Source organism: Lamprobacter modestohalophilus (genome assembly GCF_016583905.1).
Lineage (GTDB): Bacteria > Pseudomonadota > Gammaproteobacteria > Chromatiales > Chromatiaceae > Lamprobacter > Lamprobacter modestohalophilus.
In genome coordinates, this window is sequence record NZ_NRRY01000020.1 from 1 (window position 1) to 57,671 (window position 57,671).

Genomic DNA, 57,671 nt, shown 5'->3' on the forward strand with positions numbered 1-57,671 from the left:
CGTGATGGCCCGGTCTTTGTGAGTCTCTGTCATTGGTCTGCTCCGCTACCTTGGTTGACGATGGGTTCTCATCATCGCTTATTGTGCCCGCTCGGGGTGTGTTGGAGGAGCGGGGCGGACCATTCCATTACCGAGGTCTCGGGCGTGGATGCAGGCGTCGTTTGCCCACAGTGAGAATCGGTAGGGCAGGTTGGCGTCGATCAAGAAGCGCGCCATCAGGCCACGCGTTCAAGACTGTAGCGATGGGCCATCATGTCTGCGGCGAAGCGGACACAGGCGTCGATGTCCGCATCCTCTAGCGATGGATATTGCTGGAGGATCTCCTCACGAGAATCCCCGGCGCCGAGATAGCCCAGCACGGTTTCGACGGTGATCCTTAAGCCGCGAATGGTCGGCCGACCGTTGCAGAGATCAGGGTCGACAGTGATGCGACCGTCGAGGTAGCTGAGGGTTTCGCTGGCCATCTGAGCGTTGACTCCTGTGCAGTCGGTAGGGTGTTGGCGCATTTCGGCGCACAGCCGATCATCCTGGAGTTTATCAGCCGCGGATCATGCGCTCGACGCGCGGAGGAGATTTGAAAACGATCAGCGGGCCTTTTATCCCATGTCTTCAACGCATCGCGCCGACTGGAGACCAGGCTTCAGATCGGCCGACCATCGACCCGGGATGCCAACAGCATCGGGCCGATAACGACCAGGAAGGCGGCGAAGGCGCCGCTCCAGAGTAGGCCCGAGAGCAGCATCCAGCTCCCAGGGTTGCCTTTTATCTGACGTTCGCGTTAGATTAGTGCTCCACGCCAATCGGAGGTCAACCATGTCGACGAAACTTCTGCTGCACACCAAACAAGCCTTAGACAACGCTGCGCGGGCTGCGTTGAAGGATCACCTTCAAGCTGAGCTGGCAGGCGAAACGCGCTTGGAGCCATCGACCAAACCACACCTGTTGTTTGCCTTGTATGATCCCGCGCGAGCGACCTCACAGCAGCTCCTAGCCGTGGTGCAGAAGCGGGACCTGTCAGCACGCTTCGTTGACCTGTGAATCGCGCTGGCTCTAGCGGGGTGTCATGACCATGAAGATCGGCGCCATCGCCGCGCAGCTTGGTACCACGGTGCGCACCCTGCGCTTCTACGAAGCGCAGGGGCTGGTGCAGCCGCAGCGCACGCCGGGCGGAACCCGGCTGTACGATGAGGCGGATGTGGCCCGTTTTGCCGCCGTGCTGGCGCTGGCCCGTCTCGGCTTCTCGCTGCAAGAGCTGGCTGCGCTGGCCGCTGTGCGTTCGCAGCACGAGACCGGGGATGCGGCGAGCCGTGATGTCCTGGCCCGTCTTGCCGCCATGGATCAAAGCCTCGCCGCGCAAGCGGCCGCCATTAAGACACAACGGCGCGATCTGGCCCAAGCCCAAGCGCTGGTGCGCCGCTGCCAGGGCTGCACGCAGCGTCCGCTGCGCACAGTCTGCGATCAATGTGAGGTCAGTCGTGGCGTCAGCGACAGCCAGATCCTGCAGCTGGTTTGGGAGGCCCCGGTCCGTGATTGAGGTGCAGCTTGATTGGTGTTATCGATGCGACTGGCCGGACGGCTTTGGCGCCCGTGGCTGGAAGCTCGCCTCGGCGATCGATGATCCGAACATCATCGCCTCGACACCAGCCACCGGCGATCAGATACCCACTGCGGTGTTCATCCACGACATCCTTGATCACGCTCTCTGTGGGCTACCGCCGAGTGGCCATCGGGCTGAATCGATCGCGCTGCTGCAACTCGCTGCGCGCACCGGCGCTGATCCGCGCCCGGATCTAGCGCAGATGGTCGATGAAGACCTGCTGCAGGGCCAGGCCAGTGGCGAGCCGCTGGACAGCCTCCTGCCGGAGGATCTCAAGCCCCAGCGATTGGACAGGCCATACAGCGGCCGGGCGGTCATTCAGCCTCTGATCGATCGGCTGGGCCCTGAGGTCGTGCGATCGCGCTTGACCCAACACCTGTTCGAGATCGGTGTCGCAGGCGCTGCAAAAGCCGAAACGGCCTATCGTGCGCGGGGGCTTGAGTACGAGCGCCGGGGTGCCCTTGGGCTGGTGCTACAACGGCTTTTTACAGAGGCCGACCGGCGGGTCTGTGAGGCCGGTTGGCACCAGGCCTCGGGTTTGATCGCGATCAGTCAGGAGCGTTGCGCACTGCGCGTGCAATCACCGCAAGCATGGGCCGTTGCGAGCCAGTATTGATGTCATGCGCTATGCGCAATGGTCTTGAGCAGAAAGCCCTGCGTGATCATCACTGCTGAGTGTCCGCTTATGGAAGACGCGACCTTCATGGTCACGCCGAGCCTTTAACCTGTCAGGCCGTTTTGTGGAGCTCGTGATAATCACGGATGGAATTCAGCGCGTCTTTTTCTGTTTGCTGAGCCTTGTACAGATCCCAGCGGATTTGCAGGTTCAGCCAGAAATCCTCTGACATGTTGAAAAACCGCGCCAACCGCAGCGCGGTGCTGGGTGTGACGCCACGACGCTGATTAACCAGTTCGTTCACACGCTGGTACGGCACCTGGATGGCGTCTGCCAGTTCACGCTGGGTAATGCCCATGGGGGTCAGAAACTCCTCCAGGAGCATTTCACCGGGATCTGTGGGTTGGCGTTTGGTCGGTATGCGCACCATCTTGTCACCTCAGTGGTCATCGGTGATTTCAACATCGGCGGGCCCGGATGGCGTCCAGACAAAGCAAATCTTCAGATCGGCCGACCATCAACACGCGGTGCCAACAGCATCGGGCCAATGACGACCAGGAAGGCAGCGAAGGCGCCGCTCCAGAGCAGACCCGAGAGCAGCATCCAGCTGTTGTACTGCGCCGGCCAGAGCAGCGGAAACGCAACCCGGATCAGCGCCGCGAGGTTGATCGCAACGAAGGCCGCCGTCATCGACGGCGACGAGGCCATTGCCCGGCCCGTATGTCCCAAGGTCACCCGCACCATCATGCCGAGGGTAAAGACGCCGATGGCTCCCGCAGTCAACGCGTGCAGGGCGACATTGGGCGCAAGCAGGCCAAGCTCGGCGCCGGCATCCAGGATCAACCCAACAATCAGCCAGAGCGCACCCGCGTAGAGCACGGCGAGGATCGGAATCCGCCAGGCGCGCCGATCATGCCAGCCGGCAAAGCGGGCGAGCAGGCTCAGCGCGAAGGCGAGGGCGGCGATGGCCTTCAGCATTAGCCAAGGGCTGATCAGATCGGCGGCGAGCCAGGCGCCCGCAGCGACGAAGGTCGTCACCTCGAGCCACTGATAGGACTTGGGCTCGGCGTCGTTGATCGCCGCTTTGGTAAAGAAGGGCAGCACTCGGCCGGAGACGATCAGCAGCGTGATCAGCACCAAGCCGAGCATCAGGCCATCGGCATCCAACAGACCCGCCGGCACCGCGCCCGCCGCGCTCAGATGGCTCCAGGCCGTGGCAACGGTCATCCCGCCCAAGATCAGTAAAAAGACGCGATTGACCGGATTCGGCCCGTTCCATAGCGGCTTTCGCATCGACCAGGCCAACGCCAGCGGGAAGGCGGCGGCCAGCAGGGCATCGCCCCAGACCGGCAGCGCCAGCCAGGGCAAGGCGCGCGCGATCAGCCACAGCAGCACCAGCCCCGCCAATTCGGCGCCGGACGCGGTTTCCTGTCCAGTCCAGTTGCGCACCGCCGTGAGCAGAAAGCCGGCGATCACCGCCAGCGTGTAGCCATAGAGCATCTCGTGGGCATGCCAGGCACTGCCGACGAAGCGCAGATTGATCGGCAGCAGCCCGTGCAGCATCGCTAGCCACGCGAGCAGCGAGAGGCAGCCGATCACGCCGGCGGCGAGGAAGAACGGGCGGAAGCCCAGGGACAGCAACGGGTTCTGGTTTGGCATCGGGTGACAACTAGACCGTTCGAGGGGCCTGCAATAGATTCATCGAGCCGTGAAGCACTGCGATGACATCAACTTGAGCTTCGGCGGTTTCCGTTCAGTGAACTCACATTGAGACAATCCGTACTTTTCCCTGATCTCCGACCCGTCTTTGGTCCTGCCAGACAGGATGTCTTGCAGGCCTCTCTCTATCGCGGCACGCACAGAACGCTGCCGCATCACGTGAACATATCGGCCGTGATATTGCGATACCAACCGATCGCGAACTGTACCTCGATGGCTCGGGTACGAGCATCGGCATCGGCGGCGGAGAGACCGCCGGCGCCAGGCACCGAGACGATCTCGCCGTCCTTCAGCTCATAAACCCCAGCCACCGAGATGCCGTGATCGGGCGCCAGGATGCTGTAGCAGGTGTTGACGTAAGACGGCGCGGGCGCCGGCTGGCCGTTGATCGCCGCGGCGACCGCCATCGCGCAGACCTTACCTTGGGAGTTGGCGGCATAGCCTGATTTCGGCATCGCGCCGGCCATCGCCGCATCACCGATCACGTAGATATCCGAGTGCAGTGTCGACTCGAAGGTCTGCTGATTGACCGGGCACCAGCCGCTGTCGTCGACCAGCCCATTGTTCACCGCCAGCTCGGCGGCGCGCTGCGGCGGGATCAGATTAATCACATCGGCCTCGAAATCCTCGACAGGGCCGACCAGGGTCATTGAGTCAGCGTCGATGGCCTCGATGTTGCCGCCCGCCGCAGCCGGAACCCATTCGATCATGTCGCCGTAGTGCTCCTTCCAGGCGGCTTGGAACAGCCCCTGTTTGGAAAAGGCGTCCTTGGCATCGTAGATCATCACCTTGGATTTCGGCTTGTGATGGCTGAAGTAGAGCGCGATCTGGGCCGCCCGCTCATAAGGGCCGGGTGGGCAACGGAACGGGTTGGGCGGTGCGACGATGGCGCAGACGCCACCGTCGGGCATGGCTTCCAACTGCCGGCGCAGCAGCAGGGTCTGCGGGCCAGCCTTCCAGGCGTGCGGAAGCGTCGAGTCCGCCAGCTCGGCGCTCATGCCGTCAATGCTGCTGAAGTCGAAGGAGACACCGGGCGAGAGGATCAGTTTGTCGTAGTTGTAGACGGCGCCACCCTTGCCGCGCACGAAGCGCTGCTCGGGATCGATCTCGACGATCTCATCGCCCATCACCGCGATGCCGCGACGGCTCAGGCCCCGGTAATCGAAGGTCAGGCTTTCCATGTTGCGCTCGCCCGAGAGCACCTCGTTGCTCAAGGGGCAGGAGACGTAGACCGGATTGCGCTCGATCAGGGTCACGCGCAGTTCGGGATCAGCCAGCTTCAGATACTTTGCGGCGATGGCGCCGCCGTAACCACCACCGACCACGACCACGCGCGCCTTGGGGGCATCGGCATGGAGGATGGCCGGGGCGCCGAGCAGACTGACTGCGGCACCACCCGCTGCCGCGCGACTGACCGAGCCCAGGAAGCGTCGACGGGAGGGATTCATCGGCTGTTGTGCGCTCATTTCTGGCTCTCGTAGTAGTGGGCGAGGGCTTGGATCTCGGCATCCTCGAGCACCATCACGCGCTCGGCGCCTTGGCGCTTCTTGCAGCTCTCGCCGCGCGCGCGACAGGTCTCCAACGCATACTGGATGTACGGACCCCATTGGCCGGCGAGCCGCGGTGAGCGGGCATCCTGGCCGCGACCACCGTCGGCATGGCAGCTCTCGCAGCGCTGCTGGTGGATCAGCTCGCCCTGGTAGGCCAGCTCGCCGTCGATTGGCCGTTCGGTTGAGACCCAGGGCCGGTCAGCAAAGAAGCTGGCGATGGCGGCGATCTCCTGATCGCTGTAGCCGCGCATGATGCGGCCCATGATGGTCGAGGGGCGAACATCGTCTTTGTAGTCCTCGAGCACCTTGACCAGGTAGCCCTTATCCATGCCGGCGATGGTCGGCATCGCCGCGCCAGCGCTGGCACCATCGGTGCCGTGACAGCCGGCACAGGTGTGGGAGAGCATGGCTGCGGAGCGCACGCCCTCGGCTTGAGCGCCGAGGGCGAAGCCGGCGAGCAGCATGGCTAGCAGCCAGGCCTGGGATGGCAAACGGGGGCGCCATCGCGCCGCGGTCGTCTGTCGCAGTCGTTGGCTGAGCCTTCGCTCGGGTGTTGGGCAACGGGTTGTCATCTCAGCGTCTCCTCGCAGCGCTCGCGGTGGTCTCCGTGACATTTTGGCCGCGGCATCGATCGGGTTCTTGATCCGTCTCAAGCCTGCGCCGAGGCGAGCTAATCGATTGATAGATGTCAATTCGAGCTACACTTGATCCCGTTGCAAAGGCTGCCCAAAAGCCTGTTCGAGCCCGCCCGCTCATCCCTCCGGAGCCGACCATGAAGCCTGCCATCCTGTTCGTCGTCCTGCTGTTCGCGGTGATCCTGAACCAGTTGTTCAATCGCACGGGCGCTGATCCCGACGCCGACTTGGTCACCCGCCTTGCACAGCTCGAGGCACGCACGGAGCTGCTGACGAAACGGTTAGCGGACTTGGAGCAGGCTGCGCAGGCCGCTGTTCCATCAACAAACCAGCCCGCCACCACAACGGCCGCTACGAGCAAGGATTCAGCGGTTGATTGGCGCCTCGGCGCCGGGCTGCAAGGCGACCCGCTGCGGGTCGCTGCGCAGACCTTTGATCAGCGTCGCGGACGCATTGAGGTCTTGCTGGAGATCAAGGCGCCGCTGCCGGATGCCGATGCTTGGCCCCGGCAGCCAGGGCTGCAGGTGCCGGTCATCATGATCGCTAGGGACAGCAGCGGAGCCGTCGCCGCCGAGCAGGCGCTGACCCTGATACGCGGTGCGAGTCAGGAGCCAGGCGTCTATCTGCATCTCGGCGCTGAGTTATCCGAGCAAACGGCGGATCGCGTGCAGGTGATCGAACTCCACCGGAGTCGATGATCGCGGGGCTAGGGCTGAGGCCGCGTCATGAATGTCAGCGGGCCGCTTCGTGCCGTTTCCCTGCCGCGGTGTCACTGTTCCTGGGGGCTGATGGTCTGCCCATGCGGGTCATCGAGCCGGCTGTAGAAGCTGCTCTTGCCAGGCGCGTCCTGCTCTGGGTCGTATTGCATCGGTAGGCTGTGGGCGATGCCCTTATGGCAGTCGATGCAGGTCAGCCCGGCATCCTCGGCCTGTTGATGGCTCTGGCTGCTGCGGTTCTCTTGCTCGGTGTAATCCATCGAGTCGAACTCGTGGCAGTTGCGGCACTCGCGTGAGTCGGTCTTCTTCATCTGACTCCAGACGTTCTGCGCGAGCCGGAAGCGTTCGCCCTCGAACTTCTCCGGTGTGTCGATCGAGCCTTTGAAGTGGTGGTAAAGCTCTTTGGTCGCCTGGATCTTGCGCACCATTTTGTGCGTCCAGTCCTTGGGCACGTGGCAGTCCGGGCAGGTGGCGCGAACACCGGTGCGATTGGTGTAATGGATGGTGTCGGTGTATTCCTGATAGACGTTGACCTCCATCTCATGACAGGAGATGCAGAAGGTCTCGGTATTGGTCGCCTCCATCGCGGTGTTGAAGCCGCCCCAGAAGAGGATGCCGATCGCGATACCGATCGTCAGGAGGATCAGCATGGCTTTGCGGCCGCGTTTGGGCTGTGCGTGCTTGGCTTGGTCGGACATGAGGCCTGCCCCGGTGATAATGAGGATGCGGTGTGAGTGTGGGGATCGATGTGGGCTCGACGCTCAGCGCTCGCCGAAGACGTTCTCGACCAGCGGCATGGCGCCGGCCTGCGAGGCATGGCACTGGGTGCAGAAGTAGCGCCGTGGTGCCAGCCCGTCGAGCTGATTGCCGTCGCGGTCGACGCGATGGGTATCGGTGTATTTCGGCGCCTTCGCTGTCTCGAAGGTGGCCGGGCTATGGCACTTGAGGCAGCCGTTCTGGCGCAGATCGATGCTGTAGTTATCGATCGGGTGCGGGATCATCGGCGGCTGTTCTTCCCAAGCCACACCAAAGCCACCAGGTACCGCGAGCGTGGGCTTGTTCAAGGCGTCATCGGCATCGTCGGTGACCGCGTGTCCGCGCAGTGAGGTGACCTCTTCGGCAGCAACAGCGGCGGCGTAGAGCGCGGCGAGGCCGATGAGGCTGGCTGCAACTGATCTTTTCATGGCTGTCTCCGCCGTTGTCGTCAGTGTTTCATCAGTGAGTGGTGCTGGTGCTGGAATGGGCCAGATGGTTCGAGCGGTTGCTCAACCCGCTGGAGCCTTGGTTGCTCGGCCGGCTGATGGGTTGGTCGCTGGACCTGCTAGCCGGGCGGCTGCTGGATCGGCTGGGCGCGGCAGTGACCGCTTCGGGCGCGATTTCTGGCGCTGCGGGCAGAGTCGCCGATCCGCGCCCGAGGCGAAACCGGAACACGTCCTTGCTGCAGACATCGATACAGCGTCCGCAGTTGGTGCAATCCTGGCTGCGGATCACCGGGCCGAGACCCGGGCTGGCGCCTTTCAGCGCCGGCTTGATGACTTGCGGCTCGGGGCAGATCTCGAAGCAGTCCATGCAGTCATCGCAGTGCTCACGGCGCGTTGCGGTGACCCGGATCTGAGCTCCGGCGCCGATCAGTCCATAGAAGGCGCCGACCGGGCACAGATGCCGACACCAGCCGCGCCGGACCAGGAGCAGGTCGTAGAGAAAGACGGCAGCGATCACCAGCCAAGCGAGGCCCATGCCCCAGAGCCCGCCGAACACCAGCCCGCGATGCATCATCGAGACCGGATTCACCAGCTCCCAGGCGATGACGCCGGTGGCGAGCGGGAACAGCAGCACCAGGCCCAGCAGCCACCAGCGCAGCTGTCGCGACAGCCGACCACTGGCACGAATCCCCCAGCGTCGCCTAAGCTCGGCGGCAAGGTCGGTGACCAGATTGACCGGACAGGCCCAGGAACAGAAGGCCCGCCCGCCGACGAGCGCGTAGAAAGCGAGCACGATCAGCGCCCCGACCAGGCCGCTCATCACCGGCAGCGAGCCGGAGAGCATTGACTGCGCCAGCAGCAGCGGATCGGTGAGCGGCAGTGCGTCCAGGGTCATGCTTGCCGACAGATTGCCGGTGACCAGCCAGATGCCCGCGACCGGGCCGAGCAGGAACAGACCCAGCAGGCCAAGCTGACTAGTACGGCGCAAGATCAGCCATTTGTGGGCCTTGAGCCAGCCTTGTTCGGCGGTTGCGCTCTGGCCAGGATAGTCGTGCATAAACCGGTCTCGTAGGCGGCGTACTGAGTGTGTTTAGACGCTGTTCTGAGTCTGTGTGAAAGTCGTGCCCAGGGCTTGCATCGGTCGTCTTCAAGGCGGTCTAGGGTTGTGAGCGTTGTTAAGGGCTGTTGTGAAGAACTGGTTAAGGCTGATACGCGTTTAGGGCTTATTGAGTGTGTCAAGCGGATTGCTCGGAAAGGGTGTGGCGTCCTCGATCAGCCCCTCGCCGCCATGGTCGTAGCGCATGCCCTCGGGCAGGTTGTAGCGATGCTCGGCATCCGGTGTGACCAAGGCGCCGCCGGCCTGCTGTTGCTGCTCCCAGCCGAGCCGATAATGCTTGCCCAGCTCACCCTGGATCAGATGCCGCGGCAGGACCTTGATGGCCGCCTCGTCGAGGATGCAGGCCTCTTCGCACTTGCCGCAGCCGGTGCAATGCTCGGAATGCACCACCGGGATAAAGCGCGCGTGCTTTCCGGAGCGCAGGTTCTGCTCAAGATCGAGTGTGATCGCCTCATCGCGCAGCGGGCAGACGTTGTAGCAGACCTCGCAGCGCAGGCCCTGAAAGGCGATGCAGGCCTCCTGATCGCTGACGATGGCGAGACCCATGTCGGCGTCGTTGATGTCAGTGAGCGCATGATCCAGCGCATTGGTCGGGCAGGCGACCACACAAGGGATGTCCTCACACATCTCGCAGCCGGCCTCACGGGCGATGAAATAGGGCGTCCCGGTCGGGATCGGCTGCTCGAGCCTGGCCAGATGCAGCATCTCGTACGGACAATCCCGAACGCAGAGGCCACAACGGATACAGGCACCACTGAACCGATCTTCATCCAACGCACCCGGCGGTCGCAGCGCCCAAGCCGGCAGACTCGAAGCCTGACGGCTATAGAGCCCAAGGCCAAGCCCAACCAGACCGACACCAGCGGCGGTCCGCAAAGAGCCCAGCAAAAAGTCACGACGCATCATCCCAACGCTCCACTCACCACTAACCACTAACCACTAACCTCTAACCTCTAACCACTCATCAAGCGCGCTCGACCTTGCAGGCGCACTTCTTGTAATCAGTCTCCTTCGACAGCGGATCGGTGGCATCCAGTGTGAGCTTGTTGACCAAGCGGTTGGCATCGAACCAGGGCACGAACACCAGCCCATTCGGCGGCCGGTTGCGGCCGCGGGTCTCAACCCGGGCCTTGATGGTGCCGCGCCGGCTGCTGATGGTCGCCATCTGGCCGTCGCGCAGCCGGCGCTGTTTGGCGTCGTCCTTGCTCATGTAGATCACCGCGTCCGGCACCGCGCGATAGAGCTCTGGGACGCGGCGGGTCATCGAGCCGGAATGCCAGTGTTCGAGCACGCGCCCGGTGCAGAGCCAGAGATTGAACTCCTCATCGGGGCTCTCGGCGGCGGGCTCATAGGGCGCGAAGATGATGTTGGCGCGGCCGTTCTTGTTGCCGTAGAAGTAGACATCGCCCTTCTCGACCTCGGGGTTAAACTGCGCCACATGCGGGTCGTAGCCCTCGCGGAAGCGCCACAGCGTCTCCTTGCCGTCGATCACCGGCCAGCGCAGCCCGCGCGTCTCGTGATAGGCCTGGAATTCGGCCATCTCATGGCCCTTCTTGAGGATATCCGGCGCCGAGTTGAAGCGCCGGTATTCCTCGAACAGCCCTTTCTGCACGTAATAGCCGAAGTCTTGGCTCTCGTGATTCTGGTAGTGATTGCCGCGGCTATCGGTGATCTGACCCTCGTAGGGGAAGGCATCGACCTGGCCGTTGGCGTAGAGCACTTCATACAGGGTCTTGCCGGCGTACTCCGGCATTTCCTCGATCAGCGCCGGTGGCCAGACCTCCTCGACCTTGAAGCGCTTGGCGAACTCCATGATCTGCCAGAGATCGGATTTCGACTGCCCCGGTGCTGCGGTCTGCTCGCGCCAGAACTGGGTGCGCCGCTCGGCGTTGCCGTAGGCGCCTTCCTTCTCCACCCACATGGACGTCGGTAGCACCAAGTCGGCGGCCTGCGCCGAGACCGTCGGATAGGGATCGGAGACGGTGACGAAGACCTCGGGATTGCGCCAGCCGGGATAGGACTCCTCGTTCAGATTGGGCGAGGCCTGCATGTTGTTGTTACACAGTTGCCAGTAACAGTTCATCAGGCTGTCTTTCATCATCCGGTGCATCAGCACGGCGTGATAGCCGACCTTGCCGGGGATGGTGCCGTCCGGCAGTTTCCAGATCTGCTCGGCGAAGGCGCGGTGCTCGGGCTTGGTCACCACCAGATCGGCCGGCAGCCGATGGGCGAAGGTGCCGACCTCGCGCGCGGTGCCACAGGCGGAAGGCTGGCCGGTGAGCGAGAACGGACTGTTGCCTGGCTCGCTGATCTTGCCCATCAACAGGTGCACGTTGTAGCAGCTGCCGTTGACCCAGACGCCGCGAGTGTGTTGGTTGAAGCCCATGGTCCAGAACGAGCTGACCTTCTTGTTCGGGTCGGCATAGACCTTGGCCAGGCGCAACAGATTCTCTTGCGGCACGCCGGAGAGCTCGGAGACGTACTCCAGCGTGTAGGGCTCGACCTGCTTGGCGAATTGCTCGAAGCTCGAGGGCAGTTTCTTGCCGACGCCGGCGTGGGCCGCCTTCTGCTCCAAAGGGTGCTCGGGCCGCAGGCCGTAGCCGATGTCGGTGGTCGCGGTCTCGAACTGGACGTGCTTGTCGATGAAGTCTTTGTTATAGCTTTTGGTCTGGATGATGTAGTTGGCGATGTAGTTGAGGATCGCCAGATCGGTCTGCGGGGTGAAGATGATCGGGTTGTCGGCCAGCTCGTAGCAGCGGTGCTCGAAGGTGGAGAGCACATGCACCTCGCAGTCGGACCGGCTCAGGCGGGTATCGGTGAGCCGCGACCAGAGGATCGGATGCATCTCGGCCATGTTCGCGCCCCAGAGCACGAACACGTCGGCATGCTCCAGGTCGTCGTAGCAGCCCATCGGCTCGTCGATGCCGAAGGCGCGCATGAAGGCGCCGACCGCCGAGGCCATGCAGTGGCGCGCATTCGGATCGAGGTTGTTCGAGCGCAGGCCGCCCTTGAGCAGCTTGCTCGCCGCGTAGCCCTCCCAGACCGTCCATTGGCCGGAGCCGAACATGCCGACACGCGAGGTCATCTCATCGACCGACTTGCCTTCATTTTCGGCCTGGCTGCGCTTGATCGCGCGCTTCCAGTGCTCGGCCATCACGTCAAAGGCCTCGTCCCAACTCACCGCCTCGAAATTGCCTTCCTTGTCGAAGACGCCGTCCTTCTTGCGCAGCAGCGGCTGTGTCAGCCGATCACGGCCGTAGAGGATCTTCGGTAGGAAATAGCCCTTGATGCAGTTCAGGCCACGGTTGACTGGCGCGTCTGGATCGCCCTGACTGGCGATGACCTTGCCGTCCTTGGTGCCGACCAGCACCGAGCAGCCGGTACCGCAGAAGCGACAGGGCGCCTTATCCCAACGGATGTTCGGATCGATCTCCGGGCGCTGCTCGGCGGCCGAGAGCACGCCGATGGGCAGGCTCACGCCTGCGACCGCAGCAGCGGCCAGGGCCGCCTGCGCCTTGATGAATTCACGCCGACTGATGGTCACTGGCTGTCCTCCGAGAAGACGGGCAAGGGGGCGGGCGAGGCTGTTCGCTGAGCGGCTGACGCCTCAGCGTGCAAAGCGCGCGGTGATGTGCTGAACGCGGAAGCTTGCAAGGCGGTTGGGGATGCGGCTTGCGTGACTGCGGGCGCGTGATCGGGTGCTGCGGAGAGCGCCTCGGCCGCGCAGTGGTAGATGAGCAGGGTGCTGATGACGCCGGGTACCGCATTGAGTCCGGCCATGACATCGGCGGCCTTGGAATCGACTGTGTCTTCCAGGGTGACGACCAGCTTGCTCTCGGCGACGCCGGCAACCACCTCGGCGCCCGGTTGTCGGCTGATTCGAGCGGCCACGTCGCTGCCCTGACCCGGATGCGCGTAGACCACGCAGCTCAGGATGTCACCAGCCATGTCTTCCTGCATCGCATTAAACTCGCATCGGCCATCGTTGTCAGAGAGTGATAACGGTTCGACTCGGATGGGTTCTTGATGCGCCTCAAGCCTGAGCCAGGGCTGGCGCTTTGATTGATGAGTATCAATTCGAGCCTTGGTCGCACGCGCGAGTAACGGCAAGTCCTGCTTGCTGCGAGAGCAGCCAGCCGCTCGGCTGATCCTGAATGGCGGTCGGTCATCAGGTGCAGGCTGGCGCGAATGAACGCGGCGCCTGTGCGTTGCCTGCATCAAACACAAGGGCGTTCTGTGCGTCCATCTCGTTGGCCTCTAGCCCCCCAAGCCGACGCAATTGCTCAAGTGAGGGAATCCGAATCCTGCGGCGCTCGACCCCGATCAGCCCGCGCCGCGCTAGCCCATGCAGCTCGCGCGAGAAGGTTTCGGCGGAAAGATTCAGGCTGGAGGCGACCACGGTCTTGGCTGCCGGCAGCTCTAGGGTGGCGCGGTCCGGCTCATCCTCATCGCTCTGGGCATCGCGCAACAGCATCGCCGCGACCCGTTGCGCGGCCGAATGCAGGCAGCAGGCCTCAAGGTCTGCGATCAGCCGTTGCGAGCGTTCGGCGACCAAGCCCAGCATCAGATGCGCAACCTCGGGCCAACGCTCGATGGCGCTGCGGACGCGCTTCAAATCGACGACCATCAGCCGGGAATCCATCAAGGCCTCGGCGTGCAGCGCGCAGGGCCGCCCAAGGAAGGCGGCTGACTCGCCGAAGGTGCGACCCGGGAGGACGATGTCGAGCACCCGCTCGGCGCCTTCGGCGGACAGCAGCGAGAGCTTGACGCGGCCACGCAGAAGCAGATGAAAGCCATCCAATGGCTGACCGCGCTCACAGAGCACCTGTCCGCGGGTCGCGGTGCGTTGATGGCAGCCCGCAGCGAGATAACGCAAGCCATCCGCTGGCACTGACGCGAATCCAGGTGTGGTCTCCAGCAGCGGCAGGCAGGTCTTCTCGCGGTCGGCGTGGTTCATGGCGATGGCCAGTCAAAGCTTGATTCAGCTCAAGCCTAACCGGTTGGGACGAGGGTGCAAGCCAGTGAACATCCGACCAAAGGCGTGCGGGTTACCCCCTTTTGGTTAGATAGAGTCTTGGCTAAACGATTGTTTTTATTGGTGATGGTCTGACCCCTTGCAGGCTCGACCCAGGCCAAGTTGGTACCTCCCGCTTTTTGGAGGTAGTCCCCTTTCGCTCCCCGTCGGCTTGGCGTAGAACCTCATCCATGCCTTCAAACTCGGCCTATCCAAGACACTCGCTTCTGCTGACTATCGGCCTGTTGATGGGCTTTATCCTGGCCCTTGGGCTGGCAGCAATGATCGGTGCCATGCTGGTCGCGCAGGTCAATCAGGGCATGGCCTCGGCGGTGAACCAGTCCGGCACCCTGCGTATGCAGTCGTACCGCATCGCGGCGGTGCTCACGGACTCGTCGCTGCTGGCCCGCGAGCGAGCCGAGCGCGTGCGGCAGCTTGCCGATGAGCTGGAGCAGCGCTTGGCGAGTCCGCGGCTGACCGAGGCGCTCCCGAACGCGGTGGCTGATCCGCTGCGCATCGCCTATGAACAGGTCGCCGAGCGCTGGCACCAGGTGATGCGCCCGGCGCTCAAGGCCGAGGCGATCGCGAGCGGTGGATTCGTCTATCGCGCCCAGGTCGATGCGTTCGTCGAGCAGATCCATACCTTGGTGCGTGTTCTCGAAGACCGCGCCGAGCAGCGCATCGAAGGGCTGGCCTGGATGCTGGCGGGCGCCTTGGTGCTGACCCTGCTGGCGGTGCTCGTGACCCTCTGGTTATTGCGGCGCCGAGTGGTGCGGCCGCTCGAGGCGCTGCTGCAGTGCGCTGATCAGGTGCGGCAGGGTGACTTCTCGGCGCGGACCGGTTTCGTTGGTGAGGATGAGCTTGGGCGACTCGGTGCGGCGATGAACCTGATGACGCGAGGCCTTTGGAACATCTACAACGAGCTCGAAGAGCGGGTCGCCGAGAAGACCCGGGATCTGGCGCGCAGCAACCATTCGCTGCAGCTGCTCTACCGCACCAGTCGCGCCTTGGATGGCGCCATGATCTCGGATCAGACCCTGCGTGCGGTGCTGCTCGATCTCGAGCGCGAGTTCAAGCTCGCATCGGTGACCCTCTGTCTGCGAGATCAGTGCAGCTTGAGAGGTGCTCCGACGGGTAACACAGGCGGCGGCCAGCCGACTGGCGACGCTATTGGCGACCAAGTTGGTGAGACGGTCGGCAACCTAACGGTTATGGCGTCAGCGCCACCCCAGCGGATGAATCGCGCGAGATTCACGTTAATCCGCGATTCACTTGGCGATTCACTTGGCGATGCAATTGGTGATGCGCTTGACGGTGAACTTGGCGATGGACTTGGTGATGGATTCGGCGATGCCAGAAGCACTGCCTCCGCCGATTCGGTTGGTGATTCCGGACTCTGCATCGGAACCAGACAGCCGCTGGATGCGGAAGGCACGCCGATCAGTGCCAATCCGCCGGGTAGCCCTTGTGCGATCTGCGCAGCGGTAACGACAGCGCAGAATGGCTCGATCATCGCGGTCGCGGTGGCCGATCAAGACCGCCGCTATGGCACCTTGCGGGTGGTTTGCCGCGACGGGGTGCCGCTCGAGTCCTGGCAGCAGCCGCTGCTCGAGGCCTTGGCTACGCAGCTAGCGACGGCCCTGAACCTGCAGAGCCGTATCCGCGAGAGTCGCCGGCTGGTGCTGCACGAGGAGCGCAGCATCCTCGCCCGCGAGCTGCACGACTCGCTGGCGCAGTCGTTGTCGTATCTGAAGATCCAGGCGATGCGACTCGATGGCGCGATCAAGGCGCCAGCCGCGAACGGGCAGCCGTCGCCAGAGGCCATCCTGGGTGAATTACGCGAGGGCATCAACAGTGCTTACCGGCAACTGCGCGAGCTGCTGACGACCTTCCGGCTCAAGATCGACGGCCAGGGGCTCAGGGCGGCACTGGCGCAGACCATCGACGAGTTTCGTGCCCGTGGCGATCTGGTCATCAGGCTCGACGACCAACTGCCGCCCGGCCTGCTGTCACCGAATGAGGAGGTGCATGTGTTACAGATCGTTCGCGAGGCCCTCTCCAATGCGACCCGTCATGCGCGGGCTCGTACCCTGAAGGTGCGTCTGGACGTGGATGCCGACTCCCAGGCGGTGCGGGTCGAGATTCGCGATGACGGCTGCGGTATTCGCTCGACCGCACCCCAGCGCGGGCACTATGGGCTGAGCATCATGCGCGAGCGCGCCTGCAGTTTGGGTGGCGAGCTGACCCTGGATTCCGAGGCTGGGAAGGGCACGCGGGTGTTGCTGCGCTTTCGTTCCCGCTCGCGTGCTCAGGTCTAGGGTCGGCCTCACCGCAATGTTATCTCCCGACACTCAGCCTAAGCCGCCGGCAGCAGAGCGATCAACATGAAGACAATGGCCACTGAGCAGCAGCCCACGCGTGTCGAGGAGCAGCAGCCTACGCGCGTCCTGGTCATCGACGACCATCCGCTGTTTCGCAAAGGCGTCGCCGATCTGCTCGCGCTGGAGCCGAGCCTCTGTTTGGTGGGTGAGGCAGCGGATGGTCAGGAGGGGGTTCGGCTCGCCGCCGACTTGCAGCCGGACCTGATCCTGCTCGACCTGAACATGAAGGGCTGGGATGGCATCGAAACCTTGCGCCAGCTGCGCGCGGCGCCGGTGGCAGATCAGGCCCGGTCTCAGGACGCCCGCGTGCTTATGCTTACCGTCTCGGATAACGAGACCGATGTGGTTGCTGCCTTACGTGCCGGGGCCGATGGCTATCTGCTCAAAGACATGGAGCCCGAGGAGATCCTCGAGCAATTGCGCGAGGCGATGCGCGGGCGTCTGGTGATTAGCCCGCAGCTGACCGATCTGCTCGCCCGCGCGCTACGCACCCACCACGGGCCGATGGACCTCGATGAGGCCGGTCTCACACAGCGCGAGCGCGAGGTGCTTGAGCTTCTGGCAAAGGGCTTCAGCAACAAGCTGATCGCCCGGGAGCTTGACCTCGCGATCGGCACCGTGAAGGTGCATGTCAAGCATCTGCTGAAGAAGCTCGGCCTACACAGCCGCGTCGAGGCTGCGGTCTGGTGTTTGAATGCGCGTGATGGCGTCAGACCTGCGCGTGAACGGCCAGCACCGCGGTGGCCACCGCCTTCTGGATCTCGGTGATGTTATCGGCGCCATGCAAGGTCTTTGAGACCGGCTCACTAGCACCCGAAACCCACACCTTTGGATAATGTCAAGAAGGCGCCGGTCGACGCGGCCACTTAGCTGTCATTTGTGCCAGGTATCCTCGTGTCCTTAGAGACAACGCCCAGACTGGACCTTAGCTTGGAGACTGATGCCGATGCCGGACTTGCCGCGACCCGATGAAGACATGCTCCAGCGGCATCTGCGCGAGGTGCGGCAGTTGCTGGCAAAACAGCAGCTGGTTGAGGAGGTCACGCGGCGCCAGCGCATGCCGCATCAGCGACTGGTTGAGAACATCACCCATCGGCAAAACCTGGCGCGGCTTCAGCGCAAACTCGACCGTCTCCATCCGGCTGATATTGCTTACATCCTCGAGACGCTGCCGCTGGATGAGCGGCTTTACGTCTGGGATCTGGTCAAGGCGGACAAGGATGGTGACATCTTGCTCGAGGTCTCGGACGCGGTGCGCCCAAGCCTGCTCGAGACCATGGACCGCGACGAGCTCAAGACCGCGGCTGAGGCCCTGGATGCCGATGAGCTGGCCGACCTGATCCCTGATCTCCCGACGGATGTCGCCCAGGAGGTCTTGACCGCACTCGATCAGCGCGAGCAGGCGCAGGTGCGCGAGGCGATGTCCTATGCCGAGGGCACGGTCGGTGCCTTGATGGACTTCGATTTGGTCAAGGTCCGCGAGGATGTGACGCTGGAGGTGGTGGCGCGTTATCTGCGTCGTTTCGATGCCTTGCCCGATCATACTGACAAGCTGTTCGTGGTCGATCGTGATGAGCGCTTGCGCGGCATCCTCACGCTCGAGGCGCTGCTCATCAACGAGCCAGAGACCCCCGTCAGTGACGTGATGCAGGCCAGTGAGCTGATCCTGTTTCGCGCTGAGGATGAGGCGCGCCAAGCCGCCCATGCCTTCGAGCGGTACGATCTCGTCTCGGTGCCGGTGGTCGACAAACAGCGGCGTCTGGTGGCCAGGCTAACCGTCTCCGATGTGGTCGACTACATCCAAGAGGAGAACGAGGCCGAGATCCTCAGTCAGGCCGGTCTTGAGGAAGAGGAGGACATCTTCGCGCCGATCTTGCGTTCGGTGAAGAATCGTTGGGCCTGGCTCGCGATCAATCTGGTCACCGCGGTGATCGCCTCGCGCGTGATCAATCTGTTCGAGGACTCGATTGCGCAGTTGGTCGCACTGGCGGCCTTGATGCCGATCGTCGCCGGTATCGGCGGTAACGCTGGCAATCAGACTATCACCATGATCGTGCGCGCGATCGCGATGGGACAGGTGCAGCCCTCGGCTTGGCGGCGGCTGATGGTTAAAGAGCTGGGCGTCGCGCTGATCAATGGTCTGGTCTGGGGCGGCGTGATCGGCGTCTTTGCCGGTGTTGTCTACCAGAATCTGCCACTGGGGGTCGTCATGGTTGCGGCGATGGCATTGAATCTGCTCCTTGCAGCAACAGCAGGCGTGCTGATCCCACTGCTGCGCCAACGGTTGGGCCGAGATCCCGCGCTCGGCAGCTCGGTGATGATCACGGCCCTGACCGACTCCGGTGGGTTCTTTATCTTCCTCGGCCTGGCAACACTGTTTCTGTTGTAGAACCAGGTGCGCCTGGTTTTAGGCAGAGGCTTGGGTCTAGAAAACGGCCTCGATTTGAGAGGCGCCAAGCAACGCCTGGGATCAGGCTCTGCGCTGACTCAGCTGGTGGGCTAGCTCGCTGGTTGGGTCTTGGGATCGCTGAGGGGTCGCTTGCTCGATGAGCGCATAGAGTTTATCGAAAGGCATAGGACGCGCGAGCAAGTACCCTTGCAGGAGATCACAGCCTTCGCTGGCAAGGAAGGCGCGCTGTTCATTGGTTTCGACGCCCTCGGCAATGACGGTGAGCGACAGGGTCTTGGCCATCGCAATCGCTGCGCGCAGTATCGCCAGGTCCCTGGCATCGCTGACGACATCGGCAACCAACGAGCCATCCAGCTTCAAGGCGTCGAGCGGAAGCCGTTTGAGATAACTCAGCGATGAGTATCCGGTGCCAAAATCGTCCAGTTCGATGCCAATGCCCTGTTTGCGCAACTGCTCGAGGATCTCGATGGCATGATCCATGTCGTGAAAGAGGCTGCTTTCGGTGAGCTCGAGTTTGAGACGCTGGGCCGGCACCGCATGAGATGTCAGTGCCTGCTCGACCTTGTCTAGGAAGTCCGAGTCAGCAAACTGACGCGGGCTGATGTTGACCGAGAGCGAGAATTGATCGTGCAGGCCAGATCGTTGGATCTGGTTCAGATGCCGGCAGGCGGTGTTCAACACCCAGTGACCGATCGCAAGGATCAGGCCGGTTTCCTCAGCGAGGGGGATAAAGTCACCCGGGGGGACCATCCCCCGGGAGGGGCTGTGCCAGCGCAGCAGGGCCTCGGCGCCGTGCAGCGACCCATCCGGCCGGAATTGGGGCTGGTAATACAGCATCAGCTGGCCTTGCTGGATCGCATCCGCGAGCTCTTGGATGAGCGAGGTTCGCGAGTGCACCTCCGCTTCGCGCTGTTCACTGAATAGGCAGACGCGGTTGCGTCCGCTCTCCTTGGCCTCGAACATGCCAATATCGGCGCGTCGCAGGAGCTCATCGGCGCCGAGCGACAGATCATTGAACAGGCTGACGCCGATACTAACGCTGGTCTGATACGGGCATCCCCGATCCATCAACCGATACGGCTGATGGAGGGCCTGTTGAATCGCTGTGGCGAGCTGCATCGCCTTCAGTTGCGAACTGGCCCGGTCCGGGTCCAAGGCTTCCAAAATCACCACGAATTCGTCGCCACCAAGCCGGGCGACGGTATCGGCGGCGCGGACCTCATTGCTGACGCGACGACCAACCTCAACCAAGAGCGCATCGCCGACATCATGGCCTTGGGTATCGTTCAAGGTCTTGAAGTTGTCGAGATCCATCATGAGCAGCGCGCCATGCCGCTGACTGCGTTGCGAGGTGGCCAGTGCATGCTCGAGGCGATCGCGAAGCAGCCGTCGGTTGGCGAGCCCGGTCAACGGATCATAGAGCGCGAGCTTCCTGATCTGATCCTCCGAGCGTTTGCGGTCGGTAATCTCCCACAGATAGCCGTGCCAAAGGGTACCGCCATCATGCAGGCGCTCGGGGGTCGCATTGCCCTCGAGCCAGATCTCGCCGCGCTCGGGATGCTGGACCCTGTATTGATCGTTCCAGACGCGCAATGCACGGGCCGAGGCATAGATGCCGTTGGTATGGTGCTCGACATCCTCGCGGTGGATGCGGGTAAACGCGGCTGCACCGTCTTCATGCACCTGCTCCGGCCAGAGACCATAAAGGTCGATGATGCCTTGACTGACGTAGGGGAAGCGTGTGGAGCCATCCGGGCGCAATTCATACTGAAAGATGAAGCCAGGGATGTGCTCTGAGAGCTTTTTCAGCCGAGTCGAGAGCTCGAGCCGCTCGCTGATATCTTGCAGCGTGGCGGACAGACTGATCAGCGCTCCATCGGGATCGTGTTGGGCAACCATGAACTGATGGATCACACGCTCCCGCCCATCTGGCCGTTGGATGCGGTATTCGAGCTCTAGCCGGCCCGCATTCGTCTGTGCGCTTGCCTGCTCTAAGTGGGCTTTCCAATGCTCGCGATCTTCGGGCCGCACCCGGTGCTCGAGCGTCTCGAGACTTAGCTCAAAGCTGTCGGCGGTGATGCCGAGGATCTCGTGGGTCTGCTCGGAGCAGCTCAATTCCTGTGTCTGCGCATTCCACTGCCAATCCCCAACCGCTGCCAGCTCCTGTGCCGAGACCAGACGGCCGCGCGTTTCCTCGAGCTGCGCGACGGCCCCTTCGAGCGAGCCAATCGATTCAGTAACCCGTTTTTCTAGCGGCCGAAAGATTAAGATGAGCTCGAGCAAGAGTGTCAGCAGCGCCGCCAGCCAGATACCCAGCTCGAACCGCTCGATGCGCAGGATCGACTGCCGTCCGATCCGTTGGTATTCGTCAACCACCGCATCCAACATCGGCTCAAGGGCATAGGGACCATACACATTGAGGAAGATGTAGGCGGCGTTGTTCGGGGTTAAGGCCTCCATCTCGGTCGCGTAGACCCGGCGGGCGCGTTCGAGGAAGCTGTCCAGGGCCTTGTCGACGCCAACCATCGGGTCCTCGTAGATCGTGGTCAGAGTCGGGCTGGTGATCCTGGGAATCCCCGCTTCCGGGGAGCCTTCGCGCAACAAGCGATGGTTGTCTTCGATGCGGTTGATCGTCCGCCCGACCTGCGCCCGCGCCTGGTCGAAGTCTGTTTGATTCTCAGTCGTCGCCATCTGGCTGGCGAAGTAGGCGAGACGGTTGACGAGGCCTCTTTGTTGGCCGGCGAGATTGACGATCTGGGCGAAGTTTCGTTGCTGAGACACCACGTGCTGCATGGTCACGAACGAGGTCGTGACCAGGAGCGCAATCGCACTAAGCCCGATCAGGTATCGCACCCGCAGGCTGCGCGCTGTTGTCATCTTGATCACGGAGTCAATCATCCTCTATCAGCTTGGCTGCGACCATGGTCCCAATGGTCTCTGCCCACGGGATGCCGCAGAGGCTGAAGTTCGGAAAGCGGCTGGTGACGATGAGCACGACCTCGCCGTCGGGATCGAGCTCCCGGACGCGGAGTGTGGCAGTAACGCCCGCATCGTTGCCACACGATGATAACGAAGCCTGTCATGGTTCTCCCTGAGCTGATGTGCGGTACCAGGTTTCAGTGCTGGAGTCTGCCAAGCTCGAGCAAGGTTAGTTCCATGGGATTCTCGGGCCACTTGTCGCGTCGGTACCGTTGATCGGCAAAATAGACGATTCAACGTATCGATCAAGTGAACAATCTATGACAGGCGCGATGGAGGGCACCAACGCCCTTGTCGTCGAGGCGCAGCGTCTGAGGTTACCGCCAGAGATGCGCCCCTGACCGACAGCGTCAGTCCCGCGTCGCCGTCACCCACAGAAACCGCTCGCCGCCAGTCGTGAATGCGAGCGAACAGCGCCGTTCAACCGATGAGGTCGTGGCTGCGGCATCAGGTTCAGCGCGGCCAATGGCCGATGATACTCAACGACGGACGACGTCTGCGACCTCAGCGATCGCTGCCTGTGCGCCAGCAAGTTCGAACGCTGTCTCAGCAAGACCACCATCGGCATCGAGATAAGCCAGGCTGAGACTGCTCTCACAGGCTTGAAGTGCAGCGATGGGGCCGGTTGGCGCGTCCAGCCCATCCCTGTGCTCGAGCACAAAGGAGACGTAATACGCGCCGGCATGATAGAGCGATGAGGGCCGCTCCCCGCTGCGTTCCGCGAGCAGCTGAGTCAACGTCTCGCGCGAATGGCGCTGCCCTTCATCGCCGCACCACCAAGACAGGCTCGCTGTCGAGTCCAGCGCGGGGGCCTTCGCCGACGGCAGAAAGGTCACCCAGACCCGCGACTCGTTACTTGCTGCATGGATCTTCAACTGATCGCCCTGCGCGTTCTGCACCGCTGCGATCCTCACGCGGATGTCGTTGAGATCGTCGTAGAAGTCGCTCAGCGTCCAGGGCTCCTGTGCCCAGGCGGCAGCGCAGAGCGCCATACCGAAAACGATCAATGCCAAGCGCCAGGTTGCTCGCATAGGCTGCATGGTCATGCCTCATTGTGCTGGGAGCGGTGAGTGTCATCCAGCCCTGCAACACGCGACTGGCGCAGTGCATCGAGACCGAAGACCGAATCCGACAGTCTGTGGCACTCGGCGCCAAGGCTCCAGGAGAGTGGTCAATCGCTGCATGAACAGAATCGCACCTATCAACGCAGAGCACCTTTGCAGAGCACCTTTGCGGACCAGGTTTGCACCGGCGGCATGAGACTACCGATGAGACTGACCCTGCGCACAGCCAACAACAGGACATCCCGATGACCGCCAACCTTCGCCTGACCATCCTCTTCGACAACCGGCCGAGCCCCGTCGGACTGACCGCGCTCTGGGGCTTCGCCGCACTGATCGAGACCGGCGATCGAACCCTCTTGTTTGACACCGGCAGCAACGGGCGCGTATTGCTGAAGAATATGACCGCCCTTGGCTTCTCTATGGCCTCAGTCGATCAGCTGTTCCTTTCCCATCCGCACTGGGATCACATGGGTGGGCTGGACTCCGTGCTCGAGGCCAATCCGGCGCTCAGTGTGGTCCTGCACGAGGGCTTCTCCAAACACCTGATCCAAGATCTGCAGGGCCTTTGCCGCGAGGTCATTGTCGTCGGTGCCGAGCCGCAGACTCTTGCACCCGGGATCGTCTCCACCGGTCTGCTCGATAGTCAGCCGCCGGAACAAGCCCTGATCCTCAACCTGGGTGGCGTCATCATGGCGATCAGTGGCTGCGCCCATCCGGGCATGGAGCAGATCGTTGAGCGCGGCCGAGCACTGCTCGGCCAGCCGATCACGTGGGCGATCGGTGGCTTTCATCTGATGTACGCCAACGATGCTGAGATCGCCCGTTCCGTGCGGGCCTTGCAGGCGCTCGGGGTGACCGATGTACTGCCGACCCATTGCACCGGTGATGCGGCAATCGTTGCGTTTGAGCAGGCCTATGGTGAGCACTGCGTTAGCGGTGGAGTTGGGCGCCAACTAGAGCTGTGATTGGCGCTGATGTGTGCTGCCGTTGCTTGCAAACTGCTTGCAAACTGGTGCAAGGCAACCACGTGCACAGCAAATCCCCCAGTATCCTGGCCGCGTCCAGAGCGGACGAGACCGGATCTAGCCGCGACGCTCGTCCAAAGGTTGTCTTAACGTGAATCTCACGCGATTCATTTTCCGGGGTGACGCCGCGCCATGAGCGTTAGGATGGCTCGCCACAATGCATACAACAACGGCACACAACAACGCTGGCGTTGAATTGGCCCAACACATGCTTGTACGACTCTGGCTAGAGTAAGAAGCCTGCAAGCTCATGCGCTTGCTGCGTTTGGCCGAGCGTCTGTTCGCGGAGAAACTCATCTTATGACCACGAGGTCCCGTTCCAACACCATGGGCAAGGTCGAGTCGGGAGTTCTCGATCCGAATCACGAACGCCTGACCGAGCTAGAGCGCCGTTCTCTGCTGGCGGAGCAAGCGCGTGAGCAGGCGCATAGCCTGCGCTCGCCACTGAGCGTGATCGAATTGGTCTTAGAGACGCTGCAGCTCGAGCTCGGGGAGGAGCAGGGTCGCGCAGAGCGGCTCCAACGGGTGCTCGATGCGGTCTCGACCCTATCGACGAATCTGACCCAGAACGTTCGCTCAAATCGCTTCGCGGACGGACCCAAGCGACCGCTGGATGCAGCCAGGGTCGCCGCAGGGGTCGTCTTGGCGTTCGGCGGTCGTGTCGATGCTGGTGCGTCGATGCATCTCGACGATGCGGCGCTACAGTCTGAAGACGCGCCGGTGGTGCTGGCCAACGAACAAGGCTTGCAGGCAGCATTGGTGCATCTGTTACGCCTGATCGGCATTGGCAATACCTGTAACGGTGGGGGTGCGCAACAACCGGTGCTCAGCGTCCAGCAGGATCAGCATGGCCAGTGGTTGCGGCTGCGGTTGATCAGTGAAGGCGAGCCAGACGTTCCGATCCCTACTGAGCGGTCTGATTACCGGCTGATGCTCAAAGCGGTAGAGCGCGTCGTGCGTGAGAGTGGCGGCGCATTAGTGCTAGGGCAGGATCGAGCGACCCTTGAGCTGCCATTGGCGCAGACCTGAGCCTTTCTGCGGCTGAAGGATCGGCTGCGCAGCTATCAGGATTTACAGGCTCAGACTGTAAGCAAGTCAGGGCAAATGGCTCAATCAGCCAGCGTCAATATCGCGCCAGACGAGCCGATCGCGCCCCTGTTCCTTGGCTTGATAAAGCGCCCGGTCAGCGGCCTGTTTCAGGGCTTCGGCGCTGGTGACCGGTTGTTGCGGTTGGTGCATGCTGGCGCCAATGCTCAGCGTGATGTGATCTGCAACCGGTGAATAGGCATGCGGAAGAGCTAGGGCATGGATTGCCGCGCGCATCTGTTCGCCCACTTCGCAGGCGCCGTTGGCATCGGTCTCGGGCAGGAGAACGACGAACTCCTCGCCACCATAGCGAGCGACAAGGTCGGCAGCGCGGGCTGGAACCTTTGCCAGTGCTTGCGCGACGCGCCGCAGGCATTCATCGCCGGCGCCATGTCCGTAGTGGTCGTTGTAGAGCTTGAAATGATCGATGTCGATCATCAGCAGCGAGAGCGGATATTGGTGACGTGACTGACGGTTCCATTCCTGCGTCAGCTTGCGGTCGAAATAGCGCCGGTTCGGGATCTCGGTGAGGCCATCCTGCAGGGCGATCTTCTCGAGCAGATCGGTCTTCAGCTTGAGGCTGACCTGATTGTTAACCCTGGCGCGGACGATGGCCGGGTTGAACGGCTTGGAGATGTAATCGGCGGCGCCGAGCTGAAGTCCCTTGGCCTCGTCTTGGGCTTGATCCAAGGCGGTGACGAAGATGACCGGAATCGCGTGGGTCGCCTCATCGGCCTTGAGCTCGCGGCAGATGGCATAGCCATCCTGGTCCGGCATCAGGATATCGAGCAGGATCAGGTCTGGCCTTGGATCGCGCTGCGCCAGCTCCAACGTCTTGGTGGCATTGGTCGCGGTGATGATCCGATAATCGTCCTTGAGCAGCTTGGCTAGGGCGTGGATGTTGGCGGGTTGATCATCGACGATCAAGATCGTGGCGCGCTGTTCTCTCACCTCAGGCCTCGTGTTGCGTGTCGGCGATGCGTGTGGCGACCTGCTTGAGCAGCTCGGCTGCACGGTCATGGTCGAAGGTCTCGATGTAGGTTTGCAGCTCCATGGCTTGGGCGTCGTCGACGTACTGGCGGATGACGGCAGTGACCTCGTCCATCAAGGTGTCGTCGATCAACTCACCGGCGGACAGGGCGTGCAAGATCTGATCGATGGTCTCCATGCTTGCGCTCGGGGCTCCCTGGCCGGCCTGTTCTCCGGTGGGGCCGTTTCTGGGGCCATTAGCGGAGCGGCTGGGTAGCGAGGCCAGGCGCGCGAGGGCTTGGCTCAGGGCCTCGGCCAGTTCCTCGCGCGCGGCTGTTGGGATCGGTGCCTCGCGGCCGCAGGCGCGGTCGATCTCAGTGGCGACCGCGGCCAAGCGTTCGGCGCCGAGCGTATTGGCCAGCCCTTTCAGGGTATGAATCAGGCGCTTTGTCTCGATCGCTTGCGGTTGTTGTTCTAATTGCCCGTCAAGTGCGGCGAATTCGCCCTCAAGCTGGTGCCGGAAACGATGCAGTAGGTTCAGATAAAGCGCGGCATCCTGATCGAGGTGATCGAGCCCGCGTTGCAAATCAAATCCGTCAAGTGTAGCAGGCAAGGGCGTGTCAGCGGATGTTGATGTGCCGCTTGCAGGCGGCTCGGGCGCGGCGACCTCCTCGGCGGGCAGCCAGGTCTCGAGCAGGCGAAACAGGGTCTGCTTGTCGATCGGCTTGGCCAGGTGGTCGTTCATGCCGGCGGCCTCGGCGCGGGCACGATCGTCGTCCATGACCGCCGCCGAGAGCGCCAGAATCGGCAACTCGGGATGCTGGGCGCGGATGCGGCGGCTGGCCTCAAAGCCATCCATGACCGGCATCTGCAGATCCATGAGCACCAGATCGACCGGCTGCTCGGCGAGCCGCTCCAGCGCCTCGCGGCCATTGTGCGCTTCGATGACGCGCGCGCCGGTCTTCTCCAGCAGCGCCGTGGCAACTTCGCGATTCAGGCTGTTGTCCTCGACCAGCAGGAGCCTGCGGCCCGCCAGGCGGGGCGGTGCGCTCTGTTCGTCCATCGCGTGTTGGCCGAGTGTCTGCTCAGCGCTGGCCCGAGCCATGGCGTCGAGTAGCGCGCGCGGAGTGACCGGTTTGTTCAGGAAGGCGCTGTAGAGCGCGGTATACTCGCTCAGCCCTTCCTGGCTGTAGGCGCTGATGATCAGCGCCGGGATCTGCGTATCGGTCAATGTGCCTTGCGCGCGCAGCGCGTGCAGGCGCTCAAGGGTAGCGACCCCATCGAGTTGGCCGGGCATCTTCCTGTCGATGAGGATGAAATCGAATGGCAGGCCCTGGTGTTCAGCGGCCACGACAGCCTCGATCGCAGCCTCGCCACAGTCGGCCTCGACGACCTTCAAGGCTTCCTGCTCGAGCATCTCGCGCAGCACCTTGCGGGCGGTGACATGGTCATCGACCACGAGCACCCGTGCACCGGTGGGGATCGCCTTGGCTGAGCGTGGCGCGAGCGCGGGCTGTAATGACAGCGGTAAGCTGAGCTCGAAGCCGAAGGTGCTGCCCTGGCCAGGGTGCGATGCGAGCCTGAGCGTGCCGCCCATCTGTTCCAACAGCCGACGGCTGATGACTAGGCCGAGGCCGGTGCCGCCATAATTGCGGGTCGTTGAGGTGTCCGCTTGGGAGAAGGGCTGGAACAGCCGCTGCTGTTGCGCCTCGCTCATGCCGATGCCGGTATCACGAACCTCGACGCGCAGATGCGCCTGCTGTTCCTGCAGGGGTAGGAGCCGGATCTCCAATTCGACCTGCCCCTGCTCGGTGAACTTGAGGGCGTTGCTGAGCAGGTTGGTCAACACCTGCCCAAGGCGCAGCGAGTCGCCGACCACGGCGGGCAGCCCATAAGCATTGCTGTGGAAGATCAGCTCGATGCCCTTGGCCTCGGCGGCGGTGGCAAACAGGGTCTGCATCTGCTCGAGCAGGTCATCGAGATGAAAGGGTCGAGCTTCGAACTCTAGCTTGCCAGCCTCGATCTTTGAATAATCGAGGATGTCGTTGATGATCCCAAGCAACATGCGCGAGGAATCGCGAATCTTGCCGAGATAGTCACGCTGTTTGTCGTTCAGCGGGGTCGTGAGCAACAGCTCCGAGAGCCCGATGACGGCGTTCATCGGCGTACGGATCTCGTGGCTCATATTGGCCAGGAATTGACTCTTGGCCTGATTGGCGCGTTCAGCCGCCTCTTGTGCCTGCTTGATCTCGGTGAGGTCGTTGTAGACTGCCACCACCTCGCCGGAGGAGAGCATGAAGAGGCTGTTCTCGCGCCAGCCCTGAAGATGTTGATCGCCATATTGTGCGAGTGGAAGCTCGACCGGCTCGCCGCTGCGCGCGACTTGGCGTAAGGCCGCGAGCAGCCCCATCTCCTCGACCGCCGGGAAACACTCGCTCAGGCGACGACCGATGACCTCTTGGCGTGGGTGTTTGTCCATCCGCTCGGCGGCGGCGTTATAGTCGGTGAAGATGAAATCCTGGCCGTCGTCGACCGGGCGGAAGACCGCAACGCCACTGCCGGTATTCTCGAAGATGCCTTGGAAGCGCTCCTTTTCCGCTTCTAGGGCCCGCTTGGCCTGTTTGGCCTCGGTGATGTCGAGATCGCTGCCTCGATAGCCCAGCAAGGTGCCGTCATCGTCGATCACGGGCGCGGCATGGGTGCTGACCCAGAGGAGATGGCCGTCTTTGTGCAAGAGTTGATTGGTCAGTCCATCAAACGACTGGCGTTTTGCAAAGCCGTCTAACACAGTGGTCTTGAAGGCCTCGCGGCCGTTGGCCGGGTGCAGATCGTAAAAATGGGCGTGACCGACGAGCTCAGACGGCCTGTAGCCCCAAACGCGCTCGGCGACCGCGCTGACATAGGTATAGCAGCCCGCGGCGTCGACCTCCCAAGTGACGGTGCGGCTCTGGGCCGCGAGCTGTTGCAGGCGCTGCTCACGATCGCGCAGATCGCGCTGTGCCTCCTTGATCGCGGAGATGTCCTGGATGATCGACCAGATGACCTCGCGTCCTTCCGGCGTCTGGGTCTTGAAGCCTTTGAGCAGCACCGGGTAACGGCTGCCATCCTTGCGGATGTATTCCTTCTCGAACGGACCATAGAAGCCGGTCTTGCGCAGCGCCTCAAGGGCCTGCTGTTCAAGCGGCAGGTATTCGCGGGGCGTGAGCTCCCAGTAACTGAGCTGTCGGAACTCTTCCTCACTATAACCGGCGGGCTCGTTGATGGCGGCGTTGAATTCGAGGAAGGCGCCGGTCGCGAGATCGTTCATCGCGATGCCGACCGGCGAGCGTTCGAATAGGCCGCGGAACTTGGCCTCCTCGGCGGCGAGCCGGCGCTCGGCGGTGATGCGGTCGGTGACATCCTCATTGATACCGACGACGCGACACGCGCGCCCCTGATCATCGCGGATCACGCGCGCGAGACCCCTGAGCGTGCGCGGTGCCTGATCGTTCGCACGCTCGATCTGGAGCTCGATATCGAAATGTTGGTCGTGCTCGACCAGCGCTCGAAACGCGGTTTCGGCTTGCTGCAGGGACTCCGGTTGGAGCGTCTCGACCCAGTCTTGGAAGCGGCCTTGAAAATGCGCCGGATCGACGCCGTAGAGGTCGAACATGCGCGCGTCCCAGAACAGCCGATCCCGCTCGAGATCATAGTCCCAGATCCCGAATTCGGCGGCATCGGTGGCGAGCTGCAGGCGCTCGCGGCTCTCGATGAGCTGCTGCTCGGCCTGTTTTTGCTGGCTGATGTCGCGCAAGATCGCCATCAACCGTGGTTGTTGATTGAGCGTCACATAGATGGCCGAGACCTGGATGTGCAGGAGATGGCCATCCTTGTGGCGATGCAGGGTCTCGAACTCATCATGACCCTGGGTGATGATCTTGTGGACGTGAGCGGCGGTCTCTTCGGGCGTTTCCTTGGCTTCGTAGTCGCGCAGGCACAGGCGCTCGAATTCCTCGGCGCTGAAGCCGAGCTGTTCATACGCGCGGCGATTGAAGTCGAGCGTGGCGCCGTTGGCTGGATCGATGACGACCATGGCGTCGGGTGAATACTCGAACAGGATGCGGAATTTCTTTTCCTGTTCTTGCAGTTCGCGGTTGAGTTCGTCACGCTGCTGTTGATGATCCTTCAGCATGACAAACCAGCGGTTGTAGTAGAGGCTGACCAGATCGCGTTGGCTGATCAGTCCCAGGAGCTGACCATCAGGGTCCACCACCACGACGCGCTTGATATGGTGGTGGCGGCAGAAGGTCAGCGCCTCGGCGATGGTGGTCTCCTCGTCGAGGGTGCGCAGCGGCGCACTCATGAAGCTGCTCACCGGTGCCTGCCAATCGGCTTCGGCGCCGAGCAGCTTGAGCAGATCGCGCTGCGTGAGGATGCCAACCGGGCGCGCCTCGCGCGTAACGAGGCTGGCGCTGACATGACCTTGATCCATGCGTTTCACCACGTCTTGCAGCGACATGGTCTCGGGTACGACCAGGGGTTGGATGCCATGCAGCAACTCGCCGAGACTCTGCATCTCAACGAGCACCTGGGGATCGAGGCTTCCGGCCAGATCGGTGTAGCTGACGATGCCCTGAAGCTGACTGGCCTGATCGACCAGGCAGATGTGCTCGGAATGGTTGTGGATCGCCTTGAGTCCGTCTAGGGCTGAGGCCTCTGGATCGAGGAGCGCGGCTTCCGGGAGTTCCAGATCCGAGAGCGGCGTCGACAACGGCACCCCCTTGATCTGCAGCGACAGCAGCAGGCTGGAGAGCACCAGCCGGTAGCCTGACTCGGTACGCACCACGACATCGCGGATATTGTGGCGATTCATGGTCTGAACCGCTTGCGCGAGCGTGGCGGTGTTGGGGAGGATCACGACCTCGGCGGTCGCAATGCTGCGCAATGTCGGGAAAATCATCTAGATGATGAGTAGCGGCTCGGTGATGCTGGATGGAGTCAGCTGAATTAAGGTGATGTCTCAACTTCGTCCGTGATGACTGGCCGATGATCCGAACCCTGCCAATGCTTTCCGCTCACCGTCGGCGTGGTCGCGGTGGCGAGCCGGTCAGCTTTTGGGCCGGCGACCAGGATGTGATCGATCGCACCGCCGGGGAAGCGTCGGAGCAGGTAGGTTGCGTCCAGCTCGCCTGACAGCAGCCGCGCGGATGGGTCCATCCCGAGCAGGATGGCGATGCTGTCATCATAGCCATCGAGTGCGCCGGGCCCGCACAGGCCCTCGCAGCGGCCTTGGGTTGGTGCACAGTCAGCGTTTGGGTTAGTGCCGACGCGCAGCACCCGGCCCGGGGCCTGGATGTTGTAGTCGCCGGCGACGATGATCGTGCGTCCGGCCGCGAGCGCGCTCGCCGCATCAGCAGCGAGCCCCGCGGCCTGTCGCTCGCGCTGACGCGCGCTCGCACGGTCCTCGGCGTTGCAGTGCTTGCCGCGCGACGATTTCCAGTGCACTGCGTAGACCGTCCAGCCGTCCGCCAGATCAACCCGCAGAAAGCCGCGCGGGGGCGGATCATCGCCATCTTTGATGGCGACCCGCAGTTCCTGCGTCGGCACCCGGCGAGTGGAGGTGCGCGGCGGATGTCCGTCGCCGTTGCGCTTGCGCCCGGTCGTGTCCCATTCGGCCGCCGACTTGATTGGCCGTCGCGACAGCACGGCGACCTCGAGCGACTTGTGCCAGGCGTTGGTGACCTTGACCGGCGGTGAAAAGTCACTGATCGCCCAATAATCGAAGCCGCCGGCCTTTGCGGCCGCCTCCACCTGGGCCTCGGAGACGATCTCTTGCAGCACTAGCACCTCGACCGGGCCGATGCTATCAAGCGCCTGCTCGATGCGCGCGGCGAGTGCCGATGGCACGCTCTCACCACCTTCGATGTTCCAGGTCATCAGCGGGAGCGGCGCGGCGCGGGCGCCGCTGAACGGACCTAGCAGGCAGAGTGCACTGAGCAGCAATGCGAACGGATGGTGGAAGGAGCGCATTGAACCCACCTTCAGGGTCAGCTTCATGGTTGATCGGCGGCCGTGGTGAACGTTATCCACGTCTGCTCACGAGTTGGGCGGGCGAAGCAGAAGACGATTAGGTCAGCGATCATCTAGGCAAGAGATCCAAAACCTTGGTGAGAATGACGGCGATGGTGCGATCTGGCAAGTCATCTCGGCGAGATCACTCGGCGAGATCACTGCCTTTCCCCTATCTGACGCATCCGGGGGCATCCGATGTCAGCAGGGGGGCTTGGCTGATTGAGAACGGTCCGGTTCGATCTGAGAATGCTTGAGCCTTCCCGGACGCTGCACGGCCCAGCCTGACAGGCTCAGTCGACGAAACCTGTGCGGTTAGTGCCGGGCTCTCTCTACGCATGTCGAATCGGGGGCTCAGGTTGACGACCGAAGGGCTAGAATCGAGCCAGCAGGACACCACTGAAGCCGCGCTCCGTCGCGGAGGCGATACGGTGCAAGTCGAGATCAAGCCTAAGGCACTGGTCGACAACAGGCCTAGGGCGCAAGTCGATACTAGGCCGGTGCTGATCGCGCGGATGACCCCGGCGCTACACGTCAGCTTCACGAACGCCGCCTATGCGGACTGGTTCGGGGCGCCGCCACCGGCGCTGCTTGGCACCCCCGTGCGTGAGTTGGTGGGCGAGGCTGCTTACAAGGTGCTGCGCGAGCCTCTGCAGCAATCGCTGGCCGGCGAAGCGGTCCGATTCGATGCCTGGCTAACCTTGCGGGCTGTCGGTCGACGCTACTGCCGTATCGAGTGCATTCCGGATCAACGCGAAGATGGCGAGACCATTGGCCTGTTTGCGCTGATCACTGACCTCACCCCAGAGGCGGGCCTGCACGAGCAAACACAAGGTCTTGAGATGGCCGGTCAGCACAGGAACGAGGTGCTATCGAGGATTGGCCACGAGCTGCGCAATCCGCTGACCTCAGTGCGCAGTGTCTTGGACCAGCTGTTTCTCGGTGATGCCGACCACGTGACGCATGCGCGTGCGCTGCAGCTGATCGATCGACAAACGCGACACATGGAGCGGCTGGTGCGGGATCTGCTCGATGTCGCACGGATTAGGCGCGGCTCGATCGAGCTGATCATGGCGCCGCGCGATCTGCGCGAACTGGTGCAAGAGTCGCTGCAGGCGATGGAGGTGGTCATTGGGGAGCATCGGCACCAAGTCCAGGTCGAGCTGCCCGATGCGCCGGTGATGGTGTGCGCTGACGAAACGCGCTTGGTTCAGGTGGTCAGTAATCTTCTGGATAACGCCGCTAAGTACACCGACGATGGCGGTCAGATCAGCGTTCGGCTTAGGTCAGATGAGGGTGTCGCCCGCTTGCAGATCGAGGACAGCGGATGCGGCATCGAGGCCGACGCGATCACTGGGCTGTTCGATGCCTATAGTCAAGCCCCACCTGCGTTGCATCGGGCTGATGGCGGGCTTGGCCTTGGGCTCACGCTGGTGAAGCAACTCGTGGAGCTACAGGGTGGCCAGGTTGCGGTGTACAGCGACGGGCCGCAGTGTGGCAGCCTGTTCGAGGTCTCCTTGCCAGTGACGTCGGAGCGGGCGAAACAGGTGAAACAGATACGCAAGCTTGCCGCGACAACGGCGCTCGACACAGGATCGGCATCAGGATTGCGTGTCTTGGTGGTCGATGACAATGCCGAGGTTGTCAAGGCGATGATCCAGTTGCTGACAGTGATGGGTCACCAGGCCAGTGGCGTCAGCAATGGCTCAGACGCCTTGGCAACGATTGCCGTGGCGCCGCCAGATCTGGTGCTGCTTGATATCGGCCTGCCCGAGATGGATGGCATCGAGGTTGCGCGGCGCCTGTCGGGGATGGCGGCGCGGGCTTCTGTCAAGTTGGTCGCGATGTCTGGTTACGCGGCTGGGACGCTCGGGGATGCGGCGGCCTTGTTCGACGCGCATCTACTGAAGCCGGCTGGGCGCGATGCATTAGGCGCGCTGTTATCGAGCGAAGGCAGAAAGCGGAGTTTGGATAGATAGTGTCTGGTTGCGATCTAGCCTCTGCGATGCGCGTCTTCGCTAACTTGATGCACCGGGACCAATCTTCATTCTCCCTCCCTCCATACCAACCCTAGCCGAAGCCCACGGACACCACTCACCACTGGTCCACCTCTTGCTTCGAGCTTGCAGCCGACACGCCGACGATTGAGGACCGTGACCATGCTGCTACCCTTCGCCGATCGTACTGAAGCCGGGCGTCTGCTCGGCGAAGCCCTCCTGGATTACCGCGGACGCATGGACCTCCTGGTGCTTGCGCTGCCGCGCGGCGGCGTGCCGGTCGCCGCCGAGGTGGCGCGCCTGCTGGAGGCGCCGCTGGATCTGATGCTGGTGCGCAAGCTTGGCGTGCCGATACAGCCTGAGCTCGCGATGGGTGCGATCGCAACCGGTGGCGCGCGGGTGCTCAATTCCGAGATCATTCGGGCATTGTTGGTCACGCAGCAACAGCTCGATCGCATCACCGAGATGGAGCGGCATGAGCTCGAGCGCCGTGAGCAGTTGTATCGGGGCCGGCGTCCGCCGCCGGAGCTGACCGGGCGCTGCGTGATCTTGGTCGACGACGGACTTGCCACCGGCGCGAGCATGCGGGTCGCCGTGCAAGCCGCTGCAATGCAGGGGCCAGCGGAGCTGGTGGTCGCCGCCCCGGTGGCCTCACTCGAGGCGGTGCAGCTGGTCGGCGAGCAGGCGAATCAGATTGAGGTAGTAGCCCTTGCCACCCCGGAGCCTTTCATCGGCGTTGGCTATTGGTATGAGGCCTTCACGCAGACAACCGACGCTGAGGTCCGAACGCTGCTCGAACAAGCCTGGCAGGGTGAAAAACGGCAGCGCTGATCATCCGTTGCCTCCGTGCTGGCAGTGCTGGATGCTGCCAAGCGATTGGTTCAAAGCAACCGGTGCTGGTGGTTGTATCCAACCCTTCCGCTGCTCGCAGCGGTGCGCCGATGTGCCCGTTCAGGCCGGTTTGCGCAAAGGCATCCTCGACACATGGCAGAAGATCGGGGGCTAGCTAGGACCTGCCAGGGCCAGCCAGGACTGGCGTTGCATCGCGATTAGAGTTGGCCCTAAAGTTGCGTCCGAATGTGTACCGTGTTGGACGGACCTGGAGATCAGCCTCCATCCCTTCGCTGCGGCTGTACTGACTAAAAGAGATCGGAGTGGCTCCCTGTCCGCTCGAAAATGACCACCTTGTCGTCGTCGAGTTTGTAGATCAACAGCCAGTCCGGTTCGATGTGACATTCCCGTCGACCAACATAGTTTCCGACCAAGGCATGATCCCGCAGTCGTGGTGGTAACGGCGCTTCGGAGACGATGAGTTCGATGACGTGCTTCAGCTTACTTGTTTCCTGACCACGCCGCTTTGAGCGCTCCACATCTTTCTGGAAGCGCTTGGTATAGCGAGGCGAACGCACTCAGAGATCCAACTTGTCGAACATCTCATCTGCATCCCGACAGTGGATGATGTCTTCACCGCGATCGGTCGCCTCAAAGGTGGACACTGTCGTGGCGTTTGGCACCTTGATCTCGAATGGGAAGGTCTTGTCCTTGGCCACCCGGACCAGAAGCAGGCGGATCGCATCCGACATCGACAGTCCCATGGCCTCGAGGGCCTCAGAGGCTTCGGCTTTGACCTGCTGGTCGACGCGTGCGCGTACAACGGTGTCAGAGGGCATGAGCGTTTCCGCTTGGGTTGATGTGGCTACATTGTAGCATGATTAGCGACAAGTAGCCGAGTTGATCCCCTGCGTTCGATCAGAACAGACAGAAGGCTTCCCCACGGGATTGCCAAGGCCGAGCCCGATCATGCTCCGGGTTGACTGCTTGGACATCGCAGTTGGGAGACGATCCCTGCTGACGGCAAAGCCGATCCCATGCCGTCGGATTGCCGATTCTAAACCTAACCAATAGCCGATCCCAACGAGCGCGGAGGCTTCCCGAGCTGCGCTGCTCCTTTGCGAAGACATAGCCGATCCTGGCCCATGGGAACCCGTTCCTAGAGGCCCTGATTCAAGCCAAAGACTCTGATATTGAGCCGCGTCATTGCTGGGTTCAGACGCCAATATCGTACGGCACCTGATGCCTTGGCCTAGCTCGCCGTACGTTGGCTGAGGCCCGTGTAAGGTCTTCTTGGCGATGCGAGATTTTGACTCGGCCTCCCGACCATGCCATTGCCCTCGTGTCTAAGACTTCGCCTTGTCCAGAGCGCTGATGGCTTCCAGGTGACCTCCACCAGGCCCTATCCAGCTATGCCTGGCTTCATCTAGAAGCACGAGCGGGCGCCAGCAGATCATTGCGTCAACGCTGGTTCGTCATCATCCAGATCATAGAGAGCCAGATGCTCTGTTTTTAATCCTGGATCAGGCCAATTCCATCTCGTCAAAACCCGAATTATGGCGCGTTATAAAGGTTCTGGAGTTCTGGAGTGTGAGAAACGCTTCACATCGACAACCTAGCGCTCAATAAGCGCACCAATGATTTGGAGTCTAATATGACGACTGAAACCAGCCCTACAGCTGACCTACTGGCCTTTTACCGCAACAACTCGCCTTTGACCCAAGTCGAGGTCGCCCAGCGTGTTGGCTACAAACCAAACGTGATCTCAATGTTCAAGCTAGGCACCTCACCGATCCCGATTGCCAAGATCCCGGCACTGTCCAAGGTGCTCGAGATCGATCCGCAGCGGTTCCTGCGCACGGCATTGGCTGAGTACCACACGGAGATGCTCGAAGTAATCGAGTCTATCTATGGTCAACTGCTGACCGAAAACGAGGCAATCCTGCTGAAACGGTTCCGCGACGACCTGCCGGATGATGATGCTCTTTTCATCGACAGCGATGCGAAGTATCTGGCGTTCGAGAATTTGCTCTGTGTTATGGGCAACAAGGAGGCGGTGGGAGGACCGGATTGTGGTGATCAGGCGCCTCGTACGACCAAAGCCATGCCTGACTTCACGGCGTTTGAGCGTCCAGCGGCTCCATTTTCGCCAGGAGATGAGATCGCCAAGATTTTGACGTTGCGAGACCTTGGCATCCTATCGGAGGCGGAGTTCGAGCGTCTGAAGTCTTGGGTGTTGAAGGCGAGCTAACCGCTCTGGAGGTTTGATCGGGGCCGTCCTTCGGGGCGGCTTCTCAAGCTGAAATTGATGTGTTATTAGGCCAAATTCATTGAATATGATGAGTGCGCTAGAAAGCTCGCCTCGTGTAGGAAAAAAATCTTACACAATACAGATAGGCCGGTATCTAATGCTGTCTATTATTGTGTTTTTGTGTTATAATTGCAACATCACTAAGAGTATTAGACGAGGAGCAATCCATCTATGAACGCAAAAACTAAGACTGAATGGTCAGTTCCGCGTGGCGGCTGGGTCACGGTCGATCATGCCGCACTTATCCTGGAAAACACCATCGAATCGCCAGTGAATTGGACTTATTGGCTGCTCGAGGATCGACGGGGGCGTGGTGCACGCCGTCCTCATATTTCGTTCCTGCGCCTTGCTAATCGACGCACGATGTATGATACCGCAGATTTTGCAGACTTCACTGAAGCTGTCGAGCGCGGGGAGATTCTATTCAACCGGCGGCGCCATGGGGAAGCAGCGTGAACGGCTGAAGGAGCCTTATCGTACGGCACCTGAGGCCATGGCTTAGGGTGCTGTACGAAAGCCGCTTAGCGGCGTTCTAGGGCCTCCAATGGCTACTGCGAGCCGTCGGGAAGTAGGCTGTTCTCGGAGTTGTTGGGCCATCAGTTCGTTCCACCATGCCAACCACTCCAGTCAATGATTTGGATTCCAGGTATTTCACTCGCCGATTTTCGCTGATCTAAAACCAGGGTTGAGTCGGTGCCAGGATAGTGTGGCTGATGATGAGGAAAATTTTATGTTTGGAAGTACTTATACCAACGAAGACGTTAAGGGGATCCTCTCGGACTTCAGAGTTTCCGCCAAGATGGATACCGTCAAGATTGAGTTTCTGTTGGAGCACCGAGCCCAGAAGAAGACGATCGATCGCATTTGCCGAGGGAAAGGAAATGGGATGGAGTTCTGCCTCGAAACGGGTAAGAACTACAGGTCTAAAGAGGGTTGGATTAGCAGCTGGCCGTATGGAAGGTTACCATCCAAAATCCAACTCCATCTAACCTCATCGAGGCGATGACTCTACTCGATGAAAACTGGGGGCTCTTGGCGACGCGAGTCGGTAGGGTCGATGTTGCCTTGGATGCGAAGCGCAAGGGTGTGCGCAAGGATCAGACGATGTCGGAAGATCTGAACTCGCCTTCAGCCAGGCATGATCTACTGAATGTCTATCTTGAATGCCTAAAACCGTTTGATGTCGGACATCAGTAGTACCCTTTCGAGGGCCAGGACGGAACAGTAACTTCGAGAGGATGCGTCTGTCCTGTTGGGCGGTCATCGGCTCGGAGCCGGCATACAGGTCAACGACACGCTTTGTCTCTGCATGACCGCTCTTGCATAGCCTCCATCGGAAACGGCTTGACCAGTTAAAGCGCCTTGAACTCAATGAACGCCGAAGCGATTGCGGCGCAGATAGAGCGAGCTGGACATGTGTGTGGACCACCGTTGTGGACCACCAGGCCTGTTTGCTGCTCGTTACTCGCATCATGGACCAGAAATCAGAGCCTGAGCAGGCTCTTAGAGATGGTGCCGAGGAGAGGACTTGAACCTCCACCTGGTTTCCCAGACATGGACCTGAACCATGCGCGTCTACCAATTCCGCCACCTCGGCTAGGTGGGATGTCGTAGGCTGTAACCACGACAAGCCCGCAAGCTTAGTGAGACAACGAGGCCTTGTCAACGGTAGACTAGGGAAATCATTCGACGCAGCAAGAGTACAGCGTGGCACGAAGAAAAAACGCCCAATCCGCGAGAGACCAGGACCCACATCGGCAGCGGGAGGCGAAGAAGTACGACAATCCGATCCCCAGTCGTGAGTTCATCCTCGAAAAACTGACTGAGCATGGCGCGCCGATCAACTTCGATGAGGCGGCATCGCTGCTCGGGCTGACGGCCGAGGAGGATCTGGTTGCACTCGGGCGGCGGCTCGGCGCGATGGTGCGCGACGGGCAACTATTGCGTAACCGCCGCGAGGCCTTCTGCCTGGTCAACAAGCGGGACTTGATCGCCGGCCGAGTGATCGGGCATCCCGATGGGTTCGGCTTCGTCAAGCCGGATGATGGCGGTGACGATCTCTATCTCTATCCGAAGGAGATGCGGGCGGTTTTTCACGGCGATCGGATCGTGGCGCGGGTGACGGGGAAGGATCGGCGTGGGCGGCTCGAGGGCGCGGTGGTCGAGATCCTAGAGCGCAGCACCAAGAGTGTGGTCGGCCGCCTGTATTCAGAGAGCGGCGTGGGTTTTGTGGTGCCGGACAACAAGCGGCTGACCCATGATGTCATCATCCCGAGCGATCGCCTTGGCGGTGCCGAGCAGGGTCAGATCGTGGTCGCCGAGATCACCGATCAGCCGACCAAGCGCACCCAGCCGATCGGTCGCGTCGCTGAGGTGCTCGGCGAGCACATGGCCGCTGGGATGGAGACCGATATCTCGATCCGCGCGCATGACCTGCCCGTGAACTGGCCGCCCGAGGTGGAGCAGGCGATCACGGCCTTCGGCGAGCAGGTGCCGGAGGAGGCAAAGGCCGGACGCACCGATCTGCGCAATCTGCCATTGGTGACCATCGATGGTGCTGATGCACGCGACTTCGATGACGCCGTCTTCTGTGAGCGCAAGCCGAAGGGCTGGAAGCTGCTGGTCTGTATTGCCGATGTCTCCGCCTATGTGACGCCGAACAGCGCCTTGGATCAGGAAGGCTTCGGGCGCGGTAACTCGGTCTACTTCCCGGATCGGGTGATCCCGATGTTGCCCGAGGTGCTCTCGAATGGGCTCTGTTCACTGAACCCAGAGGTCGACCGGCTCTGTATGGCCTGTGAACTCTACGTCAGCCTCGAGGGCAAGGTCACGCGGACGCGCTTCTTCGAGGCCGTGATGCGCTCGCACGCGCGCCTGACCTATGACCAGGTGGCGGCCATGCTGGTCGAGGATGATGCCGAGCTCAGCGAGCAGTACTCGGAGCTACTGCCGCATCTGCATGAGCTCTATGCGATGTACCAGGCGCTGCTCGACGCTCGCGCCACGCGCGGGGCGATTGACTTCGATACCGTCGAGACCAAGTTCGTCATCGACGAGGCCGGGCGCATCTCGAGCATTGAGCCGACGGTGCGCAACGATGCCCATCGCATCATCGAGGAATGCATGCTAGCGGCAAACGTCGCTGCGGCGCGGCTGTTCCAGCGCAAGAAGATGCCGGCGCTCTATCGCATCCATGAAACGCCCAAGGAGGAGAAGCTCTCCGATCTGCGCGAATTCCTAGCTGAGCTGGGCCTGAACCTACCCGGCGGCAACAAGCCGACGGCGAAGGATTACGGGACGCTGCTGGATGCAGTACGCGGCCGACCGGATTTCCATCTGATCCAGACCGTGCTGCTGCGCTCGATGCAGCAGGCCATGTACAGCTCGGACAACGTCGGCCACTTTGGCCTGGCCTACGATGCCTACACGCATTTCACCTCACCGATCCGCCGCTATCCGGACCTGATCGTCCATCGCATCATCAAGCACATCCTCGCTGGTGGCACTGCGGCCGATCTCGACTACTCGAAACCGGAGCTGCAGCAGGTCGGCGAGCACTGCTCGGGCACCGAGCGGCGTGCCGACGAGGCCACCCGCGATGTCGAGCACTGGCTCAAGTGCGAGTTCATGCGCGACAAGCTGGGTGAGGAGTTCGATGGCACCATCACCAGCGTCCAGGGCTTCGGCCTGTTCGTCGAGCTGGATGGGGTCTATGTCGACGGCTTGGTGCATATCACCGCGCTCGACAATGACTACTACCACTTCGATCCGGTCGGGCATCGGTTGACTGGTGAGCGTACAGGCCAGATCTATCGCCTCGGTGACCGCTTGCGCGTCAAGGTGGCGGCCGTCAATCTCCAGGATCGTAAGATCGACTTCGTGCTGGCGAAGCCCATCGTGGTCGAAACGACTCCCAAGAAGCGCTCGCGCTCGCGGCGGCGCAAGAAGCCGGCGGCCTGAGCCGAGTCTTGGTAAGGAGTCCTGCTGAGGAGTTGTCGTGATGGTCACGGTCATGAGAGTCGGAGTTCGCCTTTAATGGCTCGTCCCTGATGAACAGTCCGTCGAACACTGCCGCGACGCTGGGTATCAACAGCGTCCGCAGCGCGCTGAAGTTTGGTTCCGGTGGCGTCGCCGAGCTGTGGCTCGACCGAAGCCGGCGCGACCGCCGCTTGGCTGAGCTGGCGGCTTTGGCCCGTGAGGCCGGTGTTGCGGTGCGGCAATTGGATCGCGACGCGCTCGATCAGGCAGGCCAGGGCGGGAATCATCAGGGCGCGCTCGCCTGGGTGCGGATGCCAGCGGCGCTGACCGAGCATGACCTGGAGCGGCTGCTCGACGCCGCCGAGCAGGCACCGCTGCTGCTGGTGCTCGATGGCGTCACCGATCCGCACAACTTGGGCGCCTGTCTGCGCAGCGCCGATGGCGCCGGGGCGACCGCCGTGATCGCACCCAAGGATAAGGCGGTCGGCTTGACCCCGGTGGTGGTGAAGGTGGCGAGCGGCGCGGCCGAGTCGGTGCCCTTTGTGCAGGTCACCAATTTGGCGCGCACGCTTGATGCGCTCAAGGCGCGGGGTATTTGGCTGATTGGGCTGGCGGATACCGCGCCGGCAACCCTGTTCGAGACCGACCTCTCCGGTCCGACCGCATTGGTGCTCGGCAGCGAGGGCAGCGGTCTGCGCCGCCTGACCCAGGAGCGCTGTGATCTGCTTGCCTCCCTGCCCATGCGCGGCCGCGTCGAGAGCCTTAATGTTTCAGTTGCGGCCGGCATCTGCCTCTACGAGGTGGTTAGGCGTCGCCTGTCGGTCCCTGAGTTGCTGAACGGCTAAGCTTGCTCAGCTGAATCGCGCTGGTTCGGCGTGATCTTGGTAGCGGTCTGTTCGCAGCGTGGGGCGATGAAGGCGCGGGCCTGATCGCGCAGCTGAACCGCTGATCTCCAGCTCTCGTCACTAGGCCAGATCGGCTGGCCGATCTCGACGACGGCGTGTCCCGGTCGTGGAGAGAAGCGGCTGCCGCGCATCAGCTCGCGAGTGCCGCGCACGGCCACGGGCAGTAGCGGGACGCCGGCACCGGCGGCGGCCAGAAATGCGCCCATGCGAAACGGCAGCAGCCCGGGCCGTTCTAGGAAGGTTCCCTCCGGAAAGAATCCCAGGGTTTCACCGCGCGCTAGTGCCGCGGCAAATCGCTGCGCATCCTCGGGACCACGCAGCAGATCGAAGCGATCGACGAACAAGGTGCCGAGCCGTTCCAGAGGCCAGCGCACCAAGGGGTTTGTAGACAGCCCTTGCTTGGCGATGAAGTCGATCGGACGGTCGATGGCGGCGACCAACGCCATCACGTCCAGATAACTCTGGTGATTACTGGCGATGACGAAAGGTTGGCCGGGAGGCGGTATCCGCTCGCGCCCCTGCACGAACAGCGGCACAAAGGCGAGTCGCCGCAGCAGGCCGATGCCGGCGCGGACCAGCCGCCAGCGCCAACGCAGTCGTGGCACCGTCATGATGCTCAGCCAGACCCAGGGCGCGATCAAGCCAAACAGCAGCCAGGCATAACCGGCGTAAAGCTGCCCAGGCAGACGCCTTGCCGAGCGCAGGAGCGCCGCCCGCAGTCCAGCTGCCCCGAGCCTCAGCAGCTGCCACAGCAGTGCCGGCGGAGCGTTGGTCAGCCGGCCCGCGGCCCAGCGCTCGCGCGTTGCACCGCGGCGGAGCTTGCCACTCGAGGTCTTCAGTATCGATCGCGGTGGTGCGAGCAGAATCTCATCTGGCGGCGAGCCTAGCACGTCGGTGGCGCGCTCCCGAACCCGCTGCGCGAGCTTGGTTCGTCGTGCTGGATCGCGCTCGCGGGTCTCGGCGATCAGGACCAGCCGCTCACTGCCGCGTGCTTGATCCGCCGCGGCGAAGGCGACCACGCAGCCCTTGCGCACCCCACTCAGCTCGCCGACCGCCTGCTCGACCTCGTAGGGATAGAGATTACGGCCGCCGCGGATGATCAGATCCTTGATGCGGCCGGTGAGGTAGAGTTCAGCGTCGGCGAGATAGCCACGGTCGCCGGTGTCGTGCCAACCGTCTCGAATCAGCCCGGCGGTGGCCTGCGGATTCCGATAATAGCCGCGTGTTGCCGACGGGCCTTGAAAGTACAGACGGCCTTCCCGCCGCTCCGGCAGCGGTTGTCCATCTTGATCCAGGATGCGCAAGTGATAGCCGGGTAGGGGCCGCCCGCAACCAACCACGGACATCGCGTGCTGATCAGTGCAAGGCACCCTGAGTGCCTCGCCGGAGACTGCGAAGCGCTCCCGATCGATACAGTCGATGACCGGCCCGCGCGTTGGCGGCGGGAAGCTGAGGCCCACCGCAGCCTCGGCCAAACCGTAGACCGGTGCCAGTGCGTTGGCCGGCAAGCCGCAGCGCTCGAAGCGCTTGGCGAAGCGGCGCAAGGTGTCAGCGCTCACAGGCTCGGCGCCATTCAGCGCGCGGCGCCAGCAACTGAGGTCCAAACCTTCGAGATCGCCGTCCTGGACCCGCTTCAAGCACAGCTCATAGGCGAAATTCGGTGCCGCTGACAGCGTACCGCGATGCGTATGAATGGCCCTCAGCCAACGCACCGGTCGCGCCAGGAAGGACAACGGAGACATCGACACGAACGGAACGCCGAAACAGAGGCTGCCAAGCCAGGCCCCGATCAGGCCCATATCGTGATACAGCGGTAGCCAACTGACGAAGCAATCGTCTGGACGGACCGCAACCGCAGCGCCCATGGCGCGAATATTGGCCAGCAGGTCTGCATGGCTCAGCACCACGCCCTTGGGTTCGCCGGTGCTGCCTGAGGTGTATTGCAGCAAGGCGATAGCGTCCGGCCGGGGATGTGCAGCCAACGCGGTTGGTGTCGCATCCGCAAACGACTTGGACGTCAGCACCGCCGTTAGCGACGGCACCCAGGCTCGCAGCAACCGGGCGACCGTGAGCGCCTCGGGCACCGTGATCAAGAACCGGGCGCCGGCATTGCTGAGTATTCCGGCATGACGGCGCAGATGCTCCTCCAACTGCTCCGGCCGCGCTGGCGGATAGATCGGGACCGGGATGCCACCAGCGCGGAGGACACCGAAAAAGCCCTGAAAATAATCGGCGCCGGTGGGCAACATCAGCGCGACTGTTTGGCGCTCTCGGAGACCGGCCTCGCGCAGCCCGGTGGCAACCCGTGCTGCGCCATCGGCGAGCTCGGCATAGGTGATGGGACGTGGCCGATCCTCGGTCTCATAAAGCTGGATATGCACCTGTGACGGATGGCGCTCGAGATGCCAGTCGAGCATGTCCAACAAGGAATCGGCGCCGGTTGGGAGTCGCGCCGCCAGTCCGCCGACGGATGTCGTCGGTGTCGCTTGAACCTCTCCGCACGCCGCCTCGGCCGCCTCAGGTCCAGCCTCAGTCGCAGCCGAGCCGGCCCGGGCGAGCGTCAAGAGATCGCCAGCGGTCGCAGCCAGCAGCGCCTCGTCCGACAGCCGGCACCCAAGGCCGCGCTCAAGTCGAGCGATCAGCTCGGAACGGCCCAGGCTGTCCAATCCGAGATCGGCCTCGAGACGGCTGTCGAGGCCGATTGCTGCGGGCGGTTGGTCGATCCCGGAATCTCGCGCAAAGTCGCGCAGGATCTCGAGCAAGCGGGCGGCGGGGTCGCTGTCCCCCTCGCCTCCGGATTGACCCTGGTTGCCTAAGCCCAGCCCCTGCTCGACTCTGGAGCGGCTCGCGTCGATCGTAGATCGTCTTTGACGGGTCATCGGGCGACCGAGTGCGGCTGCTGGTAAAGGGCGTCGATGGCCGCGGCGAAGCGCTTCTGCAATACGGATCGCTTCAGCTTCATTGTTGGCGTTAGAGATCCATCCTCGATCGTCCAGGTATCCAGCGTCAGATGCAGTGCGCGCACTCGCGCATAGCCGGGGAATCCTGTCAACCGCGCCTCGACTCGGGCCTGAACCGCGGCGACAATGCGCGGATCGGTCAGGCTGCTAGCGGCATCAGCATCAAGGCCGAGCTCGCTGGAGAGTCGCAGCCAGGGCTCGCGTGACAGCACCAGCACAGCCGCCAGATAGGGGCGACCTTCACCGACGACCATCGCCTGATCCAACAGCGGGTCCATGGTCAGTGCGTTCTCCATGTCTGCCGGCGGCACCTTCTGGCCGGTCGAGGTGACCAGGATGTCTTTCAGCCGACCGCGGATACCGACATAGCCATCGCGAATCTCGGCGACATCGCCGGTGTGCAGCCAGCCGTCGGCGTCGATGGTCTGGGCGGTCGCCTCAGGCTGCTGCCAGTAGCCGAGGCACCGATTCGGTCCGCGTACATAGAGTTCTTGTTGAGGTCCTAGCCGCAGTTCCACGCCCGGGAGTGGCTTGCCGACCCAGCCCGGGATGAACGTTTCGGGGGTACTGTTGGAGACCACTGGCGCCGCTTCGGTCAGTCCATAGCCCTCTGTCAGGGGCAGGTCGAGCCCAACGAACAGGCGCGCGACGTTCGCTGATAACGGTGCCCCTCCGCTCACCGCGACCCGCATCCGACCTCCGAATCGCTCCAGCACGGGTTGGGCGACCAGCCGCCGCAGCAGCCTCCATAGCAGGCGATCGACGATGCCCGGTGGCGAGCGGCGCCCTTGCGCTGCCTCAAACCGATGCCAGCCTAGTGCTACCGTCTTATCGAACAATAGGCGTTTTGGACCGCGCTCGCCGAGCTTGTCCTGGATGGCGAGGTAGATCTTGTCGAATAATCGCGGCACCGCCAGCAACACGCTGGGATGAACCTGCGTCAGATCCTCTCGCAATTGGTCGATGGAACGCGTATAGGCGACGCAAGCGCCGGCCATCATCGGCAGGTAATACCCGACGGTGCGCTCGAAGGCGTGGGCCAAAGGTAGGAAGGATAGGAAGCAATCGCTGGTCCAGGCCGTGACGCGCGCTTGAATCGCCTCGGCGTTCGACAGGATATTGCGGTGCGTCAGCATCACACCTTTCGGCGGACCGGTGGTTCCGGAGGTGTAGACCAGGGTCGCGAGGGCATCCGGACTGATCTCCGGCTGCGCCAGCCCTTGATCCTCTGGAATCTCGGCGCTGTCGGGCAGCCAATCGACGAGGCTGCGGAGGCGTTGGTCGCGGGCGATGCGGTGCTCGCTGCCAGCATCATCCTGGCTCGGGCGTTGGGTCTTGCTAGTGCTTGTGCTTGTGCGCGTGCTCGGACTCAAATCCTGGTTCTGGCTTGGGTTTAGACTTCGGCTGGGGCTAAGACTGGCGTTCAGACTGGCGCTTGCACTCTGGGCCGGACCCTGGGTTATGCGCCGGCAGAGCACTCGCCGAAGGGCTGGCAGCTCGGCCCCCTGCGACAGCAACGCAGCCCACTGCGCATCGGTGTCCAGTAGCAGCAGACGTGCGCCGGAATCGGTGAGGATATGCAAGAGATTGCCAGGACTATCGGTGGTGTAGAGCGGCACCGTGACCAGACCGAGACCGAGTGCCGCCTGATCGAAACAGACCCAGTCGACGCCGTTCGGCAGGCTTAACGCAACGCGCTCACCTGGCCGCAAGCCCTCCGCGGCGAGGCCACGCTGCCAGCGCAACACTCGACGTGCAACATCCTTCCATCGATAGTCGCGCCAAGCGCCTTGCTCATGCTGTCGATAGGCCGTCGCCGTAGGCGTTTGCGCAACGCGACAGCGAAACAGCCCGGATAGGGTGCCGGCGGTATCGGCCGCGATGGAATCGGTGGCCGCAGCCACCCACTTGCCATGCATCATCGCTCCGAGCCCAGCCTGCGCCTTGACCGGAGTTCGGCGCGAGGCCCGTTCGTGATCGATCACAGTGTTCACATCATCCTCCCGAGGACCATGTCGAAGCGTCGTCGGTCGGCGGCGGCAATCGTCCCCTCACAGCAGGGGCAGCAATACTCGGACGGACCGTTTCGCTTGGTTCTTAGCCCTCACTTCGAGTATAGGATTCTGACGCGCACTTGCAGATTCTGACGGGTACTGGCCGACCTGGGATCAACGGGCACCGCCGCAGACTGCAAAGCGGCGCTGACGCAGCCGGGTCGCGGGTGTCCCGGGGGTAGCGCCATCGCGGCCATCAGCGACCTGAGTCGTCCAAATGATCCGAGCAGCGTTTGAGCCCGCGGCTTACAACCGGTAGCAATTGATGTCAGCCGCATACGCCAAGCCGTGGTCAGCCCGACCGCCTTCTAGCGCCAGGCTGAACAGTGTCTTCAGTGCCGCATTGCGCTGCACTGGTTTGCCGGTGAAATAGTTGTGGGCATTGTCGACGGCCGCGGCCTGCGTGACGTCGATGTAACGGGCATTCCGCGCGGTCAGGTTCTTCAGGTGGTGTCCGAGGCGCGGCCCTTGCTCATCGCCCGGCTTGCGCCGTGACCACTGCAGCGCAAAGTCGTTCTCATTGATCATGATGAAGAGCCGATTGCGCGTCTGCAGTTGCTCGACCCAGGCCTGATGCTCAGCATTGTTGGCATCGGCGGCGACCAGGGAGATGTTATCGAAGATCAACTGCTTGGATGCTGCCTGGGTGGGGCGCAGCGCATACTTCAGCAGGTAGTTGCCCATGCTGTGGCAGAGCATGCTCAGGTTGACCTTGCAGTCGTCGTGCAACAGTTCCGCGAAACGCTCCTGCGCGGCGGACGGATTCTCGCGATGCTCGCCATCGGCCTGCGTCCACAAGTCGTTCTTGCGTGCTTCGGTCAATTTCAGGTGGAAGAAATGCAGCTTGTCGAGGAATCGGTTCAAGGCATCCATGGAGGCGCGGGCGTCCTGCTTATCGTTCAGATAGGCGGTGGTGCCGCTGACCAGGCCGCCGCCATTGGCTGGCCAGCTGAAGGGCAGCACGATGACACCGTAGAGCTGCTCGATGTCCTCGGCCGTCTTCACGACATCGATCATGTCGTTGTTGTAGCCGTGCACATAGACCAGCAGGTGGCGCTGTTGCTGGGTCGCCTGTTGCATGAGTTGGCAGGCAACCCGCAGGCTGCCGTGCCGAACCTGGCGCTCGTCGATGTCGAGCCGGAAGGTCCGCTTCAGCATCCGGGCCTCCTTCAGGGTCAGCTCATCGGGGACAGGCTCTGCCAGATAGCCGTCGCCCTGTTTGGTGATTTCGACGATACGCAGCTCGTTCGGACCCTTTGGGTTCGGCCGGGAGCCGAAGAGGTCGAGACCAGGGTAGCGCTTTGGGTTCTTGAGCTCGCGATTGGTGACGACAAACATGATCAACATCCTCCACGACGGGTTGCTGAAACGAAGTGCAGTCGATGCGGAGTGTGGCTGGAAGCTAGTGCGATGAGCGACACGTGAGTGACGCGAAAGTGACGCGAAAGTGACGCGAAAGTGACGCGCACTAGATGCTGAGCAGCCGCGCGGCCGTCTCGCTTGAGATGCAGTCTAGCTGAGGCCATCGGCAATGCCACACCCGCAAGGTCTCGCCCAAGCCGCAGATCTTGCGCATCAGACTCCTGACGTAAACTGCCTGGCAACTGAATCGGTCCAAGCATCTGCAGTTGATCCGGCGCTCGCTCAGCTCAGGCGCGGGTTAAACCTCTAGATCAGGATTAACCTCAAGCCCAGGATTAACCTCCAGATCAGGAGGGGGCCGCTCCTCGTTGGACTCGGAGCTTGGGGCAGATTGCGATAGCGGGCTTCGCGCAAGGAGTGCGACCAACAAGAGCGCGATGATGCCGATCCAGAGCCCGCCGGCAACCGGCCAGCGTCGCAGTGCGTCCTCACCGTCGGTGTCGGGCCGCTTGAAGATCCGCTCGAATCTGCCGATCGCGGCCTGATTGATGCGGTGCTGTAAGGCGTCGATGGGTTGCCAGAGCTGCCGCCACAGGCTGACAACAATCCGGCCGACTGGCCGCGCCAGCACCAGGAGGTCGCCGGCGGGGATCAGCCCGATCACTGGCGACAGCCAGGCCGGATTGCGCCAGGCGCCGATCGCGACCAGCCCCGCGAAGCTGATGCCCAAGCTGATGGTCAGCCAATCGCCCAGCCAGCTTGCGGGCTTGCCGAGCGCGAACGGGAACAGGATCACCAGCGCGAGCAACAGCGACCAAGCGATTCCAGGCCAGAGCAGGCCGGGCTGCGGATGGCGTTTGCTGCGTAGGCCGACCACCCAGAGAAAGCGTGCCATGAGCAAGATCGTGCCCAGCGTGGCAACGGTGACCGCGGCAGCAACCCAGGGCCATTCGGCGCCCGCTAAGATCGGCTTCAGGGCATACTTCGCAACCGCGCCACTGGTGAAGGGCGCACCGGCCAAGGCCAGCGCAAGGATGATCAAGCCGCCGAGCACCAGCGGCTGAATGAAGCCAGGTTGGCCTGGCGCCTGCTTGCGCAGCCCAACGCCGAGGAACAGGCCGCCCTTCGCGAGCCCGTGCTGGGCGGCGTAGAGGCTGATGGCGGCGACACCGACTGGCGCCAAGCCTGGCTCCATCAGCACCAGCCCCAGACAAAGCATCAACAGACCCATCTTGCTGATGCTGGAGTAGGCCAGGATCACCTTGGGGTCTGATTGCACCACGCCAATCGGTAGCGCATAGAACAGCGTGAGCACGCCACCAGCAGCCACCAGCGCACCCCATTCGGGCAGGGCGATGGCGCCAACCGGCAAGAAGCGCAGCCAGCCAAGGATCGCGACCTTGATCATGGCGCCGCTGAGCACCGCGCTCGCGGGGATCGGAGCGGCTGGATGCGCCAGTGGCAGCCAGAGGTGCAGTGGCACCAGCCCGGCCTTGACGCCAAGCCCGACCAGCGCCAGCGCGATGGGCAGGCCGGTGAGTTGGGTCAGATCCTCGGGCGAGGGCTCGGTCGTGCCGGTCTGCTGCGCAATCATCACCAGTGCAGCAAACAGGCTTACCTCACCGAGCAGCGCCATCACCAGGTAGACCTTGCCGGCGCGCAGCGCTAACGGGCTGCCATCGTGGACCACCAGCCCATAGGCGGCGAGGCCCATCATGGCAAAGCCGGCATAGAAGCTGAACAGATCCTGGCCGACGATGAGCCAGAAGTTACCGGCCATGGTGAGCAGAAACACGGCGTGAAAGCGCCCGACATGCGGGGTGCCGCGAAAGGCGAAGGCGGCATAGATCCCGGCGGCCAGCCAGAGGATCGCCGTGAACAGCAGGTAGACTTGTGCGGTTGCATCCAGCCCGAGGGCGGTGCCAAGGAACAGCCAGGGCAGCTCTAGCCGGGCGCCAACGCTCAGGGTCAGGGCGGCGACCAGGGCTGGCAGCGGGCCGAGCATCGGCAAGGTCCAGCGCCAGCGCTCGGTTGCCGCTCGGTTGCCCGTGTGGATGCCTGGATGAGTGCTTGGGCGAGTGCTTGGGTGAGTGCCTGGCTGAGTGCCCAATGGGGAGCTGTTTCGACTGACTCGCCCCGGTGACTGCCAGCGTCCACCTTGGAATGCCGTCGGCCATGCCAAGAGCAACGGCCAGACCCAAGCGAGGAGGAGCAGCCAGAGTGTCATCGAGTCAGCCTCGCGCCTGCAGGACCACAGGCCGCTGAGTCCGCGAGCGCCGCGACGGGCAGCAGCACCAGGATGCGCCGGCGACAGGCCCGACCCAAGCGCAGACTACGAGCAAGAGCCAGGGCGTCATCCGGTTGGACCCAGGCTCGAGGCGTCAGGCACTGCTGATCCCGCCAGCATGGCGATCAGCAGCAGAACGAGGATGCCGATCCAGAGTGCGCCGGCGACAGGCCAGGCCCTGAGTCCGCGTTCGGGATCAGCTGCAGCTGCGCCAAAGAAGCGCTCAAAAAGGGCGACTGCCCGTTGCTGAACCTGCTGTTGCACGCTCAGCCAGGGCCGGTAGAGGACAGCGCCGATGCGTAACGCCAGGGTCTGGGCTGGCCTTACAAGGACCAGCAGGTCGCCGGCGGGAATCAGGCCGATCAGTGGTTTCAGCCAACCAGGATTGGCCCAGGCGGCGAGCGCGACCAGAGTACCCAGGACGACCCCAATGCCGACTGGGATGCTGTTCGTCGGCCAGCTCGATGGCTTGCCAAGCGCAAACGGGAAGATCAACACCAGCAGGACGATGCCGGCCCAGGCGAGCATTGACCATCCGCGTGGCTGAGGTGTGCGGTTGGTCGCTGACATAACGGCGATCCACAGAAAGCGTGCCATCAGCAGGGTCGTCGCGACGGCCGCGACGGCAAGCGCCGCTGGCAGCCAGGGCCAGGGCGAATCGGCAATCACCGGTTTCATCAGATATTTGGTCACGGCGCCGCTGGTGAATGGAGCACTCGCCATGGCCAGCGCGAGCACGGCCAGGCCGATGAGGACTCCAGCGGCGAGCCAGGTCTTTTGTGCGCCGTCTTGCCGCAAGCCGATGCCGAGGAAGAGCCCGCCCTTGACCAGTGCATGATGGGCGGCAAACAGCGTCAGCGCGACCATCCCCGCCGGCGCCAGCGAGGGCTCGATCAGCATCAATCCCAGCAGCAGCACCGCGAGACCCATCTTGCTGATACTGGAATAGCCGAGGAGCGTCTTGGCGTCGGCTTGCACGAGTCCGATCGGCAGCGCATAGAATAGCGAGATCAGGCCCAGCACCGCGATCACTGTGCCCGCCTCGGGCAGGGCGGAGGTGCCGAGCGGCAGAAACCGCAGCCAGCCCAGCAGCGCCACCTTGATCATCGCGCCGCCGAGCACCGCACTCGCCGGGGTCGGCGCGGCGGCATAGGCGGTTGGTAGCCATAGATGCAGCGGAACCAGGCCGGCCTTGACCCCGAGGCCGATGATGATAAAGGTAACCGCGACCGTATCGAGGCTCGCGAGATCCGCCGTGGTTGGAACCGCGGTGCCGGTCTGTTGTGCGATCAGTAGCATGGCGACGAAGAGGCAGACCTCGCCGATGAGGGTCATCACCAGATAGACGCGGCCGGCCCGCAGTGCCTCGGTGCGGGCGTCATGGATGATCAGCCCATAGCAGGCCAGCCCCATCAGGGCGAATCCCGCGTAGAAGCTGAACAGATCCTGGCCCAGGATGAGCCACAGATTACCGGCCATCGCCAACAGATAGAGGGCATGAAACCGCCGCGCGCGCTCGGGCGTGCGGATGCTCTGAGCGGCGTAGAGGCCGGCGGCCAGCCAGAGGATGGCGGTGAACAGCAGGAAGACGCGGCTGGTGCCGTCGAGGCCGAGCTGGGTGCCCAAGAAGAGCCAGGGCAGGCTCAGCTCCGCTCCCACCGGAACCATCAACGCCGCAGCCAGGGCTGGTAGTGCCGCAATCACCACCAAGCTCGCGCGCCAGGTCGGCAACGCCTCGCCGGTGGCTGCTCGCCCCCAGCTCTGGCCGGGACGACGCGTGAGTACCGGCAGATAGGTCAGTGCCAGAAGCAGCGGCCAGATCCAGGCGAGTAGTAGCCAGTCCATCATCTTATGGCCTCAGGGCTGGTACTCGCGCCGGGCGATCAGTGTCGCCCACTCGAGCGGACTGAAGGGCGCTGCGGCCAGCAGTCCAGCGATGATGCATAGGGCAGCGGTAATGACCGGTGGCCAGAGCAGGGCGCCCATGGTCTCGAAACGGCTGTCGAAGACGTGCTCATTGGGCCACTCCTGCGGCGGGTCGCGAAACCACGCCTTATAGAGTATCGGGAGAAAGTAGGCCGCGTTGAGCAGCGTACTCGCCGCGAGGATCAGCAGGACCCAGTGCTCGCCAGCCTCGACCGCACCCAGACCGAGATACCATTTGCTGACGAAGCCCGCGATCGGCGGGATACCAATCATGCCGAGTGCACCGACAGAGAAGGCGAGCGTGGTCCAGGGCATGCGGCGGCCGACGCCATCCATCTGGCTGACCTTGTGCACGCCCAGGGTCTCGGCATAGTTACCAGCGCAGAAGAACAGCGTGATCTTCATGATGCCCTGATGCACGAGATGGACCATGCCGCCGATGGTGGCGACGGGACCGAGGATCGAGGCACCCAGAGCGATATAGGACACCTGGCTGACGGTCGAGTAGGCGAGCCGCTTCTTCAATCCATCTTGGGTCAGCGCCATGACTGAGCCGTAGACGATGGTGAACGAGGCCATGATGCCGAGGATGGTCAAGAGCCCGAGCTGGGAGGCAAACTCGACGCCGTAGACATCATAGACGACGCGCACGATGCCAAAGGCGCCGGCCTTGACCACGGCGACAGCGTGCAGCAATGAGCTCACCGGTGCCGGCGCCACCATCGACTGTGGCAGCCATCCGTGAAACGGAAAAAGCGCCGCCTTGACACCAAGACCCACCAGCAGAAACAGGAAGATCGCGATCAATTGCGGATGCAGCGCCTCCGGCATCGCCGCCAGAACACCGCCTTCGACGAAGTCGACCGGTCCGGTCAGCGAGCGCAGCCAAACCGCGCCGATCAACAGCGCGACGCCGCCAGCCATGGTGTAGGCGAGATAGATCTTGGCGCCGCGGGTCGCGTCCGGTGTGCCGCGATGCGCGACCAGGGGATAGGTTGCCAGGGTGAGGATCTCGTAGAAGATCACGAAGGTCAGCAGATTACCGGCCAGCGCGATACCGACAGTGGCCGAGACGCAGAGGCTGAAGAAGCCGAAGAACCGGCTGCGGTTCGGCGAATGCTCCAGGTAGCCGATGGCGTAAATGGTTGTGACCAGCCAAAGGACCGTGGAGAGCGTGACGAAGAGCACCGAGAGCGCATCGGCGTGCAGCACCAGATCGAGCCCGGGTGCGATGGTGACGCGACTCTCGAAGACCACGCCGAGAAAGACGCCCCAAATCAGCACCGCCACCAGCACGAGCTTAATGATCGCCCCAGCCATGTTGAGCACGCCGCGCAGCACATGGCTTTCCTCCCTGAGCAGAAAGATCAAGGCGCCAGGGACCAGCGAACTCAGTAGGATGGCGGCCGGAAGCAGGGTGGTCCAGGTCAACAGCTGACTCATATCTGCACTCCTTCGAAGCCAAGCAGTGACCAGATTGGTCCAGCGGCGAGTCCGAGCAGGGCGACTGAGGCCAGAGCCAGCAGCAGCGCTGGGATCTCGGCGCGGGCGTCAGTGATAAAACACTGCGGCGTCGGCTCCTGGCCGAAGGCGCGGCTGAGCACCCGAAAGATGTAGGCGGCAGCGAGCAAGGTGCCTAGGGCGATGACGATCAGCCACCACCATTGTCCGGTCTCTAACGCACTTTGCATCAGCACCCACTTGGCGATAAAGCTGCCGCTCGGCGGCAGGCCGATCAATGCCGAGCCGGCTAGGGCGATGCTGAAGGTCGTCGCAGGCATGCTCTGTGCTGCCCCGCCGAGTTCATCGATGCGGTCGTGTCCTGCCTTCTTCTGCACCAGTCCGGCGGCGAGAAAGAAACCGGCCTTGGCGAAGCCATGGGTCACTGCCATCAGCACGCAAGCGGCAAACAGGTCGTCCCGCGCCGGGCCCGGCGGCAAGGCTTGCAGTAATGGGAAGAACAGAAACAGATAGCCGATCTGGGCCACCGTCGAGTAAGCGGCCAGCAACTTGAGGCGCTCTGCCCGCAAGGCTCGCCAGGAGCCCCAGAGGATCGCGCCCGCCCCCAGCGCGCCGAGAATGAACGCGGCGCCCGCATCGGTGATGGTCGCAAACAGGTCGGTCCAAAGCCGCAAGATCAGGTAGAAGGCGGCCTTGACCACCAACGCCGAGAGTGCAGCGCTGACCGGCGCTGGGGCATTCGCGTGCGCCGGCGGTAGCCAGAAGTGCAGCGGGAAGAGGGCCGCTTTGAGAGCCAGTCCAGCCGTCATCAGTACCAATGAGGTGGAGACCAGCGCTGAGGGCTCGACACGCTCGCTGAGGAGGCCGATGTCGAGCGTGCCATAGGCGGTGTAGATCAGCGCAACGCCGAGGAGGTAGGTGATTGAGCCGAGCAGGCCAACCAGCAGATAGCGCAGATTCGCCGAGACGGCATCGCGGCTGCCAGTCAGTGCACCCAGGGCCGCCGCACTGAGGCCGAGCAGCTCGAGCATCACGTAAAGATTGAATAGGTCGGCGGCCAAGAAGACGCCGTTCAACGCGGTCCAGAGCAGGAGCCAAAGCGGCCAGAAGTGCAGACCGCGCTCACTCCCGGAAAAGTAGCCGAGCGCGTAGACACTGATACCGAGGCCGACCAAGCTGCTCATGGCGAGCAGTGCCGCCGAGAGGCCATCGGCCGACAGGCCGATTCCAAGCGGCAGTCCCCAGCCGCCGAGCACAATGCTGAGGTCACCACTGACCCACACCAGGCCAGTCAGCCAGAGGCCGCTCATGGCCGTCAGCGCCGCAGTCAGCACGCCGAGCAAGGGTGCGATGCGAGGCAGCGCGGTCGCGAGTAGGGCGCCAAGCAGCGGTAACGCGATCGGCAGGATCAAGCTGTCGGTCGTCATCGTTGGCGGCTCATGGATGGGTTGCGCCTTTGCTGGAAGGCTCAGTGGAGAGGGCTGGCTGCATGTGGATGCGCGGCCCTGGGCTGGGTGAGCTTGCTGGTTCTGGCTCGTTCTCGCCTTGCTCGAGGCGGCTGTTCAGCGCTAGCGCTAACGCGGTTGCGCTCACGGCGACGACGATACCTGTTAACACCAAGGCATGTGGCACCGGGTCGGGCGGCAACGCATCGCCACGGTGGGCGATGGCAATGAACACATGGAAGACGCCGGCGCCCATGATATTGAGTGCGATGAGCTTGCGCAGCAGCGGCGCATGCACGAGCAGCGACCAGAGCCCGAGTGCGAACAGCAGGATGCCCGCACCGCCATAGAGAAACTGCGCGATCATCGATCTGCCTCCGCGCTCGCTGAGGTCACCAAGGGTGGCGGTGGAGGCGCAGTGGGCTGCGGGCGACCGCCGACATAGGCAGCGGCCAGGGTGACACCGATGGCCAGGGTCGCGGCGGTCTCGATGAGCAGGATGAGCCACTTCGCCTGGCCTGGCGGATAGGTCAGGAAACCATAGCCGGTGAACGCGAGCAGCAGGCCGGTCAGCGTGAAGACACCAGCGCCGAGCACGACCAGCCAACGTTGCCAGGTCTCGCTTGGCAGGCCGGCGTTGGCATGTCCGGCGAGGCGCATGATGACGCCAGCGGCGCCGAGCAGCGCACCCGCCTGAAAGGCGCCACCCGGGGCGTGGCCGCCGACCCACAACAGATAGCCACCGGTGAGGATCGCGAGCGGGACCACCCAGTCGACCATCGCCGCCAAGGCGGGGCCAGCACGTTGAAAACCGGGCCTCGGTGGCCCCAGCGACCAGATGCCGAGCAGCGCGGCCAGTAGCACACCGAGCTCGAGCAGCGTGTCGTAGGCGCGGTAATTGAGCAGCACGGCGGTGACCGGGTTGCTGACGCCGGTCTCAGGGAGTCGCTCCATCGCGAGCGAAGCCAGGCGCTGGCCGGGGTCGAGTGCCAGCGTGCTGTGAAACACCCATAGCAAGACCACCGCCAGCAGCGCCACCAAGATGCCGATCAACAGGGAGAGGTCTCGATTCATGAAGGCTCCCCGCGATCGCTCGTCTGCTGCCGAGCGGCGCGTCGCGCGGCCGCCAACATCAGCGCGCCGCCGATACCCGCACCGATCGCGGCCTCGGCGAGCGCGACATCAGGAGCGCCGAGCCGGGCCCAGACCAGCGACAGCCAGAGTCCGAAGGCGATAAACAGCATCACCGCGCGACGCGGATCGCTGCTCAAGATGGCCGCTAACGCCAGCGCCAGAAGGGTGATCAACAGAACCGCGTCGAAGAGGAGCAGTATCAGGTCCATGGTTGGCCTCGCTTGGCGTCACTCAGTGGATGTCTTCGCCATCGCCGCGCAGGGCGCGTTTGGCGATCAGATGCGCGCCAGTCGCGCCACCGATGAGCACCAGCACCCAGAGCAGGAACAACTTGACAGCATAGAAGGCATCGGGCGCGTGCGGCAGTAACGCGAGCAGGATCAAGCCGAGTCCGAGGTTGTCGGCCTTCGTCAGTGCATGCAGGCGGGTAAAGATGTCGGGCAGGCGCAGTATGCCAACGGTTCCAGCGATATAGAAGAAGATACCGGCTAGCGCGAGCAGCACCGAGACGATGTTGATGGTCAAGGCGATCGTGGGTTCATCCATGGCTGGATACTCTCTGCTGTGGGCGGCGTGTTGCGAGATGGCTCAGCGCGATGCCGGAGCCGGCTGCAACCTGCTTGGGGTGTTGACCAGCGCAGCTCGCATCGCGTTTAGGCTTGGTCCTGGCCGACGCGGCGTCGAGTGAAGGCGGCCACCGACACCGCAGCGAGCAGCGCGAAGATCAGCCCGACATCGATCAGCGCCGGGATACCGAGGGCCGTCGAGAGCAGCATCAGGACGCCAATGCCGGAGGTGCCGAGGAGCTGGGCCGCCATCATACGGTCTGCGGGTGTCGGGCCGATCACGATCCGCACCAGACCGACTGCCATCGTGATCAGCAGCACCAGCG

General features: G+C 62.8%; 46 protein-coding genes and 1 tRNA gene (1 of these 47 running past the window's edge). 15 read left to right on the forward strand and 32 right to left on the reverse strand.

Annotated features, from left to right (window positions below; translation table 11 throughout):
• Positions 1-215 precede the first annotated feature (215 nt).
• Complete coding sequence (locus tag CKO42_RS12905; protein WP_200244583.1) at positions 216-464, reverse strand: DUF433 domain-containing protein; 249 nt, start codon at positions 462-464, stop codon at positions 216-218.
• 349 nt (positions 465-813) lie between these two features.
• Between CKO42_RS12905 and CKO42_RS12910 the strand changes: the two genes are divergently transcribed.
• From CKO42_RS12910 to CKO42_RS12920, 3 genes are read left to right on the forward strand one after another with little or no spacing between them, the layout of a single operon-like run.
• Complete coding sequence (locus tag CKO42_RS12910) at positions 814-1,038, forward strand: hypothetical protein (RefSeq protein ID WP_200244584.1); 225 nt, start codon at positions 814-816, stop codon at positions 1,036-1,038.
• Positions 1,039-1,063: 25 nt separating this feature from the next.
• Positions 1,064-1,534 (forward strand): MerR family transcriptional regulator, encoded by a 471-nt coding sequence (locus tag CKO42_RS12915; protein ID WP_200244585.1) that lies wholly within the window; start codon positions 1,064-1,066, stop codon positions 1,532-1,534.
• Positions 1,527-2,213: a hypothetical protein gene (locus CKO42_RS12920; protein WP_200244586.1), complete on the forward strand. Its 687-nt coding sequence runs from the start codon at positions 1,527-1,529 to the stop codon at positions 2,211-2,213. The genes CKO42_RS12915 and CKO42_RS12920 overlap by 8 nt, the downstream gene beginning before the upstream one ends.
• A gap of 112 nt (positions 2,214-2,325) precedes the next feature.
• Here the strand turns inward: CKO42_RS12920 and CKO42_RS12925 are convergent, their stop codons facing one another.
• The 4 genes from CKO42_RS12925 to CKO42_RS12940 form a co-directional block, all read right to left on the reverse strand.
• Positions 2,326-2,643, reverse strand: a complete 318-nt coding sequence (locus CKO42_RS12925) for a HigA family addiction module antitoxin (RefSeq protein WP_200244588.1) — start codon at positions 2,641-2,643, stop codon at positions 2,326-2,328.
• Positions 2,644-2,714: 71 nt separating this feature from the next.
• A complete protein-coding gene (locus CKO42_RS12930) occupies positions 2,715-3,872 on the reverse strand; it encodes an NnrS family protein (protein ID WP_200244590.1) in 1,158 nt (385 codons plus the stop codon).
• Between the two features lie 215 nt (positions 3,873-4,087).
• On the reverse strand, positions 4,088-5,398 hold the full coding sequence (locus CKO42_RS12935) for an NAD(P)/FAD-dependent oxidoreductase (protein WP_242479358.1): 1,311 nt from the start codon (positions 5,396-5,398) through the stop codon (positions 4,088-4,090).
• Entirely contained in the window at positions 5,395-6,054 is a 660-nt protein-coding gene (locus CKO42_RS12940) for a c-type cytochrome (protein WP_242479359.1), read from the reverse strand. Before CKO42_RS12940 ends, CKO42_RS12935 begins: the two co-directional genes overlap by 4 nt.
• A 200-nt stretch (positions 6,055-6,254) precedes the next feature.
• Between CKO42_RS12940 and CKO42_RS12945 the strand changes: the two genes are divergently transcribed.
• Positions 6,255-6,815: a hypothetical protein gene (locus tag CKO42_RS12945; RefSeq protein ID WP_200244592.1), complete on the forward strand. Its 561-nt coding sequence runs from the start codon at positions 6,255-6,257 to the stop codon at positions 6,813-6,815.
• A gap of 71 nt (positions 6,816-6,886) precedes the next feature.
• Here CKO42_RS12945 and CKO42_RS12950 read toward each other — a convergent pair whose 3' ends face one another.
• From CKO42_RS12950 to CKO42_RS12980, 7 genes are all read right to left on the reverse strand, one after another.
• Positions 6,887-7,531 carry a NapC/NirT family cytochrome c gene (locus CKO42_RS12950; protein ID WP_200244594.1) on the reverse strand — a complete coding sequence of 215 codons (645 nt, stop codon included), beginning with the start codon at positions 7,529-7,531 and terminating at the stop codon, positions 6,887-6,889.
• 63 nt (positions 7,532-7,594) lie between these two features.
• On the reverse strand, positions 7,595-8,017 hold the full coding sequence (locus tag CKO42_RS12955) for a nitrate reductase cytochrome c-type subunit (protein ID WP_200244596.1): 423 nt from the start codon (positions 8,015-8,017) through the stop codon (positions 7,595-7,597).
• A gap of 31 nt (positions 8,018-8,048) precedes the next feature.
• Complete coding sequence (gene napH / locus CKO42_RS12960; protein WP_200244602.1) at positions 8,049-9,092, reverse strand: quinol dehydrogenase ferredoxin subunit NapH; 1,044 nt, start codon at positions 9,090-9,092, stop codon at positions 8,049-8,051.
• A 159-nt stretch (positions 9,093-9,251) separates the two neighbouring features.
• The gene (napG, locus tag CKO42_RS12965) at positions 9,252-10,055 is read right to left on the reverse strand and encodes a ferredoxin-type protein NapG (protein ID WP_242479360.1); all 804 of its coding nucleotides are present in this window, start codon (positions 10,053-10,055) and stop codon (positions 9,252-9,254) included.
• 61 nt (positions 10,056-10,116) lie between these two features.
• Positions 10,117-12,696, reverse strand: coding sequence for a nitrate reductase catalytic subunit NapA (gene napA / locus CKO42_RS12970; RefSeq protein WP_200244609.1), 2,580 nt, complete (start codon positions 12,694-12,696; stop codon positions 10,117-10,119).
• Complete coding sequence (locus CKO42_RS12975) at positions 12,693-13,112, reverse strand: chaperone NapD (RefSeq protein ID WP_200244611.1); 420 nt, start codon at positions 13,110-13,112, stop codon at positions 12,693-12,695. Before CKO42_RS12975 ends, napA begins: the two co-directional genes overlap by 4 nt.
• 208 nt (positions 13,113-13,320) lie before the next feature.
• Complete coding sequence (locus CKO42_RS12980; protein ID WP_200244612.1) at positions 13,321-14,109, reverse strand: Crp/Fnr family transcriptional regulator; 789 nt, start codon at positions 14,107-14,109, stop codon at positions 13,321-13,323.
• 248 nt (positions 14,110-14,357) lie between these two features.
• Here CKO42_RS12980 and CKO42_RS12985 point away from each other — a divergent pair, with 248 nt between their 5' ends.
• The 3 genes from CKO42_RS12985 (at position 14,358) to mgtE (ending at position 18,936) form a co-directional block, all read left to right on the forward strand.
• Positions 14,358-16,484, forward strand: coding sequence for a type IV pili methyl-accepting chemotaxis transducer N-terminal domain-containing protein (locus CKO42_RS12985; protein ID WP_200244613.1), 2,127 nt, complete (start codon positions 14,358-14,360; stop codon positions 16,482-16,484).
• 66 nt (positions 16,485-16,550) lie between these two features.
• Complete coding sequence (narL, locus tag CKO42_RS12990) at positions 16,551-17,315, forward strand: two-component system response regulator NarL (RefSeq protein WP_242479361.1); 765 nt, start codon at positions 16,551-16,553, stop codon at positions 17,313-17,315.
• Between the two features lie 178 nt (positions 17,316-17,493).
• Positions 17,494-18,936 carry a magnesium transporter gene (gene mgtE / locus CKO42_RS12995; protein WP_200244618.1) on the forward strand — a complete coding sequence of 481 codons (1,443 nt, stop codon included), beginning with the start codon at positions 17,494-17,496 and terminating at the stop codon, positions 18,934-18,936.
• Positions 18,937-19,017: 81 nt separating this feature from the next.
• Here the strand turns inward: mgtE and CKO42_RS13000 are convergent, their stop codons facing one another.
• Both CKO42_RS13000 and CKO42_RS13005 read right to left on the reverse strand, forming a co-directional pair.
• Positions 19,018-21,834 (reverse strand): EAL domain-containing protein, encoded by a 2,817-nt coding sequence (locus CKO42_RS13000; protein ID WP_242479369.1) that lies wholly within the window; start codon positions 21,832-21,834, stop codon positions 19,018-19,020.
• A gap of 581 nt (positions 21,835-22,415) precedes the next feature.
• Positions 22,416-22,976 (reverse strand): hypothetical protein, encoded by a 561-nt coding sequence (locus tag CKO42_RS13005; protein WP_200244628.1) that lies wholly within the window; start codon positions 22,974-22,976, stop codon positions 22,416-22,418.
• Positions 22,977-23,245: 269 nt separating this feature from the next.
• Between CKO42_RS13005 and CKO42_RS13010 the strand changes: the two genes are divergently transcribed.
• Both CKO42_RS13010 and CKO42_RS13015 read left to right on the forward strand, forming a co-directional pair.
• Positions 23,246-23,965 (forward strand): MBL fold metallo-hydrolase, encoded by a 720-nt coding sequence (locus CKO42_RS13010; protein WP_200244630.1) that lies wholly within the window; start codon positions 23,246-23,248, stop codon positions 23,963-23,965.
• 360 nt (positions 23,966-24,325) lie between these two features.
• Positions 24,326-25,054: a HAMP domain-containing histidine kinase gene (locus tag CKO42_RS13015; RefSeq protein ID WP_200244633.1), complete on the forward strand. Its 729-nt coding sequence runs from the start codon at positions 24,326-24,328 to the stop codon at positions 25,052-25,054.
• A gap of 84 nt (positions 25,055-25,138) precedes the next feature.
• Here CKO42_RS13015 and CKO42_RS13020 read toward each other — a convergent pair whose 3' ends face one another.
• Genes CKO42_RS13020 through CKO42_RS13030 form a run of 3 tightly spaced genes read right to left on the reverse strand, consistent with a single transcriptional unit; the run spans position 25,139 to position 32,116 of the window.
• The gene (locus tag CKO42_RS13020; RefSeq protein ID WP_338034913.1) at positions 25,139-26,062 is read right to left on the reverse strand and encodes a diguanylate cyclase domain-containing protein; all 924 of its coding nucleotides are present in this window, start codon (positions 26,060-26,062) and stop codon (positions 25,139-25,141) included.
• A gap of 1 nt (position 26,063) precedes the next feature.
• Complete coding sequence (locus CKO42_RS13025) at positions 26,064-31,019, reverse strand: PAS domain S-box protein (RefSeq protein WP_200244641.1); 4,956 nt, start codon at positions 31,017-31,019, stop codon at positions 26,064-26,066.
• Between the two features lie 47 nt (positions 31,020-31,066).
• A complete protein-coding gene (locus tag CKO42_RS13030; RefSeq protein ID WP_200244642.1) occupies positions 31,067-32,116 on the reverse strand; it encodes an endonuclease/exonuclease/phosphatase family protein in 1,050 nt (349 codons plus the stop codon).
• 443 nt (positions 32,117-32,559) lie between these two features.
• Here CKO42_RS13030 and CKO42_RS13035 point away from each other — a divergent pair, with 443 nt between their 5' ends.
• Both CKO42_RS13035 and CKO42_RS13040 read left to right on the forward strand, forming a co-directional pair.
• On the forward strand, positions 32,560-34,107 hold the full coding sequence (locus CKO42_RS13035) for an ATP-binding protein (protein WP_200244643.1): 1,548 nt from the start codon (positions 32,560-32,562) through the stop codon (positions 34,105-34,107).
• Positions 34,108-34,287: 180 nt separating this feature from the next.
• Positions 34,288-34,956: a phosphoribosyltransferase gene (locus CKO42_RS13040; RefSeq protein WP_200244644.1), complete on the forward strand. Its 669-nt coding sequence runs from the start codon at positions 34,288-34,290 to the stop codon at positions 34,954-34,956.
• Between the two features lie 308 nt (positions 34,957-35,264).
• Here the strand turns inward: CKO42_RS13040 and CKO42_RS13045 are convergent, their stop codons facing one another.
• The gene (locus CKO42_RS13045; RefSeq protein ID WP_200244646.1) at positions 35,265-35,534 is read right to left on the reverse strand and encodes a type II toxin-antitoxin system mRNA interferase toxin, RelE/StbE family; all 270 of its coding nucleotides are present in this window, start codon (positions 35,532-35,534) and stop codon (positions 35,265-35,267) included.
• Positions 35,535-35,795: a type II toxin-antitoxin system RelB/DinJ family antitoxin gene (locus CKO42_RS13050; RefSeq protein WP_200244648.1), complete on the reverse strand. Its 261-nt coding sequence runs from the start codon at positions 35,793-35,795 to the stop codon at positions 35,535-35,537.
• An 815-nt stretch (positions 35,796-36,610) separates the two neighbouring features.
• Between CKO42_RS13050 and CKO42_RS13055 the strand changes: the two genes are divergently transcribed.
• Together CKO42_RS13055 and CKO42_RS13060 are read left to right on the forward strand one after the other, a co-directional pair.
• On the forward strand, positions 36,611-37,207 hold the full coding sequence (locus CKO42_RS13055; protein ID WP_200244649.1) for a helix-turn-helix domain-containing protein: 597 nt from the start codon (positions 36,611-36,613) through the stop codon (positions 37,205-37,207).
• A gap of 231 nt (positions 37,208-37,438) precedes the next feature.
• The gene (locus CKO42_RS13060) at positions 37,439-37,723 is read left to right on the forward strand and encodes a hypothetical protein (protein ID WP_200244651.1); all 285 of its coding nucleotides are present in this window, start codon (positions 37,439-37,441) and stop codon (positions 37,721-37,723) included.
• A 1,054-nt stretch (positions 37,724-38,777) separates the two neighbouring features.
• On the opposite strand, the gene CKO42_RS13065 is transcribed toward CKO42_RS13060, so the two are convergent.
• A tRNA-Leu gene (locus tag CKO42_RS13065) sits at positions 38,778-38,864 on the reverse strand.
• 110 nt (positions 38,865-38,974) lie between these two features.
• Here CKO42_RS13065 and rnr point away from each other — a divergent pair.
• Together rnr and rlmB are read left to right on the forward strand one after the other, a co-directional pair.
• On the forward strand, positions 38,975-41,227 hold the full coding sequence (gene rnr, locus CKO42_RS13070) for a ribonuclease R (RefSeq protein WP_200244653.1): 2,253 nt from the start codon (positions 38,975-38,977) through the stop codon (positions 41,225-41,227).
• A gap of 89 nt (positions 41,228-41,316) precedes the next feature.
• A complete protein-coding gene (gene rlmB / locus CKO42_RS13075; RefSeq protein ID WP_200244655.1) occupies positions 41,317-42,090 on the forward strand; it encodes a 23S rRNA (guanosine(2251)-2'-O)-methyltransferase RlmB in 774 nt (257 codons plus the stop codon).
• Here the strand turns inward: rlmB and CKO42_RS13080 are convergent.
• From CKO42_RS13080 to CKO42_RS13135, 12 genes are all read right to left on the reverse strand, one after another.
• Entirely contained in the window at positions 42,087-45,029 is a 2,943-nt protein-coding gene (locus CKO42_RS13080; RefSeq protein ID WP_200244656.1) for an AMP-binding protein, read from the reverse strand. The genes rlmB and CKO42_RS13080 overlap by 4 nt on opposite strands.
• A complete protein-coding gene (locus CKO42_RS13085; RefSeq protein ID WP_200244657.1) occupies positions 45,026-47,104 on the reverse strand; it encodes an AMP-binding protein in 2,079 nt (692 codons plus the stop codon). The genes CKO42_RS13080 and CKO42_RS13085 overlap by 4 nt, the downstream gene beginning before the upstream one ends.
• A 306-nt stretch (positions 47,105-47,410) precedes the next feature.
• Positions 47,411-48,502, reverse strand: coding sequence for an alpha/beta hydrolase (locus CKO42_RS13090; protein ID WP_200244658.1), 1,092 nt, complete (start codon positions 48,500-48,502; stop codon positions 47,411-47,413).
• 322 nt (positions 48,503-48,824) lie between these two features.
• Complete coding sequence (locus CKO42_RS13095) at positions 48,825-50,753, reverse strand: complex I subunit 5 family protein (RefSeq protein WP_242479363.1); 1,929 nt, start codon at positions 50,751-50,753, stop codon at positions 48,825-48,827.
• 126 nt (positions 50,754-50,879) lie between these two features.
• Complete coding sequence (locus CKO42_RS13100; RefSeq protein WP_200244659.1) at positions 50,880-52,661, reverse strand: complex I subunit 5 family protein; 1,782 nt, start codon at positions 52,659-52,661, stop codon at positions 50,880-50,882.
• Positions 52,662-52,670: 9 nt separating this feature from the next.
• The gene (locus tag CKO42_RS13105; protein WP_200244660.1) at positions 52,671-54,182 is read right to left on the reverse strand and encodes a complex I subunit 5 family protein; all 1,512 of its coding nucleotides are present in this window, start codon (positions 54,180-54,182) and stop codon (positions 52,671-52,673) included.
• Positions 54,179-55,627 (reverse strand): complex I subunit 5 family protein, encoded by a 1,449-nt coding sequence (locus CKO42_RS13110; RefSeq protein ID WP_200244662.1) that lies wholly within the window; start codon positions 55,625-55,627, stop codon positions 54,179-54,181. The genes CKO42_RS13105 and CKO42_RS13110 overlap by 4 nt, the downstream gene beginning before the upstream one ends.
• 10 nt (positions 55,628-55,637) lie before the next feature.
• Complete coding sequence (locus CKO42_RS13115) at positions 55,638-56,012, reverse strand: cation:proton antiporter subunit C (protein WP_200244664.1); 375 nt, start codon at positions 56,010-56,012, stop codon at positions 55,638-55,640.
• Positions 56,009-56,719, reverse strand: a complete 711-nt coding sequence (locus CKO42_RS13120; RefSeq protein ID WP_200244666.1) for an MnhB domain-containing protein — start codon at positions 56,717-56,719, stop codon at positions 56,009-56,011. Before CKO42_RS13120 ends, CKO42_RS13115 begins: the two co-directional genes overlap by 4 nt.
• The gene (locus tag CKO42_RS13125) at positions 56,716-56,988 is read right to left on the reverse strand and encodes a Na(+)/H(+) antiporter subunit B (protein ID WP_200244667.1); all 273 of its coding nucleotides are present in this window, start codon (positions 56,986-56,988) and stop codon (positions 56,716-56,718) included. The genes CKO42_RS13120 and CKO42_RS13125 overlap by 4 nt, the downstream gene beginning before the upstream one ends.
• A 22-nt stretch (positions 56,989-57,010) precedes the next feature.
• On the reverse strand, positions 57,011-57,304 hold the full coding sequence (locus CKO42_RS13130) for a cation:proton antiporter (RefSeq protein ID WP_200244745.1): 294 nt from the start codon (positions 57,302-57,304) through the stop codon (positions 57,011-57,013).
• 128 nt (positions 57,305-57,432) lie between these two features.
• Positions 57,433-57,671 carry the 3' portion of an MrpF/PhaF family protein gene (locus CKO42_RS13135; RefSeq protein WP_338034914.1) on the reverse strand. The gene runs 31 nt beyond the window's last position, so 239 of the gene's 270 nt are visible here — the last part of the coding sequence; its start codon lies beyond the right edge, outside the window; its stop codon occupies positions 57,433-57,435.

Excerpts from the sequence above, each read along its gene's own strand:
- CKO42_RS13040 (WP_200244644.1), top strand. The coding sequence starts at position 34,288 with ATGCTGCTACCCTTCGCCGATCGTACTGAAGCCGGGCGTCTGCTCGGC.
- CKO42_RS13005 (WP_200244628.1), bottom strand. The coding sequence starts at position 22,976 with ATGCAGCCTATGCGAGCAACCTGGCGCTTGGCATTGATCGTTTTCGGT.
- CKO42_RS13090 (WP_200244658.1), bottom strand. The coding sequence starts at position 48,502 with ATGTTTGTCGTCACCAATCGCGAGCTCAAGAACCCAAAGCGCTACCCT.
- CKO42_RS13025 (WP_200244641.1), bottom strand. The coding sequence starts at position 31,019 with ATGATTTTCCCGACATTGCGCAGCATTGCGACCGCCGAGGTCGTGATC.
- CKO42_RS13050 (WP_200244648.1), bottom strand. The coding sequence starts at position 35,795 with ATGCCCTCTGACACCGTTGTACGCGCACGCGTCGACCAGCAGGTCAAA.
- CKO42_RS12955 (WP_200244596.1), bottom strand. The coding sequence starts at position 8,017 with ATGAAAAGATCAGTTGCAGCCAGCCTCATCGGCCTCGCCGCGCTCTAC.
- CKO42_RS13095 (WP_242479363.1), bottom strand. The coding sequence starts at position 50,753 with ATGACACTCTGGCTGCTCCTCCTCGCTTGGGTCTGGCCGTTGCTCTTG.
- napH (WP_200244602.1), bottom strand. The coding sequence starts at position 9,092 with ATGCACGACTATCCTGGCCAGAGCGCAACCGCCGAACAAGGCTGGCTC.
- CKO42_RS13125 (WP_200244667.1), bottom strand. The coding sequence starts at position 56,988 with ATGGACCTGATACTGCTCCTCTTCGACGCGGTTCTGTTGATCACCCTT.
- mgtE (WP_200244618.1), top strand. The coding sequence starts at position 17,494 with ATGCCGGACTTGCCGCGACCCGATGAAGACATGCTCCAGCGGCATCTG.
- CKO42_RS12915 (WP_200244585.1), top strand. The coding sequence starts at position 1,064 with ATGACCATGAAGATCGGCGCCATCGCCGCGCAGCTTGGTACCACGGTG.
- CKO42_RS13100 (WP_200244659.1), bottom strand. The coding sequence starts at position 52,661 with ATGATGGACTGGCTACTACTCGCCTGGATCTGGCCGCTGCTTCTGGCA.
- CKO42_RS13055 (WP_200244649.1), top strand. The coding sequence starts at position 36,611 with ATGACGACTGAAACCAGCCCTACAGCTGACCTACTGGCCTTTTACCGC.
- CKO42_RS12905 (WP_200244583.1), bottom strand. The coding sequence starts at position 464 with ATGGCCAGCGAAACCCTCAGCTACCTCGACGGTCGCATCACTGTCGAC.
- CKO42_RS12975 (WP_200244611.1), bottom strand. The coding sequence starts at position 13,112 with ATGCAGGAAGACATGGCTGGTGACATCCTGAGCTGCGTGGTCTACGCG.
- CKO42_RS12980 (WP_200244612.1), bottom strand. The coding sequence starts at position 14,109 with ATGAACCACGCCGACCGCGAGAAGACCTGCCTGCCGCTGCTGGAGACC.
- rlmB (WP_200244655.1), top strand. The coding sequence starts at position 41,317 with ATGAACAGTCCGTCGAACACTGCCGCGACGCTGGGTATCAACAGCGTC.
- CKO42_RS13115 (WP_200244664.1), bottom strand. The coding sequence starts at position 56,012 with ATGATCGCGCAGTTTCTCTATGGCGGTGCGGGCATCCTGCTGTTCGCA.
- CKO42_RS13015 (WP_200244633.1), top strand. The coding sequence starts at position 24,326 with ATGACCACGAGGTCCCGTTCCAACACCATGGGCAAGGTCGAGTCGGGA.
- CKO42_RS12930 (WP_200244590.1), bottom strand. The coding sequence starts at position 3,872 with ATGCCAAACCAGAACCCGTTGCTGTCCCTGGGCTTCCGCCCGTTCTTC.
- CKO42_RS13000 (WP_242479369.1), bottom strand. The coding sequence starts at position 21,834 with ATGACAACAGCGCGCAGCCTGCGGGTGCGATACCTGATCGGGCTTAGT.
- napG (WP_242479360.1), bottom strand. The coding sequence starts at position 10,055 with ATGCGTCGTGACTTTTTGCTGGGCTCTTTGCGGACCGCCGCTGGTGTC.
- CKO42_RS12985 (WP_200244613.1), top strand. The coding sequence starts at position 14,358 with ATGCCTTCAAACTCGGCCTATCCAAGACACTCGCTTCTGCTGACTATC.
- CKO42_RS13060 (WP_200244651.1), top strand. The coding sequence starts at position 37,439 with ATGAACGCAAAAACTAAGACTGAATGGTCAGTTCCGCGTGGCGGCTGG.
- narL (WP_242479361.1), top strand. The coding sequence starts at position 16,551 with ATGAAGACAATGGCCACTGAGCAGCAGCCCACGCGTGTCGAGGAGCAG.
- CKO42_RS13105 (WP_200244660.1), bottom strand. The coding sequence starts at position 54,182 with ATGAGTCAGCTGTTGACCTGGACCACCCTGCTTCCGGCCGCCATCCTA.
- CKO42_RS12935 (WP_242479358.1), bottom strand. The coding sequence starts at position 5,398 with ATGAGCGCACAACAGCCGATGAATCCCTCCCGTCGACGCTTCCTGGGC.
- CKO42_RS12945 (WP_200244592.1), top strand. The coding sequence starts at position 6,255 with ATGAAGCCTGCCATCCTGTTCGTCGTCCTGCTGTTCGCGGTGATCCTG.
- CKO42_RS13110 (WP_200244662.1), bottom strand. The coding sequence starts at position 55,627 with ATGACGACCGACAGCTTGATCCTGCCGATCGCGTTACCGCTGCTTGGC.
- CKO42_RS13010 (WP_200244630.1), top strand. The coding sequence starts at position 23,246 with ATGACCGCCAACCTTCGCCTGACCATCCTCTTCGACAACCGGCCGAGC.
- CKO42_RS13030 (WP_200244642.1), bottom strand. The coding sequence starts at position 32,116 with ATGAAGCTGACCCTGAAGGTGGGTTCAATGCGCTCCTTCCACCATCCG.
- CKO42_RS13080 (WP_200244656.1), bottom strand. The coding sequence starts at position 45,029 with ATGACCCGTCAAAGACGATCTACGATCGACGCGAGCCGCTCCAGAGTC.
- CKO42_RS12940 (WP_242479359.1), bottom strand. The coding sequence starts at position 6,054 with ATGACAACCCGTTGCCCAACACCCGAGCGAAGGCTCAGCCAACGACTG.
- CKO42_RS12950 (WP_200244594.1), bottom strand. The coding sequence starts at position 7,531 with ATGTCCGACCAAGCCAAGCACGCACAGCCCAAACGCGGCCGCAAAGCC.
- CKO42_RS13120 (WP_200244666.1), bottom strand. The coding sequence starts at position 56,719 with ATGAATCGAGACCTCTCCCTGTTGATCGGCATCTTGGTGGCGCTGCTG.
- CKO42_RS12910 (WP_200244584.1), top strand. The coding sequence starts at position 814 with ATGTCGACGAAACTTCTGCTGCACACCAAACAAGCCTTAGACAACGCT.
- CKO42_RS12925 (WP_200244588.1), bottom strand. The coding sequence starts at position 2,643 with ATGGTGCGCATACCGACCAAACGCCAACCCACAGATCCCGGTGAAATG.